The organism is Streptococcus pseudopneumoniae (assembly GCF_001068775.1).
Lineage (GTDB): Bacteria > Bacillota > Bacilli > Lactobacillales > Streptococcaceae > Streptococcus > Streptococcus pseudopneumoniae_N.
The window spans coordinates 1-48285 of sequence record NZ_JWAJ01000083.1 but is presented as its reverse complement, the minus strand read 5'-3'; the positions used below and the strand labels follow the sequence as shown (position 1 = coordinate 48285).

General features: G+C 38.5%; 41 protein-coding genes and 2 pseudogenes. All 43 read left to right on the top strand.

Annotated elements, in window-relative coordinates:
- The first annotated feature begins 342 nt into the window (after positions 1-342).
- Positions 343-2301 (top strand): peptide ABC transporter substrate-binding protein, encoded by a 1959-nt coding sequence (locus ADF68_RS04020; RefSeq protein ID WP_049548742.1) that lies wholly within the window; start codon positions 343-345, stop codon positions 2299-2301.
- A 498-nt stretch (positions 2302-2799) separates the two neighbouring features.
- Positions 2800-4245: an LCP family protein gene (locus ADF68_RS04015; protein WP_049548741.1), complete on the top strand. Its 1446-nt coding sequence runs from the start codon at positions 2800-2802 to the stop codon at positions 4243-4245.
- 1 nt (position 4246) lies between these two features.
- Positions 4247-4978 (top strand): capsular polysaccharide biosynthesis protein Cps4B, encoded by a 732-nt coding sequence (gene cps4B / locus ADF68_RS04010; protein WP_049548740.1) that lies wholly within the window; start codon positions 4247-4249, stop codon positions 4976-4978.
- 8 nt (positions 4979-4986) lie between these two features.
- Positions 4987-5679 carry a CspC family polysaccharide chain length determinant protein gene (locus tag ADF68_RS04005; RefSeq protein ID WP_049548739.1) on the top strand — a complete coding sequence of 231 codons (693 nt, stop codon included), beginning with the start codon at positions 4987-4989 and terminating at the stop codon, positions 5677-5679.
- Between the two features lie 10 nt (positions 5680-5689).
- Complete coding sequence (locus tag ADF68_RS04000; RefSeq protein WP_049548738.1) at positions 5690-6379, top strand: tyrosine-protein kinase; 690 nt, start codon at positions 5690-5692, stop codon at positions 6377-6379.
- Between the two features lie 15 nt (positions 6380-6394).
- Positions 6395-7765, top strand: a complete 1371-nt coding sequence (locus ADF68_RS03995) for a sugar transferase (RefSeq protein WP_049548737.1) — start codon at positions 6395-6397, stop codon at positions 7763-7765.
- A gap of 30 nt (positions 7766-7795) precedes the next feature.
- Positions 7796-8968 (top strand): beta 1-4 rhamnosyltransferase Cps2T, encoded by a 1173-nt coding sequence (cps2T, locus tag ADF68_RS03990; protein ID WP_049548736.1) that lies wholly within the window; start codon positions 7796-7798, stop codon positions 8966-8968.
- 2 nt (positions 8969-8970) lie between these two features.
- Positions 8971-10125 carry a glycosyltransferase family 4 protein gene (locus tag ADF68_RS03985; RefSeq protein ID WP_049548735.1) on the top strand — a complete coding sequence of 385 codons (1155 nt, stop codon included), beginning with the start codon at positions 8971-8973 and terminating at the stop codon, positions 10123-10125.
- 41 nt (positions 10126-10166) lie between these two features.
- Positions 10167-11168 (top strand): Stealth CR1 domain-containing protein, encoded by a 1002-nt coding sequence (locus tag ADF68_RS03980; protein WP_049548734.1) that lies wholly within the window; start codon positions 10167-10169, stop codon positions 11166-11168.
- Positions 11169-11186: 18 nt separating this feature from the next.
- A complete protein-coding gene (locus ADF68_RS03975) occupies positions 11187-12164 on the top strand; it encodes a glycosyltransferase family 2 protein (RefSeq protein ID WP_049548733.1) in 978 nt (325 codons plus the stop codon).
- A gap of 13 nt (positions 12165-12177) precedes the next feature.
- Positions 12178-13206: a glycosyltransferase family 2 protein gene (locus ADF68_RS03970; RefSeq protein ID WP_049548732.1), complete on the top strand. Its 1029-nt coding sequence runs from the start codon at positions 12178-12180 to the stop codon at positions 13204-13206.
- 124 nt (positions 13207-13330) lie between these two features.
- Entirely contained in the window at positions 13331-14497 is a 1167-nt protein-coding gene (locus ADF68_RS03965; RefSeq protein WP_049548731.1) for a hypothetical protein, read from the top strand.
- A 49-nt stretch (positions 14498-14546) separates the two neighbouring features.
- Entirely contained in the window at positions 14547-15968 is a 1422-nt protein-coding gene (locus ADF68_RS03960; RefSeq protein WP_049548730.1) for a flippase, read from the top strand.
- Complete coding sequence (locus ADF68_RS03955; RefSeq protein ID WP_049548729.1) at positions 15965-16963, top strand: acyltransferase; 999 nt, start codon at positions 15965-15967, stop codon at positions 16961-16963. Before ADF68_RS03960 ends, ADF68_RS03955 begins: the two co-directional genes overlap by 4 nt.
- 21 nt (positions 16964-16984) lie before the next feature.
- Entirely contained in the window at positions 16985-18085 is a 1101-nt protein-coding gene (glf, locus tag ADF68_RS03950; protein WP_049548728.1) for a UDP-galactopyranose mutase, read from the top strand.
- A gap of 56 nt (positions 18086-18141) precedes the next feature.
- Positions 18142-19011 carry a glucose-1-phosphate thymidylyltransferase RfbA gene (gene rfbA, locus ADF68_RS03945; RefSeq protein ID WP_049548727.1) on the top strand — a complete coding sequence of 290 codons (870 nt, stop codon included), beginning with the start codon at positions 18142-18144 and terminating at the stop codon, positions 19009-19011.
- The gene (locus ADF68_RS03940) at positions 19012-19605 is read left to right on the top strand and encodes a dTDP-4-dehydrorhamnose 3,5-epimerase family protein (RefSeq protein WP_049548726.1); all 594 of its coding nucleotides are present in this window, start codon (positions 19012-19014) and stop codon (positions 19603-19605) included.
- Positions 19606-19617: 12 nt separating this feature from the next.
- Positions 19618-20667, top strand: coding sequence for a dTDP-glucose 4,6-dehydratase (gene rfbB / locus ADF68_RS03935; protein WP_049548725.1), 1050 nt, complete (start codon positions 19618-19620; stop codon positions 20665-20667).
- A 213-nt stretch (positions 20668-20880) separates the two neighbouring features.
- Positions 20881-21735, top strand: coding sequence for a dTDP-4-dehydrorhamnose reductase (gene rfbD / locus ADF68_RS03930; protein WP_049548724.1), 855 nt, complete (start codon positions 20881-20883; stop codon positions 21733-21735).
- A 526-nt stretch (positions 21736-22261) separates the two neighbouring features.
- On the top strand, positions 22262-23635 hold the full coding sequence (gene ftsA, locus ADF68_RS03925) for a cell division protein FtsA (protein WP_049548723.1): 1374 nt from the start codon (positions 22262-22264) through the stop codon (positions 23633-23635).
- Positions 23636-23652: 17 nt separating this feature from the next.
- Complete coding sequence (ftsZ, locus tag ADF68_RS03920) at positions 23653-24909, top strand: cell division protein FtsZ (RefSeq protein WP_049548722.1); 1257 nt, start codon at positions 23653-23655, stop codon at positions 24907-24909.
- Positions 24910-24914: 5 nt separating this feature from the next.
- A complete protein-coding gene (locus ADF68_RS03915) occupies positions 24915-25586 on the top strand; it encodes a YggS family pyridoxal phosphate-dependent enzyme (RefSeq protein ID WP_049548743.1) in 672 nt (223 codons plus the stop codon).
- Between the two features lie 9 nt (positions 25587-25595).
- Positions 25596-26147 carry a cell division protein SepF gene (locus ADF68_RS03910; protein ID WP_049548721.1) on the top strand — a complete coding sequence of 184 codons (552 nt, stop codon included), beginning with the start codon at positions 25596-25598 and terminating at the stop codon, positions 26145-26147.
- Complete coding sequence (locus ADF68_RS03905; protein WP_049548720.1) at positions 26147-26410, top strand: YggT family protein; 264 nt, start codon at positions 26147-26149, stop codon at positions 26408-26410. The genes ADF68_RS03910 and ADF68_RS03905 overlap by 1 nt, the downstream gene beginning before the upstream one ends.
- Complete coding sequence (locus tag ADF68_RS03900; protein ID WP_049548719.1) at positions 26407-27192, top strand: RNA-binding protein; 786 nt, start codon at positions 26407-26409, stop codon at positions 27190-27192. Before ADF68_RS03905 ends, ADF68_RS03900 begins: the two co-directional genes overlap by 4 nt.
- 9 nt (positions 27193-27201) lie before the next feature.
- Positions 27202-27960: a DivIVA domain-containing protein gene (locus ADF68_RS03895; protein WP_049548718.1), complete on the top strand. Its 759-nt coding sequence runs from the start codon at positions 27202-27204 to the stop codon at positions 27958-27960.
- A gap of 274 nt (positions 27961-28234) precedes the next feature.
- Positions 28235-31027, top strand: coding sequence for an isoleucine--tRNA ligase (gene ileS, locus ADF68_RS03890; RefSeq protein ID WP_049548717.1), 2793 nt, complete (start codon positions 28235-28237; stop codon positions 31025-31027).
- A gap of 89 nt (positions 31028-31116) precedes the next feature.
- Positions 31117-31515 (top strand): hypothetical protein, encoded by a 399-nt coding sequence (locus ADF68_RS03885; RefSeq protein WP_049524525.1) that lies wholly within the window; start codon positions 31117-31119, stop codon positions 31513-31515.
- Between the two features lie 130 nt (positions 31516-31645).
- Positions 31646-32338, top strand: coding sequence for a phosphoglycerate mutase (locus ADF68_RS03880; RefSeq protein WP_000240129.1), 693 nt, complete (start codon positions 31646-31648; stop codon positions 32336-32338).
- 873 nt (positions 32339-33211) lie between these two features.
- On the top strand, positions 33212-34873 hold the full coding sequence (locus tag ADF68_RS03875) for a ribonuclease J (RefSeq protein WP_049548716.1): 1662 nt from the start codon (positions 33212-33214) through the stop codon (positions 34871-34873).
- Between the two features lie 65 nt (positions 34874-34938).
- Entirely contained in the window at positions 34939-35718 is a 780-nt protein-coding gene (locus tag ADF68_RS03870) for an alpha/beta hydrolase (protein WP_049548715.1), read from the top strand.
- Between the two features lie 130 nt (positions 35719-35848).
- Positions 35849-37069, top strand: coding sequence for an aminoacyltransferase (locus ADF68_RS03865; RefSeq protein WP_049548714.1), 1221 nt, complete (start codon positions 35849-35851; stop codon positions 37067-37069).
- Positions 37070-37073: 4 nt separating this feature from the next.
- Positions 37074-38239 (top strand): annotated as a pseudogene (locus ADF68_RS03860) (peptidoglycan bridge formation glycyltransferase FemA/FemB family protein).
- A gap of 119 nt (positions 38240-38358) precedes the next feature.
- Positions 38359-39060: a matrixin family metalloprotease gene (locus ADF68_RS03855; protein ID WP_049548713.1), complete on the top strand. Its 702-nt coding sequence runs from the start codon at positions 38359-38361 to the stop codon at positions 39058-39060.
- Between the two features lie 70 nt (positions 39061-39130).
- Positions 39131-40957, top strand: a complete 1827-nt coding sequence (gene uvrC, locus ADF68_RS03850) for an excinuclease ABC subunit UvrC (protein WP_049548712.1) — start codon at positions 39131-39133, stop codon at positions 40955-40957.
- Positions 40958-41025: 68 nt separating this feature from the next.
- On the top strand, positions 41026-41976 hold the full coding sequence (gene rsmH / locus ADF68_RS03845; protein WP_000159438.1) for a 16S rRNA (cytosine(1402)-N(4))-methyltransferase RsmH: 951 nt from the start codon (positions 41026-41028) through the stop codon (positions 41974-41976).
- 9 nt (positions 41977-41985) lie between these two features.
- Entirely contained in the window at positions 41986-42303 is a 318-nt protein-coding gene (gene ftsL / locus ADF68_RS03840) for a cell division protein FtsL (protein ID WP_000229662.1), read from the top strand.
- 3 nt (positions 42304-42306) lie between these two features.
- A complete protein-coding gene (pbp2X, locus tag ADF68_RS03835) occupies positions 42307-44562 on the top strand; it encodes a penicillin-binding protein PBP2X (protein WP_049548711.1) in 2256 nt (751 codons plus the stop codon).
- A 1-nt stretch (position 44563) separates the two neighbouring features.
- On the top strand, positions 44564-45544 hold the full coding sequence (mraY, locus tag ADF68_RS03830) for a phospho-N-acetylmuramoyl-pentapeptide-transferase (RefSeq protein ID WP_049548710.1): 981 nt from the start codon (positions 44564-44566) through the stop codon (positions 45542-45544).
- A 131-nt stretch (positions 45545-45675) separates the two neighbouring features.
- On the top strand, positions 45676-46212 hold the full coding sequence (locus tag ADF68_RS03825; protein ID WP_049548709.1) for an FUSC family protein: 537 nt from the start codon (positions 45676-45678) through the stop codon (positions 46210-46212).
- A 65-nt stretch (positions 46213-46277) separates the two neighbouring features.
- Positions 46278-46634, top strand: a complete 357-nt coding sequence (locus ADF68_RS03820) for a MerR family transcriptional regulator (protein ID WP_049548708.1) — start codon at positions 46278-46280, stop codon at positions 46632-46634.
- Between the two features lie 35 nt (positions 46635-46669).
- Positions 46670-48016 carry a type I glutamate--ammonia ligase gene (glnA, locus tag ADF68_RS03815; RefSeq protein WP_049548707.1) on the top strand — a complete coding sequence of 449 codons (1347 nt, stop codon included), beginning with the start codon at positions 46670-46672 and terminating at the stop codon, positions 48014-48016.
- A gap of 190 nt (positions 48017-48206) precedes the next feature.
- A pseudogene (locus tag ADF68_RS03810) lies at positions 48207-48285 on the top strand (IS200/IS605 family transposase); the annotation flags it as partial.

The following is a 48285-nucleotide window of genomic DNA, read 5'->3' as shown; positions in this document are numbered from 1 at the left end:
TAGCTTAGCGATGATTTCTTTATGCGTTCCAGCATCAAGATAATCCAAGATTATGATGTTCTTGTCTTTAATTCCGAGTAAGTTTGTGATAAAATTTAATTGTTCCATAAGATTCTTTCTAATGATGGTTTGGTTGCTTTTCATTATAGGTCTTATGGGACTTTTTTTCTACAACGAAATAGGCTCCATAATATCTATAGGGGATTTACCCACTACAGAAATTATAGAGCCAGTTTTTGATTTCCAATGAGATGTCAAATAAGTATATAACTTTACTTTTGGGACAAAATTTGTTAAAATATAGCCATGTTATAAAATCTAACATACAAGGAGAAATGAATCATGAGCATGAAAAAACGCTTATTAGGAGCAGGTTTGACACTTGCTGCTGCGGTCCTATTGGCAGCATGTGGCCAGTCAGCATCAGACGGTAAAACATACTCGTCGACCTTTGGTGCAGATCCAACAACCTTCAACTATCTCTTGGACTACTCTGGTGATAACACTGCCATTGTAACCAACTTGGTTGATGGTTTGCTTGAAAATGATAACTACGGAAACCTTATTCCTGCCCTTGCAGAAGATTGGAGTGTTTCTAAGGATGGTTTAACTTATACCTACAAACTTCGCCAAGATGCCAAGTGGTTTACAGCTGACGGTGAAGAATACGCTCCCCTTAAAGCACAAGACTTTGTAACTGGTATCAAGTACGCTGCTGATAACAAGGGTCAAGCCCTAGACTTGATTCAGAACTCTATCAAGGGCTTGGACGATTATGTGACAGGCGCAAATACTGACTTTTCAAATGTTGGTGTCAAAGCCTTAGATGACTATACTGTGCAATATACCTTGACTCGTCCAGAGTCATTCTGGAACTCTAAGACAACTAACAGTATCTTGTTCCCTGTAAACGAAGAATTCCTTGCTTCTAAAGGTAAAGACTTCGGAACCCTGAAACCAGATAGCATTCTTTATAGCGGACCATATTTGTTAAAAGATTTTACATCTAAGTCTTCTATCGAATATGTGAAAAACCCACATTACTATGATCAAGAAAAAGTAACGATTGAAAAGGTGAAATTGGCCTACTTTGATGGTTCAGACCAAGACTTGACAATCCGTAACTTTGAAAGTGGTGCTTACTCATCTGCAGGTGTTTATCCAAATAGCTCAAACTTCGCTAAGACCAAGGAAAAGTACAAGGACAATATCGTTTATAGCTTGCAAGATGCAACATCTTGGTACTATAACTTTAACGTCAACCGTGGTGCTTATAACCATACTGCAAAAACAAGCGATGAGCAAAAGCAAGCAACTCAAGCTGCAGTTTCGAATAAAAACTTCCGTCAGGCAATTAACTTCGCCATTGATCGTACAGCATACTCAGCTCAATCAAATGGTGAAGAAGCAGCTAAAAACACTCTTCGTAACTCGCTCGTGCCGCCAACTTTTGTACAAGTTGGAGACAAGACTTTTGGTGAAACAGTTGCTTCAAAATTGGTCAACTATGATACACAATGGTCAAATATGAATATTGAAGATGCTCAAGATGGTTATTTCAATAAAGAAAAAGCACAAGCCAAGTTTGTAGAAGCTAAAAAAGAATTAGAAGCCCAAGGTGTGACCTTCCCAATTCATTTGGACTTGCCTGTAGATCAAGTAAACAAGACCTTGCTTTCAGGAACAAACTCTATCAAACAATCAATCGAATCAACACTTGGTTCTGAAAATGTAGTGGTTGATGTTATCCAATTGTCGACAGATGATTATACAAATGCAACAGCTCAAGCACCAACGCCAGCTGATCATGACTATGATTTGAACTTGGATGGATGGTCGGCTGACTACCAAGATCCATCAACTTATCTCAATCCTTTCAACGCTGAAGATGGATTCTATCTCAAGATTTTGGGACTTGATCCAAGCAAGGACACCGGTAAGATTACTAGTCTAGGTTTGGACCAATTTACTCAAAAATTAAAAACAGCAGATGCAGAAAATACAGACGTAGCTAAACGCTATGAAAACTACGCAGATGCACAAGCTTGGTTGATTGATAGTTCTCTTCTAATCCCAGTTGTGTCAAACGGTGGTGGAGCTTCGGTGACACGCGTGACACCATTTACACGTGCTTACTCACTAGTTGGGATCAAAGGAACTGGAAGCAACTACAAGTACATGAGATTGCAGACAGATGTTGTTACAAGCTCTCAATTTGCTGAAGCTAAGTCTAAATGGGAACAAGAACGTAAAAATTCTGTCGAAAAGAGTCAAAAAGACTTTGAAAGTCACGTGAAATAAGTTTAAGAAGATAGGTTGGGCAAAAACTCAATTTAAAAATGAAATTGAGTGAAGCTCTCAATTATAAAATGCATAGTATCAAGTTTTTTGAACACTTAATACTATGTATTTTTTTATTTTGAAGACTTTTACCCTGCCTCTTGCTTTTTATTAACGATAAATCTTTACTGCGATAGCGGGTCGTTTTTTTGTTTTTGAGACTCTAAAAGGCTATTTTTATAAAAATTTGAATTTCTCCAGTTGAAACCTTCGACTTTCTTGGTAATTATTGAAAGCTTTAGGGTGTGAGAGTACGGTGTTGAGAACTTGTCAACCGATTTCTATCTCTTGGTATTTTTGTTAGAAGTCTTCTTTCAAAAAAAGATATGAGGCATTTAATGATTGAAATATAATAATTTTGGTTTTAAGGCAAAATAAAACGGTTGCAATTCAGGTGTTGATAGCATCCGGTGTTACTTTGTGATATAATAGAAATAAAATAATTAATAGAGGTGTAAGGTGGGAAGACGTTTAAAAGAAAATAAAACGAGCAAGTTTCAGCAAAGTTTCAATATTATTTTGTTGTTTCTATATATAGTGCTTACTTGTTTTTTGCTGTTTTTAATATTCAGATATCATATCTTAGCCGTTAGTTATTTCAATCTTCTTCTAGCAGCTATTATGGTGTTCATTGCGCTAGTAGCTTTATTTTTAATATCAAATAGAAAAGCTAAGAAGTTTACTTTAATCATGCTCTTGCTATCTATTGTAGCCAGCTCACTAGCTTTGGTTGGAGTTCATCAGTTCGTTAGTTTGGCCAATCATTTAAATGCAACATCTAACTATTCTAGTTACTCTATCAGTGTTGCAGTTTTGGAGGATAGTGAGATTGGTAATGTATCTCAACTATCCAGTGTGACAGCTCCGACAAAAACAGATGCGGAGAATATCAAAAAACTGCTTGATGATATTAAGACAAGTCAGAATAAAGACCTAAAGGTTGAGGATAGTTCTTCTTACCTTGCGGCTTATAAGAGTCTCTTAGCTGGAGAGACCAAGGCAATTATTTTGAATAGTGTCTTTGAAAATCTGATTGAACAAGAGTATCCGGATCACGCCAAAAAAATCAAGAAAATTTATACCAAGGAACTAACCAAAACTGTTGAGGCACCTAAGTCTTCTCAAAACAAGGCTTTTAATATCTATATTAGTGGTATTGACACATACGGACCGATTAGCTCCGTTTCTCGTTCAGATGTCAACATCATCATGACGGTCAATCAAGAAACCAAGAAAATTCTCTTGACAACGACCCCTCGTGATGCTTATGTGCCCATAGCTGATGGAGGCAATAACCAAAATGATAAATTGACCCATGCAGGTATTTATGGTGTGGATGCTTCGATTCATACTTTGGAAAATCTTTATGGAATTGACCTAAATTACTATGCACGACTCAACTTCACTTCCTTCTTGAAATTAATTGATCTTTTAGGTGGTGTCGATGTTTATAATGACCAAGAATTCACCTCGCTTCATGGCAAATATCATTTCCCTGTTGGTAATGTTCATCTAGACTCTGAACAAGCTCTGGGATTTGTGCGCGAGCGTTATTCATTATCAAACGGTGATGGAGACCGTGGGCGCAATCAACAGAAAGTCATTTCTGCTATTATTCAAAAACTAACTTCAACAGAAGCTTTGAAGAATTTTGATGGCATTATGCAAAGTTTGCAAGATTCAGTGCAAACAAATATGCCACCTGAAACAATGGTTAGCTTAGTGAACGCCCAACTAGCAAGTGGAGGGAAATATACTGTCATCACTCGAGATCTAAAGGGAACTGGTCGTATGGATCTTCCTTCCTATGCCATGCCTGACAGCAGTCTTTATATGCTAGAGGTAGATCCAAATAGCTTAGAGACACTCAAAACAGAAATTAAAGATATCATGGAAGGAAAATAAGATGATTGATATCCATTCACACATAGTTTTTGATGTAGATGATGGTCCTAAGGATAAGACAGAAAGTATAGCGCTTCTGAAGGAAGCCTATGCTCAAGGAGTCCGTACCATCGTTTCGACTTCCCATCGTCGAAAGGGGATGTTTGAAACACCAGAAGAGGACATATTAAGAAATTTTAAAGTTGTCAAGGAGTTGGCTAAAGAGGTTGCTTCTGATTTAACTATCTTGTATGGAGCAGAGATTTATTACAGCAGTGATGCTTTAAACAAATTAGAGAATCAGCAGATTCCACAACTAAATGGCACCCGTTATGCCTTGATAGAATTCAGTATGAATACCCCTTATCGTGAAATCCATAATGCATTAACCAATGTGCTCATGCTAGGAATAACTCCAGTAATAGCTCATATAGAGCGTTACGATGCTTTGGAAAACAACGAAAAAAGGGTTAAAGAGCTTATTAATATGGGTTGCTATACACAAGTTAATAGTTCAAGTATCCTTAAACCAAAATTGTTTGGAGATACCTATAAATTCATGAAAAAACGTGCTCGCTATTTCTTGGAGCGAGACTTGGTTCATATAGTTGCTAGTGATATGCATAATCTGGATAGTCGTCCACCTTATATGAAAGAAGCCTACGAAATCGTAAGTAAAAAGTATGGATTGGATAAAGCTCGGGAACTCTTTATGTTAAATCCAGAAAAAATCATTAAAGATCAAATTATTTAGGAGTTATAATGAAAGAAAAAGATACTATTGAAATCAATGTTATTCAGTTGTTAAAGGCACTATGGAAAAAGAAACTGCTAATCCTTCTTGTAGCCATCGTAGCAGGAGCTGCTGCATTTGCATATAGTAGTTTTGTTGTTAAACCTGAGTATAGAAGTACAACTCGGATCTATGTAGTTAATCGAAACCAAAGTGATAAACCGGGATTGACAAATCAAGATCTACAAGCAGGAACTTACCTGGTTAAGGACTATCGTGAGATCATTCTTTCCCAAGATGTCCTAGAGAAAGTAGTTGCTGATCTTGGCTTAAACATTAATGCGAAAATATTAGCTAAGAAGATTCAAGTAACGGTTCCCGCAGATACACGTATCGTATCTATTTCAGTTAGTGATCACAAACCTGACGAAGCAAGTCGAATTGCAAATGCTCTTCGAGATGTTGCGGCACAAAAGATTATTGCGGTCACCCGTGTTTCTGACGTAACTACCTTGGAGGAAGCACGTCCAGCAACTGGACCGTCTTCACCAAATATTCGTCGAAATACCATTATGGGAGTTGTAGCAGGTGCAGGATTAGTGATTGTAGTGGTCTTGTTGCTTGAACTATTCGATGACCGTATTAAACGTCCAGAAGATATCGAAGATGTTATGGAAATTTCACTCCTTGGAGTCATTCCAGACATGGATAAATTAAAGTAAGGGAGAACTTATGGCGAAGTTAGAATTATCACAACAAAAACTGAACTCTGTAAAAAAAGCAGAAGAGTACTACAATGCTTTATGTACAAATATACAACTGAGTGGGAATAACTTAAAGGTTATTGCCGTTACATCGGTTGACCCTAGCGAAGGAAAGTCTACAACAGCTACTAATGTTGCTTGGGCTTTTGCGCGTGCTGGCTACAAGACGCTATTGATTGATGCCGACATTCGAAACTCAGTCATGTCTGGAGTATTCAAATCAAGAGAACGAATCACAGGTTTAACTGATTATCTTGCTGGTACGCAAGACTTATCTCATGGTCTTTGTGAAACAAACATTGATAATTTATTTATGATCCAATCAGGGTCACCTTCTCCAAATCCAACAGCTCTTCTTCAAAGTACCAATTTTGAATTGATGATTGAAACACTACGAAAATATTTTGATTATATTATTGTTGATACAGCCCCAATCGGAGTTGTAATTGATGCAGCGATTATTGTTCAAAAATGTGATGCATCCATTTTGGTTACAGAAGCTGGCGGAACAAAAAGAAGAGATATTCAAAAAGCTAAGGTTCAGTTAGAACAAACAGGGATCCTATTTTTGGGTGTTGTTTTAAATAAATTTGATGTTAAACGAGAAAAATATGGATCTTATGGAACTTACGGTTCTTATGGTAAAAGAAAAAAATAAGATAGGGAGTTCAGTATGGAAGGAAGAGGCCTCTACAATATAACTCTGGCCCTCTTGCAGAGTATACTTGTTAGTTTATTAGCTTATGTACTGATTGCAATTTCAGAAACTGACATTGTTTTAAATACAGTATTTGTTCTGTTTTTTCTTCACTTTGTTGCCTTCTACATCAGTGGATACGGTAAGGATTTTTTTAAACGTGGTCAGTATGTGGAGTTAGTAGAAACAATTAAATATATTATCTTTTATGCTCTGCTGATTAGTTTTTCAAGTTTTTTCTTGAAGGAAAAGTTTGTAATTTCAAGGCGAGGGATGGTATACTTGCTTTCCTTGTACAGTGTTTTGAATTATCTACTCAGTTTCTTTGTGAAGAGATATTGGAGAATCTTCAAACATAATTTGAAGGGAAGTCGTAATATTTTATTGATTACGGCGATGTCCCGTACCGAAAAAGTATTGGATCGATTATTAACAGCTAATGATGTTCAAGGGAAATTGGTTGCAGTAAGCGTTTTAGACATGCCAGAGTTCACTCATGAAAAGGTGATTGTGGTACCAAAGGAGCAATTACTGAGCTATGCGACACATGAAGTGGTGGATGAAGTCTTTGTCAATCTTCCAAGTGAGGACTATGATATTGGAGCTGTTATTTCTCAGTTTGAAACAATGGGAATCGATGTAACAGTTACCTTAAATGCTTTCGATAAAAATTTAGGTCGAGATAAACAAATCCATGAGATGGCGGGTTTGAACGTAGTGACATTTTCTACAAATTTTTACAAGCTAAGTCACATAATTGCCAAACGAATCCTTGATATTTGTGGAGCTATTGTTGGGTTGCTCCTTTGTGGAATTGCTAGTCTATTTTTGGTCCCCTTGATTCGTAAAGATGGTGGACCAGCTATTTTTGCTCAAACTCGTATAGGGAAAAATGGTCGACATTTTACCTTTTATAAATTTAGATCAATGTGTGTTGATGCAGAGCAGAGAAAAAAAGATTTTATGGGGCAGAACACGATGCAAGGTGGAATGTTTAAGATGGACGATGATCCTCGTGTTACAAAAATTGGTCGTTTTATTCGTAAAACCAGTTTAGATGAGTTACCCCAGTTTTGGAATGTCTTTATAGGAGATATGAGTCTGGTCGGCACACGCCCACCAACTGTAGATGAGTATGAAAAGTACACACCTGAGCAAAAACGTCGTCTTAGCTTTAAACCTGGTATTACAGGCTTGTGGCAAATTAGTGGCCGAAGTAAAATAACCGATTTTGACGATGTTGTAAAACTAGATGTGGCTTATATTGATAATTGGACAATCTGGAAAGATATTGAAATTTTGTTAAAAACTGTTAAAGTTGTATTTATGAGAGATGGAGCGAAGTGATTTCTGTACGTCCATCATATTAGGAGAGAAATGAAAAAGTCAGTTTATATCATTGGTTCGAAAGGAATTCCTGCTAGGTATGGGGGATTTGAAACCTTTGTTGAAAAATTAACAGCCTTTCAACAAGATAAGGCTATCCAATATTATGTGGCTTGTATGCGTGAGAACTCTGCAAAATCAGGGATTATTGAGGATGTTTTTGAACATAACGGTGCTATCTGTTATAACGTCGATGTTCCTAATATTGGTCCAGCGCGAGCCATAGCATATGATGTCGCGGCAATTAACAAAGCTATTGAAATTGCCAAAGAAAATAAGGATGAAGCTCCCGTTTTCTATATCTTAGCCTGCCGCATTGGACCATTTATCCGAGGTATTAAGAAAAAAATCCAGGCGCTAGGTGGGACCCTTCTGGTCAATCCGGATGGTCATGAGTGGTTGCGGGCTAAGTGGAGCGCCCCAGTTCGTCGCTACTGGAAAATTTCTGAAGGTCTAATGGTCAAACATGCTGATCTTTTAGTTTGTGATAGTAAGAATATTGAAAAGTATATCCAAGAAGATTATAAACAGTTTCAACCTAAGACAACCTATATCGCCTATGGAACGGATACAACTCGCTCTACATTAAAGAGTAGTGACGAAAAAGTACGTTCTTGGTTTAAAGATAAAAATATCTCTGAAAATGAGTATTACCTTGTTGTAGGACGATTTGTTCCAGAGAATAACTATGAATCTATGATTCGTGGCTTTTTAGCATCCAACTCTAAGAAGGACTTTGTCCTAATCACAAATGTAGAACAGAATAAATTTTATAATCAGCTATTAGCAAGTACTGGATTTGATAAAGATCCACGAGTGAAATTTGTTGGAACAGTCTACGACCAAGAACTTCTGAAGTATATTCGAGAAAACGCCTATGCTTACTTCCATGGACATGAAGTTGGAGGAACCAATCCTTCGCTACTTGAAGCTTTGGAGTCAACAAAGTTGAACCTACTACTCGATGTTGGTTTTAACCGCGAAGTTGGGGAGCAAAGTGCGATCTATTGGAAAAAAGATGAGCTTTCCCAAGTAATCGAGAAAGTTGAACAATTTGATGCAAAAATGATTGATGAGTTAGATAGACAATCAAATCAGAGAATTGCGGATTATTTCACTTGGGAAAAGATTGTTACAGACTACGAGAAATTATTTATAGGTTAGAAATGCAGAAAATTTTATATCTCCACGCTGGTGCCGAAATGTATGGTGCTGACAAGGTTTTGTTGGAGCTTATTAAAGGCTTGAATAAAGACGAATTTGAAGTACACATTATTTTGCCCAATGATGGTGTCTTAGTAGGTGCATTGAAAAAGGTTGGTGCTAAAGTTAAAATTATCGATTATCCAATCTTGCGCCGTAAATATTTTAATCCTAAGGGAATTCTTGAGTATTTTGGCTCATATAACCGTTATTCAAAGCAAATCGCTGAATATGCTAAGGAAAACGGAATTACTCTCATTCATAATAATACCACTGCGGTACTTGAAGGAATTTATCTTAAACGTAAGTTGAAACTTCCTTTGATTTGGCATGTACATGAAATTATCGTAAAACCAAAAGCAATCTCAGATTTTATCAATTTTTTGATGGGACGATATGCTGAGAAGATTGTGACGGTTTCAAATGCTGTAGCCAACCACGTCAAGCAGTCTCACTTTGTAAGAGATGACCAAGTTCAAGTCATCTATAATGGTGTTGATAATGCCGTCTATCGTGAAATGGATGCTAGTGCCGTTCGTGAGCAGTTTGGTATCGCAAAAGATGCGCTTGTCATTGGTATGGTTGGTCGAGTGAATGCCTGGAAAGGGCAAGGCGATTTTCTAGAAGCTGTGACTCCAATCTTACAGGTCAATTCCAAAGCAGTAGCCTTTTTAGCAGGTAGTGCATTTGAAGGTGAAGAGTGGCGCGTGGAAGAGTTGGAAAAAACCATTTCAGAATTACCAGTTGCTGGACAAATCAAGAGGATCGACTATTATAGCAAGACGACAGAACTTTATAATATGTTTGATATCTTTGTCTTGCCAAGTACCAATCCAGATCCACTGCCAACAGTCGTATTAGAAGCCATGGCCTGTGGCAAGCCTGTAGTTGGTTACCGTCATGGAGGTGTCTGTGAGATGGTGAAGGAAGGCGAAAACGGAATTCTTGCTACACCGAATCAGCCTGAAGAATTGTCTAAGGCTATTCACGAATTGGCTGACAATACCGAGAAAAGAGAGCAGTTTGGGAGTGCATCTATCCAACGCCAAAAAGAATTCTTTTCGTTGGGAAGTTATATTCGGCATTTTTCGGAGTTGTATGATAACTGTAACTTATAATTATAATTATAATTATAATCAAACATTATTAAGGGAGTAGTATGAAATTTTCAATAGATTTTGTTGTTACTTGGGTAGATGGGGGAGATCCTGTTTGGCAAGCTAAGAAGGCTGAATATTCCGAGACTGTAGATACATCCCAAAAAAGTATGAATTCTGTCAAGGCCTACCGTGAGTGGGGAACTTTTAAATACTGGTTTAGAGGGGTGGAAAAATTTGCACCTTGGGTAAATAAAGTTTATCTTGTAACAGACAATCAAAGACCAGATTGGTTGAATATTAGTAATGAAAAATTGGTAATAGTAGATCATAAAGATATTATTTGTCAGGATTATTTACCAGTTTTTTCTGCTAACCCAATTGAAAGTAACATTCATAGGATACCAGGTTTGTCAGAGCATTTTGTTTTTTTCAATGATGATATGTATCTAACCGCCCCCGTATCACCTGATGATTTCTTCTCAGAGGAAGGATTGCCTAGATATAATACTGCTCTATCTCCGATTATTCCTGAGAGATATGGAACAGGGAATTTTCAGATAAATGATATGGAAATTATTACTAGCCACTTTACTCGAAATGAAATTTTAAAAAATGGACATTTTTTTGATCCCAAGCAAGGATTAAAAAATATAGTTAAATCGCTACTATATAAAAATAGTAAATTTATCTGTGGCTTTTGGGAGAGCCACTTGCCATATCCTCTGTTAAAATCAACAATGCAATGGGTATGGGAAAAGGAAAAAGATATCTTAGAAAAAACTTCAGCTAGCCGTTTCCGAAATCCTTCCGACACTAATGTATGGCTCTTTAAGTATTGGCAAATTGCTAGTGGGCAATACGCAGTTGGAAATCCTAAGTTGGGAGGTCTTTTTTCTTTGGACAATGCAGGACCAGAATTTTGGAGCTTATTGAATTCTGGTAAATACCAAATTATGTGTATCAATGATGGATTTAATATTCAAGACGAAGAAAAAGTAATGGTGGACTTTGTAAAGGAGATGGATCAACTGTTTCCTGATAAAAGTTCATTTGAATTATAGATTGATAAGGAGTTAAATATGAAATCAGTTTGTGCCCTTGTAGTAACTTACAATCGCTCAAAATATCTTCAAAAGGCACTAGAAGGTATTTTAAATCAACAGCAAAATGTTTCTGGAGTATTGATTTTTAATAACAATGCTACGGACAATACGGAAGAAACACTTATTGATTTAGGCTACATTGATGCAAAAGGCAATGAAATAGTAGAAAATCATCTGTATGAAACAGAGAAGGATGGAAGACGTTTTTATTATTATCATAATCATGAAAATCTTGGGGGAGCCGGCGGATTTGCCAATGGTATTAAATTAATATCCAAACTTGATTACGATTACGTGTGGATTATGGATGATGATGTCTATCCTGAACCTGATTGTTTAGAAAAAATTATGGAACAAATGGCTTTACAAAGTGTTCAAGTAGGTATACCGAATCGTACCGATGAAAATTTTGATGATAGAGCCATTACTAACTTTGACTTTGATGATTATCATAAGTTTTGGACAGAAATGAGAAAAACAGTAACTTATGGTCCGTTTAATGATGATGCTATAAAAGTTGTTGATATGCCCTTTGAAGGCCCTGTAGTTGAAATGTCATTACTTCGTAAAGTTGGTATTCCTGATAGTGGATTTTTTATTGAATACGATGATTCAGATTTTGCACAACGCCTTCAACAGTATTCAGAAATTGTGTTTGCTACTAAAGCACAATTACATCGTCAACTTGCAGTGAAGACAGATCCAAGTGTTGTTAAACAGGAAGAACCTTATAATTGGCGAAACTATTATAAAATTCGAAATAATATTATTTTTGACAAACGTTATGGAACGAATTGGAAGGTTCGTCAATTAAGTCCGCTGATACTAATTGCTCATCATCTTGTGATTTCAATTCGCCATCGACATTTAAAACAGAACTTCCCGATTATTTGGAAAGGTTTTTGGGATGGTGTTTTTCAACGTATGGGGAAACGAGTGGATCCTAATTATTAATAAGGAGTAAAAAATGTCTGAATTACTGTTGAGCTTTATCATGCCAACTTTTAACTCTTCAGAATACTTGGCAAAAACGATGGATAGTTTAATTGCTTCAATTGGTCAACACAGTAGTTCTGTGGAAATAATCTGTGTTGATGATGGTTCAACTGATAGTACTGTTGCTATATTGGAAGAATATAAATCTGTTTTTGATAATTTGATTATTATACGAAATAACCACGGTGGTGTAAGTCAAGCTAGAAACACAGCATTGGATATGGTATCAGGGGCATTTATCAGTTTTGTTGATAGTGATGATCTTTTTGAAGAGAACTTTTTAGATATTTTTTCAAGTATAGAAAATAATTTTGATATCTTGTTCACAGATGTTAAATATTTGGATAGAAATCTATATATACCAGGAATTTCTTTTGAAAAGAAAATCAATGTTTTTAAAAATTCGTTACGAATTGGTGAATATGGCATTGAACCTGGAGTAGCAGGAAAGTTCTTTAGAACAGAGATAGTTAATAAAAATAGGATAAGATTCAATACAGAGTTATCTGTAAGTGAAGATGTGCTATTTAATTTTAACTTTATTACTTATGCAGATAATGTACTACTTAGTTCAGAAAAATTTTATACTGTAACAGGTACGCATAGTTTAATGTTCTATAACGAAAAAAATCTAGCCGGTCAAGTAGAATTTGTGAATCAGGTAAGAAAAATATTATCCATCTATCCTGATAATTCTGATAAACAATTACTAGAGGATAAGTTCATCTTAAATGCAATGACTATTTTTATTGATCGTTACTTTGGACCACTTTGGTTAAATGGAACCTACTCTTTAAATAAAGCGTCAAAATTGATGAAAACCACAATAGAAGATAATAAATTTTCAAAGGCTTTTAATAGTAGTAGACTAGATTATTCCATTGGATGTCGTTATGTTGTATTTAGAAAGTTGTTGAGATTTAAACAATACAAATTATGTTTAATTTACAATCGGATAATGGATAAAATTAAGGGGTATGAGAGGTTTAGGAAAGATTGATTCGTGTAATATTTCGAAATTTTTACAGAGTCAACATATATGACTGACCTTATTACTATTTATCTTACGTTTGAATTATTTTGGTTTTCTCTAATACAATAATCGAAAGGAATGGAAAGTACTTGTGAAAAACAATCGGTTTATTTCAGAAAAAATCTATTTATTTACCCTATTTGTGTGGGTTGTTGTCGCTTCATTAGTCACAACCACTTATTTTGTTCGATTAGACGGTTTTCTATCATTTTATCGCATACTACTTTATTGTACTATTTTATTGCTATTAATAAAGGAGTTGATAAACTTTTCGAAAACTCTACATTATTTTAGATTTCATTGGAAACAATTATTAATAGTATTAGTATTTTTTATAGTGATGTCTATAGTTTCAAAAAATCGTGATGGAATATTAAATATAAATGTGCTATTTCTTGTTTTTTCTGCTAGAGATATTGATTTTAGAAAATTATTAGGAACTTTTTCTGTGGCGACATTCCTAGTGCTTTGTTTGACAATTTATGCTAGTCAAAAAGGTATTATTACCAATATGTTTATGAGTGCGGATGGTGGTTATCGTTTTAGTTTGGGTTTTAATTATGTATCATTTGCTTCACAACGTATGTTCTTTGCACTATGTAGTTATCTTATGTTTAGAGGGAAGAAGATTTCTTACATGGAATTGCTGGCTTTATTTTTGGCTACGATTTACATGCACCAACAAACTTCGACATCCAGTCCATTTTACTTAAGTATTTTGATACTAACCTATGCTTTGTTTAGTATTAAAATCTTTAAAAAAGAGTTTATCATTGGAAATTTCTGGTCAAAGGAACTTGCGCATTACGGTTTTATTGTAGCTTTAGCAATTATCTTGTATTTTTGTTTTTATTCATCTGGGAATCTCTTCCACTTCGTAGATAAATTCACTCACAATCGACTACGGCTTAGTGTAGAAGGTTTTCAAAATTTTGGAGTTCATTTGTTTGGGCAACGAATTTCTTTTTCTATGTTAGATATATTTGGGAATTTCGCTAGTAATTATAATTATATTGATAGCTCTTTTGTTCAGTTATTAGTTATTGATGGATTGATAGTCAGTTCCTTCATGTTGTTTGCTCTTACTAAAGTTATGAGATATTTTGTATCGATTAGAAAAGATATCGTACTTGCCTGTTTAGGAATTATGATTATTCATGGAATGTTTGATCCTCAAATGTTGGTTCTTCGCTACTCTCCATTAATTTTATTCATCAGTCGATTGTTTATTATAAATCCAGATAACAAAATTGAATAAAATGAGTTAAGTCCAGTTAAAAAGAAAGATTAAGACGAGTTACATCCTTATGAAAGTGTTAAAAAATTACGCCTATAATCTCTCCTACCAGTTGCTGGTGATCATCTTGCCGATTATCACCACTCCCTATGTGACACGTGTTTTTAGTTCAGATGATCTAGGGACCTACGGCTATTTCAATTCCATTGTCACCTATTTTATCCTTTTGGCGACGCTAGGAGTGGCCAACTATGGGACTAAGGAGATTTCGGGACATTGGAAAGACATCCAAAAAAATTTCTGGGGGATTTATACCCTTCAGTTGGGGGCTACGATTTTATCCCTTATCCTCTATATTATTTTATGTGTGACCCTTCCTTCTATGCAAAACACTGTTGCTTATATCCTAGGACTTAGCTTGATTTCTAAAGGACTAGACATTTCCTGGCTCTTTCAGGGGTTAGAGGACTTCCGCAAGATTACGGTTAGGAATATCACAGTCAAACTGGTTGGAGTCATCTCCATCTTCTTGTTTGTCAAATCTGCCAATGATCTTTATCTCTATGTATTTTTACTAACTATCTTTGAGCTCTTAGGTCAGCTGAGTATGTGGCTACCTGCTCGGGAGTTCATTGGGAAAGCCCATTTTGATATGGCCTATGCACGGGTGCATTTGAAACCAGTCATTCTGCTCTTTTTACCGCAGATTGCCATTTCCCTCTATGTCACCCTTGACCGGACCATGCTGGGAGCCCTCGCCTCTACAAAGGATGTGGGGATTTATGACCAGGCCTTAAAACTCGTCAATATTTTGTTGACCTTGGTGACCTCGCTGGGCAGTGTCATGTTGCCTCGTGTATCGAGCCTCTTATCCTCAGGTGACCACAAGGCTGTTAACAAGATGCATCAAATGTCCTTCCTGATTTATAATTTGGTCATTTTCCCGATTATTGCAGGCATGCTGATTGTCAATGATGACTTTGTTCAGTTCTTTCTAGGAAAGGATTTCCAGGATGCGCGTTATGCCATTTCCATCATGATTTTTAGAATGTTCTTTATCGGATGGACCAATATCATGGGGATTCAAATTCTGATCCCTCATAATAAAAATAAAGAATTTATGATTTCGACAACTGTTCCCGCCATTGTCAGTGTCGGATTGAACCTAATCTTCCTGCCCAAATTGGGCTTTATTGGAGCTGCGATTGTGTCAGTGTTGACAGAAACTTTGGTATGGGGGATTCAACTCTACTTCACACGAACTTATCTTAAAGAAGTGCTGATTATGGGGGCAATGGCAAAGATTTTTTTGGCTTCAGCCGTTATGTATGCTTTATTGTTACTTATAAAATCGATTTTACATTTGACACCAACCCTAAATGTTTTAGTCTATGCGGTGCTTGGCGGATTGATTTATCTTATCGCAGTAATATGCCTTAGAGTAGTAAATATGGTTGAAATAAAACAAATGATAGGAAAACGATCGAAATGAAGAAAATACGGAATATAAACCTAGATTTCCTTAAAATCATGGCTTGTATAGGAGTTGTATTACTCCATACTACAATATCAGGATTTAAAGGAACTAGCTCTTGGAATTATTTGACATATTTATATTACTTAGGTACCTATTCAATTCCTCTATTTTTTATGGTAAATGGCTATTTACTATTGGGAAGGAATAAGATTAGCTATTCATACATCCTGCAGAAAGTAAAATGGATTTTTATAACCGTATCAATTTGGTCTTTAATAATTTGGATATATAAGAGAAATTTTTCCGAAAATCCTATAAGAATAATTTTGGACTCTTTGATACAAAAAGGTTATTTTTTTCAATTTTGGTTTTTTGGTGCTCTAATAATTATTTACTTGTGTTTACCTATTTTGAAAAAGTTTCTAAATTCAAAAAATAAATATTTACTTATTTTAACTCTCCTAGTAATTATTGGTTTGATGTTTGAACTGACAAATTATTTGGTTCAATTTCCGGTGCAGTTTTATATTATACAAACGTTTAGATTATGGACTTGGTTTTTCTATTATATTTTAGGTGGTTTTCTCGCTCAATTCAACTTGGATATTCTTAAAAAATGTTTTAAGAGTTGGATGAAAGTAATCACCGTAGTTTTACTATTTGCTTCACCGTTAATCTTGTTTGTGATAGCGAAGGATATTCATCATAATCTTTTTGCTGAATATTTTTACGATAGTATTCTTGTGAAAGCTGTAAGTTTAGGAACTTTTTTGACGGTACTCACGTTTGATTTAAATACAGATAAAAACAGATGGATTATCAATCTTTCTAATCAAACAATGGGAGTTTTTGTTACACATACATATATTATGAAGGTGTGGGAGAAACTAGTGGGATTCAGTTTTACAGGAGCCCATTTCCTTTTTGTCATCTTCACATTAAGCATTAGTTTCATTGTGGTTGGAATATTGTTGAAAATCCCTTATTTAAATCGAATCGTTAAATTATAATTTATTTAATAGGAGTGAACTATGTACGATTATCTTATCGTTGGTGCAGGTTTGTCAGGGGCAATCTTTGCACACGAAGCCACAAAACGTGGAAAAAAAGTAAAAGTGATTGACAAGCGTGATCACATCGGTGGAAATATCTACTGTGAAAACGTTGAAGGTATCAACGTTCACAAGTACGGTGCCCACATTTTCCATACTTCAAATAAAAAAGTTTGGGACTATGTCAACCAGTTTGCTGAGTTTAATAACTATATCAACTCACCAGTAGCCAACTACAAGGGCAGTCTTTACAATCTTCCTTTCAACATGAACACCTTCTACGCTATGTGGGGAACTAAGACACCACAAGAAGTCAAAGACAAGATTGCGGAGCAAACGGCGGATATGAAGGATGTTGAGCCCAAGAACTTGGAAGAACAAGCTATCAAGTTGATTGGTCCGGACATTTATGAAAAATTGATCAAGGGCTACACAGAAAAACAATGGGGACGTTTTGCAACAGAACTTCCACCATTTATCATCAAGCGCCTCCCAGTGCGTTTGACCTTTGATAATAACTACTTTAACGACCGTTACCAAGGGATTCCAATCGGTGGTTATAATGTCATTATCGAAAACATGCTTGGTGATGTTGAAGTGGAGCTTGGTGTAGACTTCTTTGCCAATCGGGAAGAACTCGAAGCATCAACTAAAAAAGTTGTCTTCACAGGAATGATTGACCAATACTTTGACTACAAGCATGGTGAATTGGAATATCGCAGTCTTCGATTCGAACATGAAGTTTTGGATGAGGAAAACCATCAAGGGAATGCAGTGGTTAACTATACAGAACGTGAGATTCCTTACACTCGTATCATTGAGCACAAGCACTTCGAGTATGGTACTCAACCAAAGACAGTTATAACCCGTGAATATCCTGCTGATTGGAAACGTGGAGATGAACCATACTATCCAATTAATGATGAAAAAAACAATGCCATGTTTGCTAAATACCAAGAAGAAGCGGCCAAAAATGACAAGGTTATCTTCTGTGGACGTTTGGCAGACTATAAATATTATGATATGCATGTTGTTATTGAACGTGCACTTAGTGTAGTAACAGAAGAGTTTGGTTACTGAAACTTGCATTTTTAACAATTTGATTATTGTACATCAACAAAGAAAGGTACCCAGCTATGAAAGGTATTATTCTAGCAGGTGGTTCGGGGACACGTTTATATCCTTTGACTCGAGCTGCATCAAAACAACTTATGCCGGTTTATGATAAACCGATGATTTACTACCCACTTTCAACATTGATGTTGGCTGGGATTAGAGATATTTTGATTATCTCAACTCCTCAAGATTTGCCTCGTTTTAAAGAGCTTCTTCAAGATGGATCTGAGTTTGGGATTCAATTGTCTTATGCAGAGCAACCGAGTCCAGATGGTTTGGCACAAGCCTTTATCATTGGGGAAGAGTTTATTGGCGATGACAGCGTTGCTCTAATCTTAGGCGACAATATCTATCATGGTCCTGGCCTTTCTAAGATGTTACAAAAGGCGGCTAGTAAGGAGTTGGGTGCAACTGTGTTTGGCTACCATGTGAAGGATCCAGAGCGCTTTGGTGTGGTTGAGTTTGACAAGGATATGAACGCTATTTCTATCGAAGAAAAGCCAGAGCATCCACGTTCAAATTATGCAGTTACAGGTCTCTATTTCTACGATAATGATGTAGTAGAAATTGCTAAAAGTATTAAACCAAGCCCGCGTGGTGAATTGGAAATTACAGACGTTAACAAGGCTTATCTAGATCGTGGAGATCTATCTGTTGAGGTTATGGGACGTGGTTTTGCTTGGCTAGATACTGGAACTCATGAAAGTTTACTAGAGGCTTCACAGTACATTGAAACAGTGCAACGGATGCAAAATGTTCAAGTTGCAAACTTGGAAGAAATTGCTTACCGCATGGGCTATATCAGTCGCGAAGATGTATTGGCTTTAGCCCAACCACTTAAGAAAAATGAATACGGGCAGTATTTGCTCCGTTTGATTGGAGAAGCATAGATGACAGATAATTTTTTCGGAAAGACGCTTGCAGCACGCAAGGTTGATGCAATTCCAGGTATGTTGGAGTTTGATATCCCTATTCATGGCGATAATCGTGGCTGGTTTAAAGAAAATTTCCAAAAGGAAAAAATGCTCCCATTTGGATTTCCAGAGTCTTTCTTTGCAGAAGGAAAATTGCAAAACAATGTATCCTTCTCACGTAAAAATGTTCTCCGTGGCCTCCACGCAGAACCTTGGGATAAGTACATCTCTGTAGCAGATGGTGGGAAAGTTCTGGGTTCTTGGGTTGATCTACGCGAGGGCGAAACTTTCGGAAATACCTATCAAACAGTAATTGATGCAAGTAAGGGAATCTTTGTTCCTAGAGGTGTGGCCAATGGTTTCCAAGTCCTATCAGATACAGTTTCTTATAGTTATTTGGTCAATGACTACTGGGCTCTTGAACTCAAACCTAAGTATGCCTTTGTAAACTATGCTGATCCAAGCCTTGGCATTGAATGGGAAAATCTTGCAGAAGCAGAGGTTTCAGATGCAGATAAAAATCATCCACTACTTAAGGATGTAAAACCTTTGAAAAAAGAAGATTTGTAAAAAGGAAAGAATATGACTAAATACAAAAAAATTATCGTGACAGGTGGAGCTGGTTTTATCGGTTCCAACTTTGTCCACTATGTTTACAAGAATTTTCCAGATGTTCATGTGACAGTATTAGACAAATTGACTTATGCTGGGAACCGCGCTAATATTGAGGAAATTTTAGGTGATCGTGTTGAGTTAGTTGTTGGGGACATTGCGGATGCAGAGTTGGTAGACAAGTTGGCAGCTCAAGCAGATGCTATCGTTCACTATGCTGCTGAGAGTCACAATGATAATTCGCTGAATGATCCATCGCCATTTATCCATACTAATTTTATTGGAACCTATACTCTTTTGGAAGCAGCACGTAAATACGATCTTCGTTTCCACCATGTATCTACAGACGAGGTTTATGGTGATCTCCCTCTACGTGAGGATTTGCCAGGTCATGGTGAAGGACCAGGTGAGAAATTTACTGCTGAAACAAAATACAACCCAAGCTCTCCGTACTCATCAACTAAGGCTGCTTCAGATTTGATTGTCAAAGCCTGGGTACGATCGTTTGGTGTCAAGGCAACGATTTCTAACTGTTCAAATAACTACGGTCCTTATCAACACATTGAAAAATTCATACCACGTCAGATTACTAACATCTTAAGTGGAATCAAGCCAAAACTTTACGGTGAAGGTAAGAATGTTCGTGACTGGATTCATACCAATGATCATTCTTCAGGTGTTTGGACAATCTTGACAAAAGGGCAAATTGGTGAAACCTACTTGATTGGGGCTGATGGCGAGAAAAACAACAAGGAAGTTTTAGAACTTATCCTTAAGGAAATGGGACAAGCTGAGGATGCCTATGATCATGTTACTGACCGTGCAGGACATGACCTTCGCTATGCGATTGACGCAAGCAAGCTCCGTGATGAGTTGGGCTGGAAACCTGAATTTACCAACTTTGAACAAGGTCTCAAAGAAACCATTCAATGGTACAAAGATAACCAAGATTGGTGGCAGGGAGAAAAAGAAGCTGTTGAAGCCAACTACGCTAAAACACAAGAGGTTCTTGAAAAATAAAAGGCGGTGGGACAGAAATCGATAGACAAAATCTCGATTTCCTAATCCCAGCCCCGCGAAGATGATTAGGAGTTTTGAAGTCTAAAAGTCAAACAAAAAGTCCAATCAGCTACCGCGTCAAAGTTTGATTGCTAATAAAAAATGAGGCCGGGATCTTTTGTTCCACCTCTATTGCTGTAGGGAAGAATTATGAATCAGTTGAAAGGAAGAAAAATGATTTTAATCACAGGGGCAAATGGCCAATTAGGAACTGAACTTCGTCATTTGTTGGATGAGCGTAATGAAGAATACGTTGCAGTTGATGTGGCTGAGATGGATATTACCGATGCAGAAATGGTTGAGAAAGTTTTTGAAGAGGTGAAACCGACTTTAGTCTACCATTGTGCAGCCTACACAGCTGTTGATGCAGCAGAGGACGAAGGAAAAGAACTGGATTTTGCCATTAATGTTACGGGGACAGAGAATGTCGCAAAAGCATCCGAAAAGCATTGTGCAACTCTAGTCTACATTTCTACCGATTATGTCTTTGACGGTAAGAAACCAGTTGGACAAGAGTGGGAAGTGGATGATCAACCAGACCCTCAAACTGAATATGGTCGTACTAAGCGCATGGGAGAGGAACTTGTAGAGAAACACGTTTCAAACTACTATATTATTCGTACTGCTTGGGTTTTTGGAAATTACGGCAAGAACTTCGTTTTTACCATGCAAAATCTAGCTAAAACTCATAAGACCTTGACAGTTGTAAATGATCAACATGGTCGACCAACCTGGACACGTACCTTGGCCGAGTTCATGACTTTCCTAGCTGAAAACCGCAAGGAATTTGGTTATTATCATTTGTCAAATGATGCGACAGAAGATACAACTTGGTATGACTTTGCGGTTGAAATTTTGAAGGATACAGATGTCGAAGTCAAGCCAGTAGACTCGAGCCAATTTCCTGCCAAAGCTAAACGTCCACTAAACTCAACGATGAGTTTGACCAAAGCCAAAGCAACTGGATTTGTCATTCCAACTTGGAAAGATGCCTTGAAAGAATTTTACAAACAAGACCTTAAAAAATAAATGTTGAAATATTGCTATAAAGTATATTTTGAACTAGAGATATTTTAGGATTAGTGCCTTATCACTCATGCTAAAGGATGAAATGGTTTTATTAGAGAAGTCGAACTATGTGTGATAGACACTCGCACTAGGAAATAGATTTATAGAATTTTCTTTTGGACAGTTGCGGAAAATAGGACCAATTTTCCAGTGATTTTATAAAAAGGTGGAGGAGGTAAAAACTCAATTTGAAGATAAATTGAGTAAATATTTCCGTTATAAAACGCATAGTATCAAGTTTTTTGAACATCTGATATTATGCGTTTTCTTATTTTAAGGGGGCGTTTGCCCAGCCGTTTTCTTTTTATTTACCCACCGATGAAATCGTCGGATAATTATAAAAATTCAAGAAAAAGCTTGGTTAAATGTTAGAAAATTCGAGCACGAATGTATTTTTTGTGTTATAATATTCTGTGAGTAGTTATGCCTTGGTGTAGCTATTAAAAATAGAAGTGTGAAACTGGTAAGATAGAGAGGACGCAGTGTAATGACTAGGAATGGTTTTTTTACAGGCTTAGATATTGGAACTAGCTCTATTAAAGTGTTGGTTGCAGAGCTTGTAAATGGTGAAGTGAATGTAATTGGCGTAAGCAATGCCAAAAGTAAAGGTGTCAAAGATGGGATTATCGTTGACATTGAAGCAGCAGCGACTGCTATTAAGTCTGCAATTTCTCAAGCAGAAGAAAAAGCAGGAATTTCAATCAAGTCTGTAAATGTTGGTTTGCCAGCTAATTTGCTACAAGTTGAGCCAACTCAAGGCATGATTCCGGTGACATCAGATACAAGAGAAATTACAGATCAAGATGTTGAAAATGTGGTTAAATCAGCTTTGACTAAAAGTATGACTCCTGATCGTGAAGTTATCACCTTTATTCCAGAGGAATTTGTCGTAGATGGATTCCAAGGAATTCGTGATCCTCGCGGAATGATGGGTGTGCGTTTGGAAATGCGCGGTCTCTTGTACACTGGTCCACGTACGATTCTCCATAATCTTCGTAAAACTGTAGAGCGTGTAGGCATTCAAGTCGATAACGTGATTATTTCACCTCTTGCAATGGTTCACTCTGTCTTGAATGAAGGTGAACGTGAGTTTGGTGCGACTGTTATCGACATGGGTGGTGGCCAAACGACTGTTGCCACTATTCGCAATCAAGAACTTCAATATACAAATGTCAACCAAGAGGGTGGCGATTATGTCACAAAAGACATTTCAAAAGTTCTTAAGACTTCTAAGAAAATTGCAGAAGGTCTAAAATTGAACTATGGTGAAGCTTATCCACCGCTAGCTAGCAAGGAAACTTTCCAAGTTGAAGTAATCGGTGAAGTTGAACCAGTTGAAGTAACTGAAGAATACTTGGCTGAGATTATTTCAGCTAGACTTAAGCACATTTTTGAGCAAATTAAGCAAGATTTGGAAAGACGTCACCTATTAGACTTGCCAGGAGGTATTGCCTTGATTGGTGGGAATGCCCTCCTTCCAGGTGTCGTTGAATTGGCTCAAGAAGTATTTGGAGTCCGTGTTAAGTTATTCGTACCAAATCAAGTTGGGATCCGCAATCCTGCTTTTGCCCATGTCATTAGCTTGTCAGAATTCGCTGGAAGCCTTACTGAAGTGAATGTTCTAGCTCAGCGAGCAATTCGAGGAGAACATACTTTAAGCCACCAGTCACTTGACTTTATAAATTCAGCTCAACCAGTTTCACCTGTTTCTCCACGACCAGTATTTAATACAGTGACAACTTCTGAGCCTGAAACAACTCAATCTGTTGAACCAGTAGCTCCTCTTCAATCAGAAGAAAAGAGCAAAGGTAAATTAACGGATCGTTTCCGTAGCTTGATTGGAAGCATGTTTGACGAATAAAATAGAGGAATATAAATATGACATTTTCATTTGATACAGCAGCAGCACAAGGTGCAGTAATTAAAGTAATCGGTGTCGGCGGTGGTGGTGGAAATGCCATCAACCGTATGGTTGACGAAGGCGTTTCTGGCGTTGAATTTATCGCAGCTAACACAGATGTGCAAGCTTTGAGCAGTACAAAAGCTGAGACAGTTATCCAGCTCGGTCCTAAATTGACTCGCGGACTTGGTGCAGGAGGTCAACCTGAAGTTGGTCGTAAAGCTGCGGAAGAAAGCGAAGAAGTATTGACAGAAGCAATCAGCGGTGCTGATATGGTCTTCATCACTGCTGGTATGGGTGGAGGTTCTGGTACAGGTGCTGCACCAGTTATCGCTCGTATTGCAAAAAGTCTCGGTGCTTTGACAGTTGGTGTTGTTACTCGTCCATTTGGTTTTGAAGGAAGCAAACGTGGACAATTTGCTATCGAAGGGATTAACGAACTTCGTGAGCATGTTGATACACTCTTGATTATCTCAAACAATAATTTGCTAGAAATCGTCGACAAGAAAACTCCACTTCTTGAAGCATTGAGTGAAGCAGACAACGTTCTTCGTCAAGGTGTACAAGGGATTACAGATTTGATCACAAATCCTGGTTTGATCAACTTGGACTTCGCAGACGTTAAGACTGTTATGGCTAACAAAGGCAATGCCCTTATGGGAATTGGTATTGGTAGCGGTGAAGAACGTGTTGTAGAAGCTGCTCGTAAAGCAATCTACTCTCCACTTCTCGAAACAACTATCGATGGTGCTGAGGATGTTATCGTTAACGTAACTGGTGGTTTGGACTTGACTTTGATTGAAGCTGAGGAAGCATCAGAAATTGTTAACCAAGCAGCTGGTCATGGTGTTAACATCTGGCTTGGAACATCTATTGATGAGACTATGAAAGACGAAATCCGCGTGACTGTTGTTGCGACAGGAGTACGTCAGGACAAAGTTGAGAAAGTTGTAACTGCTCAACCACGCCAAGCAGCCTACCGTGAACCTGCTAGAACTAGCCATACACATACATATGATCGCAATTTTGATATGGCTGATACAGTAGAGTTACCAACTCCAAGTCATCGTCGCCCAGAAGCACCAAAGACATCAGCCTTTGGTGACTGGGACTTGAGACGTGATGCCATTGTTCGCCAAGGAGATCCAGTTGTTTCTCCTGTAGAACGTTTTGAGGTTCCAGCCGCAACAGATGAAGATGAGTTGGAAACTCCACCATTCTTTAAAAATCGTTAATGAAGATGAATTTAAAAGAAAATACGAACCTTGTTTTTCAACAGATATCGAATGCAGTTCAGGAAGCCGATCGTCAAAACGATTCGGTTTCTGTGATTGCGGTGACCAAATATGTAGATGTTGAAACGGCCTCTGCTTTGGTTTCGCAAGGAGTGCAACACATCGGTGAGAACCGTGTTGATAAATTTCTTGACAAGTATCATGCCTTGAGTGATAAAAATCTTACTTGGCATTTGATAGGAACCTTACAGAGACGTAAAGTCAAGGAAGTGATTTCTTATGTGGATTATTTTCATGCTTTAGATTCCTTAAAGCTAGCTCAGGAAATTCAAAAACGAGCAGACCACAAGATTAAGTGCTTTTTGCAAGTAAATATTTCTAAGGAAGAGAGCAAGCACGGTTTTTCGAAAGAAGAATTGTTAGCCCTCTTACCAGAACTTTCAGAATTAGACCAGATTGAGTATGTGGGACTGATGACCATGGCTCCATTTGAAGCAACTAGTCAAGAGTTACTAGAGATATTTAAAGAAACGCAAGAACTGCAAAAAACCATTCAGGGGAAATATCTCCCAAATATGCCGATGACAGAACTCAGTATGGGAATGAGTCGTGACTTCAAAGAAGCGATTCAATGTGGTTCAACTTTCGTTCGAATCGGCACAGCATTTTTTAAGTAGGAAATAACCATGTCACTAAAAAATAAATTTGAAAAGTTTATAGATTATTTCACTGAAGATGGAGAAGAAGTGGCACCAAACGTTGCTGAATTAAAGCCTGAAAAAACGCTAACATCAGTTTCTGCCCCCATGGAAGAACTTCCACAAGCTCAACAACTTTCCCAGCCTTCACAAGTGAATTCAAAGGAAAAAAATATTACGCGCCTTCATGCTCGTCAGCAAGAATTAGCGATGAAGAGTCATCGTAGTACAGAAAAGGTAACCATTGATGTTCGTTATCCTCGTCGCTACGAAGATGCAACGGATATCGTTGATTTACTAGCAGGCAATGAAAGTATTTTAATCGATTTCCAATACATGACTGAAGTACAAGCGCGTCGTTGTCTAGACTATTTAGATGGAGCTCGTCATGTACTTGCTGGTGAATTAAGAAAGGTTGCAAATACCATGTACCTTTTGACACCAGTAGGAGTTGTGGTTAACATTGAAGATATTCGTTTACCTGAGGGAACTCATGGTGAAGAGTTTGATTTCGATATGAAGAGAAAACGAGTGAGATAATGATATTTCTAGTTCGCTTTATTCAAAACGCTACAGATATCTATTCTATGATACTTGTAGCGTTTGCTCTCTTATCCTGGTTTCCAACTGCCTATGAGACTAGAGCAGGTCGTTTGTTGACTAATTTAGTCAAACCGATTCTTCAACCCCTGAGACGTCTGCCACTAAGTATTGGTGGTTTAGATTTTTCAGTCTGGGTGGCTGTCGTTTTAGTTCATTTGCTTGGAAACTATCTGATCCGTTTTCTTTTAATACTAGCATGAGAAAAGACATCTATCAGCATTTCTCAGTCGAGGATATTTCCTTTATTGATAAAGGCTTGGAGTGGCTAAGGCAGGTAGAAGAGCATTACGCTTCCATCTTAACTCCCTTTATCAATCCCCATCAGGTCTTTATCTTAAAGACATTGGGAAATCATCAAGGGATTCAAGTTTTTTCTAGCAATGATTTTGTAGCTACTGAGTATAGTCGTGTACTACTTGCACCAGATTATTTCATACCGACTTTGACGGATTTTGAAATGGAATTGCTTGAGATTGTTTATTCTAGCAAGTTTGACCAATTGACACATTCCAAGATTTTAGGAACTGTTCTGAATCGTCTGGGAATCGATCGCAAGTTGTTTGGTGATATAGTGGTAACGGAAAATAGAGCTCAAATCATTGTAGACCAGAAATTCACTTCCCTCTTCCAAGACGGGATTCAAAAGATTGCCAATCTACCTGTCAAGCTAGAAGTCGTATCTTTTGAAAATCTGATAGAGGCCGAGAATGATTATCAGGAAAAGGAAGTTTTAGTTCCGAGTATGCGCTTGGATGCTTTCTTGTCAAATGTTCTGAAATTGTCTCGCTCGCAGACAGCTGATTTGTTAGAAAGAAAATATGTTCAGGTAAATTACCATCTGGTTGAAAAATCTGATTATCAAGTTAAGATTGGTGATTTAGTAAGTGTCAGACGTTTTGGAAGGATTAGTGTTCTGAGAGAAAATGGTCAGACAAAAAGGGATAAGAAGAAATTGACAATACAATTATTATTAAGTAAGTGAGGGGAAAATATGCCAATTACATCGTTAGAGATTAAGGATAAAAGCTTTAGTACTAAGTTTAGAGGTTTTGATCCTGAAGAAGTTGATGAATTTCTCGATATTGTAGTTCGAGACTATGAAACATTGGTTCGAAGTAACCATGATAAAGATCAACAAATTAGAAATTTAGAAGAGCGTTTGTCTTATTTTGATGAGATGAAAGATTCATTGAGTCAGTCTGTGTTAATTGCTCAAGATACTGCTGAGCGAGTTAAACAAGCAGCTACTGAACGCTCTCATAATATCATTCATCATGCTGAACAGGAATCACAACGTTTGCTTGATGAAGCTAAGTACAAGGCAAATGAAATTTTACGTCAAGCAACTGATAATGCTAAGAAGGTTGCGATTGAGACAGAAGAACTGAAGAATAAGAGTCGCGTCTTCCATCAACGCTTGAAATCCACAATTGAAAGTCAACTGGCTATCGTTGATTCATCTGATTGGGAAGAAATTTTACGTCCAACAGCAACTTATTTACAAACCAGTGATGAGGTCTTTAAAGAGGTGGTTAGAGAGGCTTTGGGGGAAAATATTTCAGCATTTCATGAGGAGGAAGCCAATGATTTGACTCGTCAGTTTTCACCTGAAGAGGTTGCTGAGCTCCAAGCACGTATAGAAGCAACTAATCGTGAATTGATGGAAGCACAGGATGAATCAACTTTATCTGACTTATCTTCGTTAGTAAATAATGAAATGAGTTCTGAGTCTAAAGAGGATTCAGAATAACAATTTCTCGACATTTATAATTGTAAAATCTGAGAACAAGATCTAATCACACATATTTTCAGCGAGTAGGCGATGGTGGAAGTCCTACAATCCCTGTTGATTAGATTATCCTCTCAAAAACTCAAGTCTGAATGGAGTAAGATTTGACGTTCCCCACGTTACGGGATAAGAGGGAGAAAGATTAGATCTTTTTCCGAATAAAGGTGGTACCACGATTTTCGTCCTTTTTGGAAGTCGTGGTTTTTAATTTGTTATTATTTATAAAGGAGATACCATGAAACTCAAAGATACCCTTAATCTTGGGAAAACAGCTTTCCCAATGCGTGCAGGCCTTCCGACCAAAGAGCCAGTTTGGCAAAAGGAATGGGAAGATGCAAAACTTTACCAACGTCGTCAAGAACTAAATGAAGGGAAACCTCATTTTGTCTTGCATGATGGCCCTCCATACGCAAACGGAAATATCCATGTTGGACATGCCATGAATCATATCTCAAAAGATATCATTGTTCGTTCTAAGTCTATGTCAGGTTTTAACGCACCTTATATCCCAGGTTGGGATACTCATGGTCTGCCAATCGAGCAAGTTTTGGCAAAGCAAGGTGTTAAGCGCAAAGAAATGGACTTGGTTGAGTACTTAAAACTTTGCCGTGAGTACGCTCTTTCTCAAGTTTATAAACAACGTGATGATTTCAAGCGCTTGGGGATGTCAGGTGACTGGGAAAATTTATATGTGACTTTAACTCCAGACTATGAAGCAGCCCAAATCCGTGTATTTGGTGAGATGGCTAATAAAGGCTATATCTACCGTGGTGCAAAACCAGTTTACTGGTCATGGTCATCTGAGTCAGCTCTTGCCGAAGCAGAGATTGAATACCATGACTTGGTTTCAACTTCTCTTTACTATGCCAATAAGGTAAAAGATGGCAAAGGTATCCTAGATACAGATACTTATATCGTAGTCTGGACAACAACTCCATTTACGATCACAGCTTCTCGTGGTTTGACGGTTGGTGCAGATATTGATTACGTTTTGGTTCAACCTGCTGGTGAAGCTCGCAAGTTTGTGGTTGCTGCAGAATTGTTGACTAGCTTGTCTGAGAAATTTGGATGGGCTGATGTTCAAGTTTTGGCAACTTACCGTGGTCAAGAACTCAACCACATCGTAATAGAACATCCATGGGATACAGCTGTAGATGAGTTGGTGATCCTTGGTGACCACGTTACTACTGACTCTGGTACAGGTATTGTCCATACAGCCCCTGGTTTTGGTGAGGACGACTACAATGTTGGTATTGCTAATGGTCTTGAAGTCGCAGTGACTGTTGACGAACGTGGTATCATGATGAAGAATGCTGGTCCTGAGTTTGAAGGCCAATTCTACGACAAAGTGGTTCCAACTGTTATCGAGAAACTTGGTAACCTCCTTCTTGCCCAAGAAGAAATCTCTCACTCATATCCATTTGACTGGCGTACCAAGAAACCAATTATCTGGCGTGCAGTACCACAGTGGTTCGCCTCTGTTTCTAAATTCCGCCAAGAAATCTTGGATGCTATTGATAAAGTTAAATTCCATACAGAATGGGGTAAAGTACGTCTATATAATATGATTCGTGACCGTGGTGACTGGGTTATCTCTCGTCAACGTGCTTGGGGTGTTCCACTTCCAATCTTCTATGCAGAAGACGGTACAGCTATCATGACAGCTGAGACTATCGAACATGTGGCTCAACTCTTTGAAGTGCATGGTTCAAGCATTTGGTGGGAACGTGATGCCAAAGACCTCTTGCCAGAAGGATTTACACATCCAGGTTCTCCAAATGGGGAGTTCAAGAAAGAAACAGATATTATGGATGTATGGTTTGACTCAGGTTCATCATGGAATGGTGTTTTGGTAAATCGTCCAAATCTGACTTATCCAGCTGACCTTTACCTTGAAGGTTCTGACCAATACCGTGGTTGGTTCAACTCATCACTCATCACATCTGTTGCCAACCATGGCGTAGCACCTTACAAACAAATCTTGTCTCAAGGTTTTACGCTTGATGGTAAGGATGAAAAGATGTCCAAATCTCTTGGAAATACTATTTTGCCTAGCGATGTTGAGAAACAATTTGGCGCTGAAATTCTTCGTCTTTGGGTAACAAGTGTAGATACTAGCAATGACGTTCGTATCTCAATGGATATCCTTAGCCAAGTATCGGAATCTTACCGTAAAATCCGTAACACTCTTCGTTTCTTGATTGCTAATACATCTGACTTTAACCCAGCTGAGGATGCAGTAGCTTACGATGAGCTTCGTTCAGTTGATAAGTACATGACGATTCGCTTTAACCAGCTTGTTAAGACCATTCGTGATGCTTACGCAAACTTTGAATTCTTGACAATCTACAAGGCCTTGGTGAACTTTATCAACGTTGACTTGTCAGCCTTCTACCTTGATTTTGCCAAAGATGTTGTTTATATCGAAGGTGCCAAATCATTGGAACGCCGTCAAATGCAGACTGTCTTCTATGACATTCTTGTCAAAATTACGAAACTCTTGACACCAATCCTTCCTCACACTGCGGAAGAAATCTGGTCATACCTTGAGTTTGAAACAGAAGACTTCGTTCAATTGTCAGAATTGCCAGAAGCAGAAACTTTTGCTAACCAAGAAGAAATCTTAGATACATGGGCTGCCTTTATGGACTTCCGTGGACAAGCTCAAAAAGCCTTGGAAGAGGCTCGTAATGCCAAAGTAATCGGTAAATCACTTGAAGCTCACTTGACAGTTTATCCAAATGAAGTTGTGAAAACTCTGCTCGAAGCAGTAAACAGCAATGTAGCTCAACTTTTAATCGTGTCTGAATTGACTATCGCAGAAGGACCAGCTCCAGAAGCTGCCGTTAGCTTCGAAGATGTAGCCTTCACAGTTGAACGCGCTGCAGGTGAAGTATGTGACCGTTGCCGTCGTATCGACCCAACAACAGCAGAACGCAGCTACCACGCAGTCATCTGTGACCACTGTGCAAGCATCGTAGAAGAAAACTTTGCGGACGCAGTCGCAGAAGGATTTGAAGAGAAATAGTTTCGAGCAGTCTGGAGAATATTCATGAATTGAGTATTTTAACTAGTTATGGTATGATATTTAGTATAAAACATTAAAGGAGATTTATTATGAAGTCAAAAGCTTTAGCACTTTATAGTGGTATTGTTGGTTTAGTAGGTGGAATCTACTTGCTTATTGCCCCACTTCTTTTACTAGCAGCAGTTGTGAGTACAGCTGCTACAGCAACAGCTACACAGAGTCCTGAATTAACTGCATCTACAACAGTTGCAGGAGTTGCAGGAGTTTTACTTCCAACCGTTTTAAAAATTGCTATTTTAGTTTTAGGAATTGTTGCGATTGTATACTATAAGGAAGAAAGTCGTGTTGGTTCGGCTCCTTCTGTCCTATTAATCGTAGGTGGAGCAGTTGGCTTGATTCCAGCCCTTGGTTGGGTAGGAGGAATCCTAGCAATTATCGGTGGTTCACTATTTTTAGGAAGTCTCAAAAAATTCAAAGTTGAAGGATAAAAAATAAGGAAAAGGATTGTCAAACAGTCCTTTCCTTTTTGGTTTTGACTAGCTTTTTTGTGAAAAATTGTGTAAAATAGAATAGATAAACGAGGGGAAACCTCGGAAAATTTAAAGGAGAATCCATCTAATGGTAAAATTGGTTTTTGCTCGCCACGGTGAGTCTGAATGGAACAAAGCTAACCTTTTCACTGGTTGGGCTGATGTTGATTTGTCTGAAAAAGGTACACAACAAGCGATTGACGCTGGTAAATTGATCAAAGAAGCTGGTATCGAATTTGACCAAGCTTACACTTCAGTATTGAAACGTGCAATCAAAACAACGAACTTGGCTCTTGAAGCTTCTGACCAATTGTGGGTTCCAGTTGAAAAATCATGGCGCTTGAACGAACGTCACTACGGTGGTTTGACTGGTAAAAACAAAGCTGAAGCTGCTGAACAATTTGGTGATGAACAAGTTCACATCTGGCGTCGTTCATACGATGTATTGCCTCCAAACATGGACCGTGATGATGAGCACTCAGCTCACACTGACCGTCGTTACGCTTCACTTGACGACTCAGTCATTCCAGATGCTGAAAACTTGAAAGTGACTTTGGAACGTGCCCTTCCATTCTGGGAAGATAAAATCGCTCCAGCTCTTAAAGATGGTAAAAACGTATTCGTAGGAGCTCACGGTAACTCAATCCGTGCCCTTGTAAAACACATCAAAGGTTTGTCAGACGACGAAATCATGGACGTGGAAATCCCTAACTTCCCACCATTGGTATTCGAATTCGACGAAAAATTGAACGTCGTTTCTGAATACTACCTTGGAAAATAAAAAAATGTAAGTTTAGGATTGATTTATATCGATCTCAAAAAGTTACACAAATAATTCAAGCAAAGGATTTAGTTCTGTCTTGCACAGAGCTGAGTCCTTTTAGTTTGATTTTATACTCTTCGAAAATCGAATTCAAACCACGTCAGCGTCGCCTTACCGTACTCAAGTACAGCTTGCGGCTAGCGTCCTAGTTTGCTCTTTGATTTTCATTGAGTATTAATTCTTTTTTTAAGTATAGTGGATTGAACCTAGAATAGTAGGCTACGGATTCTAAAACATTTATAGAAATTTATTTGACTTTCCTAATTTCTTTGTTCATATCTTATTTTAATCCACTATAATAATCAATATTGTTTACAATTTCATGTCACATTTGGTTCAGAGCCTTAAACATTTTCTCATAGCCTTAGAACGAGATCCCATTTCCAAATACTAAAGAAGGGCATCATCGTTTCCTTTTCATTTATGACAATCCTTGTTATTAAAAAATTGATGATAAAAATCATGGTGCTATTACCGTCCTTGGTAGCTATGAGAGATAGTATACTCGGATTGGTCAATTTTGAAAGCCTCTGCTAACATGCCGTTCACTTGTTTTTGATTTGCTGAAGTAGAAAGGGTATAAGTGCTCGTTCATTATTAAAGCCATATAATGCTGACCAGCAGCCAAGAAAAATCTAACATTTAGGGTGTAGGTCATTCCTGTTTTTTTACCAGCAAACTCTCCTCCCTTATCTGTGAGATTCATTTTGAAAATTAGTAAAAAAATGGTATAATGAATGGAAAAGATTCGGCTGAAAGTGAATTGGACTTTCAGAAAAAGAGAGCTTTTAAAGCTCTACAAACAAGTTGAAGTGACTATTCGGAGGAAAAATGAATACTATTAAATTAACAACACTTGGAGGTGTGCGTGAAAATGGTAAAAACATGTACATCGCAGAAATTAACGACTCGATTTTTGTATTGGACGCAGGTTTGAAATATCCTGAAAATGAACAGTTGGGTGTCGATGTCGTTATTCCAAATATGGAATATCTGTTTGAAAATAGTGACCGTATTGCAGGTGTCTTTTTAACACACGGACACGCGGATGCGATTGGCGCTCTTCCTTATCTCTTGGCAGAAGCTAAGGTTCCTGTATTTGGCTCAGAGCTGACCATCGAACTGGCTAAACTCTTTGTTAAAGGAAATGACAGCGTCAAGAAATTCGATGATTTCCATGTTATTGATGAAAATACAGAGATTGATTTTGGTGGAACGGTAGTATCCTTCTTCCGTACAACCCACTCTATCCCAGAAAGTTTGGGTGTGGTTTTGAAAACATCTGAAGGTAACATCGTCTATACAGGAGATTTCAAGTTTGACCAAACAGCTAGTGAATCATATGCCACTGACTTTGGACGTTTGGCAGAGATTGGTCGTGAAGGAGTCCTGGCTCTTCTAAGTGATTCTGCGAATGCAGATAGCAATATCCAAGTAGCCAGTGAAAATGAAGTTGGTGTAGAAATCACGCAAACCATTTCTGACTGGGAAGGACGTATCATCGTTGCTGCAGTTGCAAGTAACCTTTCCCGTATCCAGCAGGTATTTGATGCAGCTGCGGAGACAGGACGTCGTGTTGTCTTGACAGGATTCGATATTGAAAATATCGTCCGTACAGCTATTCGTCTGAAAAAATTGTCTTTAGCAAGTGAAAATCTTTTGATTAAACCAAAAGATATGTCGCGTTTTGAAGATCATGAGTTGATCATTCTTGAAACTGGACGTATGGGTGAACCAATTAACGGTCTACGCAAGATGTCTATCGGTCGTCACCGCTATGTTGAAATCAAAGAAGGTGACCTAGTTTATATTGTTACAACACCATCAATCGCCAAGGAAGCGGTTATGGCACGTGTAGAAAATATGGTCTACCAAGCAGGTGGAGTTGTCAAGCCAATTACTCATAGCTTGCGTGTGTCAGGACATGGGAATGCGCGTGATTTGCAATTGATGATCAATCTCTTGCAACCTCAGTATCTCTTTCCAATCCAAGGAGAATACCGTGAGTTGGATGCCCATGCTAAGGCTGCTATGGCAGTTGGTATGCTACCAGAACGTATTTTTATCCCTAAAAAAGGGACTACTATGTCTTACGAGCATGGGGACTTTGTTCCATCTGGTGCAGTTACAGCAGGCGATGTTTTGATTGACGGGAATGCTATTGGAGATGTTGGGAATGTCGTTCTTCGTGACCGTAAGGTCTTGTCAGAAGATGGGATTTTCATCGTGGCTATCACTGTTAACCGTCGTGAGAAAAAAATCATTGCTAAAGCTCGAGTGCACACGCGTGGATTTGTCTATCTCAAGAAGAGCCGTGATATCTTGCGCGAAAGTACAGAGTTAGTCAATCAAACAGTAGAAAACTATCTACAAGGTGAAGAGTTTGATTGGGCAGAACTCAAAGGTAAGGTACGTGATCATTTGGCCAAGTTCCTCTTTGACCAAACCAAGCGTCGCCCAGCTATCTTACCAGTAGTCATGGAAGCAAAATAGGATCAAATAGCAAGAGAAAGTCGAGTTTCGGCTTTTTCTTATCTTAAACGAATAAGGAGCAAGTTATGGCAGTAATGAAGATTGAGTATTACTCAGAAGTTTTAGATATGGAGTGGGGAGTGAATGTTCTCTACCCAGATGCGTCTCGGGTTGAGGAACCAGATTCTACAGATATTCCTGTTCTTTATCTCCTTCATGGAATGTCAGGGAATCACAACAGTTGGCTCAAACGGACCAATGTAGAGCGTTTGGTGCGAGGGACCAATCTGATTGTTGTCATGCCTAATACAAGTAACGGTTGGTATACAGATACTCAGTATGGCTATAACTACTATACAGCTCTAGCAGAAGAACTGCCTAAAGTGCTCAAACGTTTCTTCCCTAATATGTCTAGCAAGCGTGAAAAAAATTTTATCGCTGGCCTTTCAATGGGAGGCTACGGTTCCTTCAAGTTGGCTTTGTCAACCAATCGTTTCTCACACGCAGCTAGTTTTTCTGGAGCTCTTAGCTTCGAGGAGTTTTCTCCTGAAAGCCAAAATCTTGGAACGCTTGCTTACTGGCGGGGAGTTTTTGGCAAGCTTGATAACTGGGAAACTAGCCCTTACTCACTTGAAACTCTTGCTAACAAGTCAGACAAGAAGACCAAACTCTGGGCTTGGTGTGGTGAGCAAGATTTTTTGTATGCTGCCAATAATCTAGCAGTGAAGAATCTCAAGAAACTTGGTTTTGATATTTCTTATAGTCATAGCCCAGGCAACCACGAGTGGTATTACTGGGAAAAACAATTGGAACGATTTTTGGCTACCTTGCCAATTGATTTTGTTTTGGAAGAGAGATTGAGCTAGTTTTTTATCGATAAAATAATATAGACTGTTTCTCTAAGGTTAAAAATAAAAATGAGAGTTTATTTTCACTAGACTTTTTAATTGAAAGTAGTAAAATAGTAATGAGATACTAGGTGAAAGAGAGTGAGATATGTATCGTTATCAAATTGGCATTTCTTCGTTAGAGCATGATCGATTTATCGAACAACATGAGTTGGTCAATATATTACAAAGCAGTGCCTGGGAAAAAGTTAAATCTGATTGGAATCATGAGAGGCTTGGTGTCTATGAAGGGGAGAACTTACTGGCTGTGGCTAGTATTCTCATAAAGTCTCTACCTTTGGGGTATAAAATGTTTTATATTCCAAGAGGTCCTATATTGGATTACAGGGATATAGAACTTTTAAAGTTTGTCCTGCAGTCTATTAAGTCTTATGCTCGCAGTAAGAGAGCGGTTTTTGTGACTTTCGATCCAAGTATTTGTCTATCTCAACATTTGGTCAATCAAGACAAAACAGAATATCCTGAAAAACTTTCTATTGTTGAGATTTTAGGGCAATTAGGAGTGAAGTGGTCTGGGCGGACAACCGAAATGGATGACACCATTCAGCCTCGTATTCAGGCGAAAATATATAAGGAAAATTTTGAAGAAGATAAACTTTCTAAATCAACGAGGCAAGCTATCCGAACAGCACGAAACAAAGGGCTTGAGATTCAATATGGTGGACTGGAACTATTAGATTCATTTTCGGAGTTGATGAAAAAAACTGAGAAGCGAAAAGAGATTCATTTAAGAAACGAAGCTTATTATAAAAAATTATTGGATAACTTCAAAGAAGATTCCTATATCACGCTAACGAGTTTGGATGTTTCTAAGCGTTTAAGAGAATTAGAAGAACAATTAGAAAAAAATAGAGTAGTTGCAGAAAAATTTAATGATGCAACCAAACCTTCAAAAGTTCAGGAAAATATAAAAGAAAAAGAACGTTTAGAAGAGGAAATAGATTTCTTGCAGGGATATATGAATATGGGAAAAACAAACATTCCTTTAGCGGCTACTTTGAGTTTGGAATTTGGTAATACCTCTGTCAATCTATATGCTGGTATGAATGATGATTTTAAACGTTACAATGCACCAATTTTAACTTGGTATGAAACGGCTCGCTATGCCTTTGAGCGAGGTATGGTGTGGCAAAATTTAGGTGGTGTTGAAAACTCTCTCAATGGTGGACTTTATCATTTTAAGGAAAAATTTAATCCAACGATTGAAGAATATTTGGGTGAATTTACAATGCCGACTCATCCTCTCTATCCTCTGTTAAGACTTGCTCTTGATTTCCGTAAAACATTAAGAAAAAAACATAGAAAGTAAGTATATGGCACTAACTACACTCACGAAAGAAGAGTTTCGTACTTATTCTGATCAGGTTTCTTCTCGTTCCTTTATGCAATCTGTCCAGATGGGGGACTTATTAGAAAAAAGAGGGGCTCGATTGTTTACCTTGCTTTGAAACAAGAAGGAGAAATTCAAGTTGCAGCTCTGGTTTATAGCTTGCCCATGCTGGGGGGGCTGCATATGGAGGTCAATTCGGGGCCGATTTATACCCAACAAGATGCTCTTCCAGTTTTTTATGAGGAGTTAAAAGAATATGCCAAGCAAAATGGTGTATTAGAGTTGCTTGTAAAACCTTATGAAACTTATCAAACTTTTGATAGTGATGGGAAGCCAATAGATGAAGAAGAAAAAAGTATTATCCAAGATCTGTGTAATTTAGGCTACCAATTTGATGGTTTGCCAACCGGTTACCCTAATGGTGAGATTTTTTGGCATTTTATCAAAGATTTGAAGAGTTACGATGAGAAATCTTTGCTGAAATCCTTTAATAAAAACAGTATTCGAAATATTCAATCAGCATATGATTTTAATCTGACTATAAGAAATATAGAACGAGATGAAATTTCGAAATTCAAACAAATTATTGAAGAAACAGGAAAAAGACAAGGGTTTAAGGATAAGAATTTAGATTATTACTGTAAATTGTATGATGCTTTTGAGGACAAGGCGGCTTTTCTAATTGCTGAAGTGAATCCTAAAAAATCAATCGAAGCTCTCGATGTGAAGCAGGCTGGTCTTGATGAAAAGTCAAAGCAATTTAAACAGCAATATCAAGCTTTACAAAAGAAAAAAGATCTTTTGAGGAACTTGGATAGTGAATCTGACAACATTGCTTTAGCTTGTGCTTTAATCATTTACATAAATACAGAAGCAACATATTTGTTTGGAGGCTCATTTACAGAGTATCAGAAGTTTTCTGCTCCGTTTTTACTTCAATATCATGCAATGAAGCAGGCCTTGGAAAGAAAAATTGACAAATACAACTTTCTAGGTATTCAAGGGATTTTTGATGGAAGTGATGGCGTATTACGATTTAAGCAGAACTTTAATGGTTATATTGTGAGAAAGGCAGGAACTTTCCGATATTATCCAAATCCAATCAAGTTTAAGTGTTTACAATTTTTGAAAAAAATAATCGGAAAATAAGTGAACAAAGTGGTTTTAGTTTTCTTTCAGCTTACTAAAGTAAAATAAGAAATCTATCTTTAGAATGGGAAACCTTGGCTAAAAGATAGATTCTTATTTTTTTAGAAAGGCGGGAAATCATGTTCTGGATTATACGTGTTCTATGTCGATTGTTACTAGGAATTTGGCGCATGTTCTGGCGCCTTGTGTGGACTCTTGTAGTCTTAATTCTCATTGCTTTAGGGATTCTCTGGTATGTGACGGGGGATTTATCTGGTGTCTTCAATCAAGCGGGACAATTAGTTCAAGTTGGTCAAGCAGGTTGGCATCAATGGCAAGAAACTGGTAAGTTGCAAGGCTTGTCTCAGACCGATCATCATCAAGATTCAGGAGTAAAATGGCCCCAAGCGCAGGCGACAATTTATATTGATTCTCAAATGGATGCAACCTTTCAAAAGGCTTACGTTGAGGCTATTACCAATTGGAATCAGACCGGTGCTTTTAATTTTGTAGTTGTGACAGAACCTGACCAAGCAACTATTTTTGCGACTGAAATGAATGATGGTTCCACATCTGTTGCCGGTGAGGCGGAGAGCCAGACAAATCTCCTAACCAAACAATTTACTTCAGTAACAGTTCGTTTGAATCATTATTATCTATCTAATCCAAACTATGGCTATACCTATGATCGCATCTTGCATACAGCCGAGCATGAGTTAGGACATGCCATTGGTTTGGAGCATACTAATGAAGTTTCAGTCATGCAGCCAGCAGGTTCTTATTATGGTATTCAGGCTCAAGATGTTCAAGCAGTTCAAGAACTTTATGAGTCTGGAGAATAAGTGATTTTAAAACGAAAAATAGAGCTCCCTGATGTAAGCAATGAGGGGAGCTTTTTGCTATAATGGAACTATGAATAACTTGATTAAATCAAAACTGGAGCTCTTGCCGACCAGCCCTGGTTGTTACATTCACAAGGATAAAAACGGCACGATTATCTATGTAGGAAAGGCTAAAAATCTGCGTAATCGCGTGAGGTCATACTTCCGCGGAAGTCATGATACTAAGACAGAAGCCCTGGTATCTGAGATTGTGGATTTTGAGTTTATTGTCACGGAGTCTAATATTGAGGCCCTCCTTTTGGAAATCAACCTGATCAAGGAAAATAAGCCTAAATACAATATTATGCTCAAGGATGACAAGTCTTATCCTTTTATTAAAATTACAAATGAGCGCTATCCTCGCTTGATTATTACTCGTCAGGTCAAAAAAGATGGAGGTCTCTATTTTGGCCCCTATCCTGATGTCGGTGCAGCTAATGAAATCAAGAGACTTCTGGATCGGATTTTCCCATTTCGCAAGTGTACCAATCCACCGTCAAAAGTCTGTTTTTACTACCATATCGGCCAGTGCATGGCTCACACCATCTGTAAGAAAGACGAAGCTTATTTCAAAGCCATGGCCCAAGAAGTCTCTGATTTTCTAAAGGGTCAGGATGACAAAATCATTGATGACCTCAAGGAAAAGATGAATGTGGCAGCTCAGAGTATGGAATTTGAACGCGCGGCGGAATATCGAGATCTGATTCAGGCTATTGGTACTTTGCGAACTAAGCAAAGAGTCATGGCTAAGGATCTCCAAAACCGAGATGTCTTTGGTTACTATGTGGATAAGGGTTGGATGTGCGTCCAGGTCTTCTTTGTACGCCAGGGCAAGTTGATTGAACGCGATGTTAATCTCTTCCCTTATTACAACGATCCTGATGAGGATTTCTTGACCTATGTGGGACAATTTTATCAGGAAAAATCTCATCTGGTTCCCAATGAGATTTTGATTCCTCAAGATATTGATGAAGAGGCAGTCAAAGCCTTGGTGGATACCAAAATTCTCAAACCCCAACGCGGTGAGAAGAAACAACTGGTTAATCTGGCTATCAAAAATGCGCGTGTTAGTCTAGAGCAGAAGTTTAATCTGTTAGAGAAATCAGTTGAAAAGACTCAAGGGGCTATTGAAAATCTGGGACGACTTCTACAAATTCCAATCCCAGTTCGCATCGAGTCCTTTGATAACTCCAATATCATGGGGACTAGTCCAGTTTCTGCCATGGTAGTTTTTGTCAATGGGAAACCGAGCAAGAAGGATTACCGCAAGTATAAGATTAAGACAGTTGTTGGGCCAGATGACTACGCAAGTATGCGAGAGGTTATTCGCAGACGTTATGGCCGAGTCCAACGAGATGGTTTGACACCGCCTGACTTAATCGTTATTGATGGAGGACAAGGTCAGGTAAATATTGCTAAGCAGGTTATCCAAGAAGAGCTAGGCTTGGATATTCCCATTGCAGGTCTGCAAAAAAATGATAAGCACCAAACCCACGAATTGCTTTTTGGAGATCCGCTTGAGGTGGTAGAGCTGTCTCGTAATTCTCAGGAATTTTTCCTCTTGCAACGCATCCAAGATGAGGTGCACCGTTTTGCTATCACTTTCCACCGTCAACTGCGTTCTAAAAACTCTTTCTCCTCTCAGCTTGATGGCATCGAGGGATTGGGTCCAAAACGCAAGCAGAATTTGATGAAATATTTCAAATCTCTGGCAAAAATCAAGGAAGCCAGTGTGGATGAGATTGTCGAAGTTGGAGTGCCAAGAGTAGTCGCAGAGGCTGTTCATCAACACTTGAATCCCCAAGAGCGTGTAGAACTAGCTCAGGTTGCTGAGTCGTCTGCTGAATACAAGGGCTAAAGTAGTAAGGAAAGGTTTTTGCTTTAGCGAGTGCAAGCTAGTCAGAATTGTGGTAAAATAGATAAGATATGACTAAAGAATTTCATCATGTAACGGTCATGCTCCATGAAACTATTGATATGCTTGATGTGAAACCTGACGGTATTTACGTTGATGCGACCTTGGGTGGAGCAGGCCATAGCGAGTATTTATTAAGTAAACTAAGTGAAAAGGGGCATCTCTATGCCTTTGACCAGGACCAGAATGCCATTGATAATGCACAAAAACGTCTGGCGCCTTATATCGAAAAAGGAATGGTCACCTTTATCAAGGACAACTTCCGTCATTTGCAGCTACGTTTGCAGGAAGCAGGTGTAGAAGAGATTGATGGTATTTGTTATGACTTGGGGGTTTCTAGCCCGCAGTTGGATCAGCGTGAGCGTGGTTTTTCTTATAAAAAGGATGCGCCACTGGATATGCGGATGAACCAGGAAGCTAGTTTGACCGCTTATGAGGTTGTCAATCATTATGACTATCATGACTTGGTACGAATCTTTTTCAAATATGGAGAAGATAAGTTTTCCAAGCAGATTGCTCGGAAGATTGAACAGGCGCGTGAGTTGAAACCGATTGAGACAACGACTGAATTAGCAGAGATTATCAAGTCTGCTAAGCCTGCCAAGGAACTCAAGAAAAAAGGTCATCCGGCCAAGCAAATTTTCCAAGCCATCCGTATTGAGGTCAATGATGAATTAGGAGCTGCAGATGAGTCCATCCAACAAGCTATGGAATTACTAGCAGTGGACGGAAGAATCTCAGTCATTACCTTTCATTCGCTGGAAGATCGCTTGACCAAGCAATTGTTCAAGGAAGCTTCGACGGTAGAGGTTCCAAAAGGCTTGCCATTCATCCCGGATGATCTCAAGCCTAAGATGGAATTAGTCTCTCGCAAACCGATTCTACCAAGCAAGGAGGAGTTGGAGGCCAATAATCGTTCCCACTCAGCCAAGCTACGAGTAGCTCGAAAAATTCACAAGTAAGGGGATAAAATGGTAGAAAAAAGAGAAACGACGAGCCAATTACTGCAAGCTCGTATCAAAAGATTTTCACGTGTTGAAAAGGCCTTTTACCTTTCAATTGCCATTACAGCCCTTGTCTTAGCCATCAGTGTGGTCTATATGCAAACCAAGCTTTTGCAAGTCCAGAGTGAACTAACGACTGTTAATGCTCAAATTGAAGAAAAGAAAACGGAGTTGGATGATGCTAAGCAAGAAGTCAATGAATTGATCCGTTCAGAACGACTGACAGGGATTGCGAATTCGCAAGAACTGCAACTAAACAATGAAAATATCCGATCGGCGGAGTAGTATATGAAAACCTGGAAAGAAAAAATAGTACACTTTGCCATTAAGAATCGCAAATCTCCCCTTGAAAACCGCAGACGAGTTGGGAAGAGTCTCAGTCTTTTGGCCGTCTTTCTCTTTGCTGTTTTTTTGGTTAACTTTGCGGTGATTATTGGTATGGGGAAGAAGTTTGGCGTTGACCTGGTCAAAGAAGCTAGTAAGGTTCACCAAACAACTCTGACAGTTCCTGCTAAGAGGGGAACCATTTATGATCGTAATGGAACGCCGATTGCAGAGGATGCAACATCCTATAATGTTTATGCGGTCATTGATAAGGATTATAAGTCAGCTAATGGAGATGTTCTATATGTAGAAGAATCTCAGTACAATAAGGTAGCCGAAATTTTCCATAAGTACTTGGATATGGAGGAGACCTACGTCAAGGATCAACTCTCTCAACCAAGTCTCAAACAGGTTTCCTTTGGTGCTAAGGGAAATGGGATTACCTACGCTAATATGATGTCCATTAAACAGGACTTAGAAGCCGCGAAGGTTGAGGGTGTTAATTTTACCACTAGTCCCAATCGAAGTTATCCAAATGGGAAATTTGCTTCATCCTTTATTGGTTTAGCACAGTTACATGAAAATGAAGATGGGACAAAAAGTCTTATTGGTACATCTGGCATTGAGAGCTCCTTGAATAGCTTGTTAGCAGGGACAGATGGTATTATTACTTATGAAAAAGACCGTCTAGGTAATATTGTTCCTGGTACAGAACAAGTCACCCAACAGACCGTAAACGGGAAAGACGTCTATACGACCCTATCTAGTCCTTTGCAGTCCTTTATGGAAAGTCAAATGGATGCCTTTCAAGAGAAAGTAAAAGGCAAGTATATGACAGCAACCTTGGTCAGTGCTAAAACAGGGGAAATTCTTGCAACGACGCAGAGACCAACCTTCGATGCTGATACTAAGGAAGGGCTGACTAAGGACTTTGTTTGGCGTGATATCCTCTATCAAAGTAACTATGAGCCGGGGTCAACCATGAAGGTTATGACGCTCGCTGCTGCTATTGATAATAACACTTTCCCAGGAGGAGAAGTTTTCAATAGCAGTGAATTAAAAATAGCGGATGCGACGATTCGAGATTGGGATGTTAATGCTGGTTTGACTACTGGTAGGATGATGACTTTCTTACAAGGTTTCGCTCTCTCCAGTAATGTTGGAATGAGTCTACTTGAACAAAAAATGGGAGATGCTACTTGGTTGGATTATCTCAATCGCTTTAAGTTTGGGGTGCCGACGCGTTTTGGTCTGACTGATGAGTATTCAGGTCAATTGCCTGCAGATAATATTGTCGATATTGCCATGAGTGCATTTGGTCAGGGGATTTCTGTAACGCAGACCCAGATGCTACGTGCTTTTACAGCCATTGCGAATGACGGAGTTATGTTAGAACCAAAGTTTATTAGCGCCCTTTATGATCCAAATGATCAGTCAGTTCGGAAGTCGCAAAAAGAAGTTGTGGGTAATCCTGTTTCTAAAGAAACGGCTAGTTTGACTAGGGAAAACATGATTTTGGTTGGTACAGACCCTATTTATGGGACCATGTATAATCGTAATGATAATAAACCAGTAATTACTGTTCCTGGTCAGAATGTTTCTGTCAAATCTGGAACAGCTCAAATTGCCGATGAGCAAAACGGAGGATATTTAGTTGGGAAAACCAATTATATCTTTTCTGTAGTAACCATGCATCCTTCTGAAAATCCTGATTTTATTCTTTACGTAACAGTTCAACAGCCAGAACACTTTTCTACACCTTGGTTTGGAGAATTTGCTAATCCTATTCTTGAACGAGCTTCTGCTATGAAAGAATCTCTTAATCTTCAGTCTACAGCTAAAAATCTGGATCAAGTTACAACAACAACTAGTTATGCAATGCCAGCGACCAAGGACTATAGTCCGGGAGATATGGCAGAGGAACTGAGACGCAATCTTGTTCAACCAATCGTTATCGGTTCAGGAACAAAAATCAAGGACAGTTCAGTGGCAGAAGGAACAAATCTAGACGCTAATGAGCAAATCTTACTCCTTTCAGACAAGGTAGAAGAGATGCCTGACTTATATGGCTGGTCTAAGAAAAATGTTGAAACCTTTGCCAAATGGCTGAATCTTGAAGTTGAGTTTGAAGGTACAGGAGAAACTGTTAAAAAGCAAAGTGTTCGTTCCAATACAACTTTAAAAGATTTACAGAAAATAAAAATAACATTAGGAGATTAGAATGCTTATTTCTATCTTTGCTGGAGTGATTGCCTTTATTCTAACAGTCATAGGAATTCCAGCCTTTATCCGTTTTTACCATAAAGCACAGATTACCGGTCAACAGATGCATGAGGATGTCAAACAACACCAAGAAAAAGCTGGGACACCAACCATGGGAGGACTCGTCTTTCTCCTAGCAGGAGTTTTAGTTAGTCTGGTCCTTGCTCTCGTGACCAATCAATTAACCAATAATGTCGGAATGATCCTCTTTATCCTGGTCTTATATGGTTTGGTCGGTTTCTTGGATGATTTCCTCAAGGTTTTCCGCAAAATCAATGAAGGACTCAATCCTAAACAGAAGCTTTTGCTTCAGTTGGTCGGAGGGGTTATCTTCTATTTCTTCTATGAAAGAGGAGGAGATATCTTAAATGTATTTGGTTTTCCCTTGCATTTAGGTGTTCTTTATATTCTCTTTGCCCTCTTCTGGTTGGTCGGTTTTTCAAATGCAGTTAATCTGACTGACGGAATCGATGGCTTGGCAAGTATTTCGGTGGTGATTAGCCTATCTGCCTATGGAGTCATTGCCTATGTGCAAAATCAGCTCGATATCTTACTAGTGATTGTAGCCATGATTGGTGGTCTTCTTGGCTTCTTTGTCTTTAACCACAAGCCTGCTAAAGTTTTCATGGGAGATGTTGGTAGCCTAGCCCTTGGTGGAATGTTAGCGGCTATTTCCATGGCGCTACACCAAGAATGGACGTTACTCTTGATTGGTTTGCTCTATGTTTTTGAAACCACATCTGTTATGATGCAAGTCACCTACTTTAAGTTGACTGGAGGAAAACGTATCTTCCGTATGACACCAGTTCACCACCATTTTGAGTTGGGGGGCTTTTCTGGGAAAGGCCAAGCTTGGAGTGAGTGGAAGGTCGACTTCTTCTTCTGGGGAGTGGGCTTGCTTGCTAGTCTCTTGACTTTGACTTTCATGTATTTATTCTAAAAATAGAATATTGATTATAAGAGAGAAGGATTTATGCCCTTCTCTTTTTCTGTCTTTTCCTACAGTTTATTGCCCTACCTTTCTCAAAAGTGAGTGAATTTATGGTAAAATGGAGATAGAGAGTTGAAATAATGAGTTATTTTAAAAAGTATACATTTGATAAATCTAAGTTTAAGTTAGGAATGCGAACATTTAAAACAGGAATCGCTGTTTTTTTAGTTCTCATGATTTTTGGTTTTTTTGGTTGGAAAGGACTTCAGATTGGAGCTCTTACTGCAGTTTTTAGTTTAAGAGAAGACTTTGATAAGAGTGTCCACTTTGGGACATCACGTATTCTCGGAAATAGTATCGGTGGTTTTTATGCCCTTATTTTCTTTCTCTTAAATAATCTTTTTCACGGCGCCTTCTGGGTAACCCTCCTTGTTGTTCCAATTTGCACCATGTTAACCATTATGACAAATGTTGCAATGAACAATAAAGCAGGTGTTATCGGTGGAGTTGCGGCTATGTTGATTATTACCTTATCAATTCCGAGTGGAGAGACTGTTTTGTACGTGTTTGCCCGAGTTTTTGAAACCTTTATGGGTGTTTTTGTGGCAATTATCGTAAATTATGATATTGACCGCTTACGTAGCATTTTTGAGAAAAAGAAAAATAATGTCATATAATGTGACATTATCGTTTGACGGTTAAAAAAAATTAGACTATAATAGACAGAAAGAAGGAAGTGTACATGAAGGAAAAAGAATTTCGTCGCAATATGGCAGTTTTTCCTATTGGCAGTGTTATGAAGTTGACCGATCTTTCGGCTCGCCAAATTCGTTATTATGAAGATCAGGACTTGATTAAGCCTGATCGAAACGAAGGCAATCGCCGTATGTACTCGCTGAATGATATGGATCGGTTGCTTGAGATTAAAGATTACATCTCAGAAGGTCTCAATATTGCTGCCATTAAGAAAAAATATGCCGAACGTGAGGCGAAAGTCAAGAAACCAGTCAGTCAAACTGAGGTGCGTCGGGCCCTTCGGAATGAGGTTCTTCAACAAAGTCGCTTTGCTTCTCAACAATCGCCTTTTGGTCGCGGTTAGGCAACCGCTAGTCGTCATATATAAGGAGAAAAACCATGCCAATCACAGCTGCAGATATTCGTCGTGAAGTTAAGGAAAAAAATGTAACCTTTATCCGTCTCATGTTTTCAGATATTTTGGGAACAATGAAAAACGTCGAAATTCCTGCTACAGATGAACAACTAGACAAGGTCTTGTCAAACAAGGCTATGTTTGATGGATCTTCTATTGAAGGGTTTGTTCGTATCAATGAATCAGATATGTACTTGTACCCTGACCTGGACACCTGGACTGTCTTCCCTTGGGGAGATGAGAACGGTAGTGTCGCAGGATTGATCTGTGATGTCTATACAACAGAAGGAGAGCCATTTGCTGGAGATCCTCGAAGCAACCTTAAACGAGCTCTTCATCACATGGAGAAAGTTGGATTCAAATCCTTTAACCTTGGACCAGAGCCAGAATTCTTCCTATTTAAGCTTGATGAAAATGGAGACCCAACTCTTGAAGTGAATGACAAGGGTGGTTACTTTGATTTGGCGCCTACAGACCTTGCTGACAACACTCGTCGTGAGATTGTTAACGTCTTGACCAAAATGGGATTTGAAGTCGAAGCAAGTCACCACGAAGTTGCTGTAGGTCAACATGAGATTGACTTTAAATATGATGAAGTTCTTCGTGCTTGTGATAAGATTCAAATCTTTAAACTTGTTGTAAAAACCATTGCTCGTAAACATGGTTTGTATGCAACCTTTATGGCTAAACCTAAATTTGGTATAGCTGGTTCAGGAATGCACTGCAATATGTCTTTGTTTGACGCGGAAGGAAACAATGCCTTCTTTGATCTAAATGATCCAAAAGGAATGCAATTGTCAGAAACTGCTTACCACTTCCTTGGTGGTTTGATCAAACATGCCTACAACTATACAGCTATCATGAACCCGACAGTTAACTCATACAAACGTTTGGTTCCAGGCTACGAAGCGCCGGTTTACATCGCTTGGGCTGGTCGTAACCGTTCACCACTTGTCCGCGTACCAGCATCACGCGGAATGGGAACACGTTTGGAGTTGCGCTCAGTGGACCCAATGGCAAACCCTTATATTGCTATGGCTGTTCTTTTAGAAGTTGGTTTGAACGGTATCGAAAATAAAATCGAGGCACCAGCACCAATCGAAGAAAACATCTATATCATGACTGCAGAAGAGCGTAAAGAGGCTGGCATCACAGACCTTCCATCAACGCTTCACAATGCTTTGAAAGCTTTGACAGAAGACGAAGTGGTTAAAGCAGCTCTAGGTGAACACATCTACACTAGCTTCCTTGAAGCCAAACGAATTGAGTGGGCAAGCTATGCAACCTTCGTTTCACAATGGGAAATTGATAACTACCTAGATCTATACTAATGATAAATCAGAAAGATTGTCCGTGAGGACGATCTTTTTTCTTATGTGACTTTCAGTCCGTCTCGCTCCGTTAGTTGCGAGACAAAAAAACCACCCGCTATGCGGGTGCGCATCGAAGGTTATACCAAAAAACTCCAAACGCGATACAATTAAGGTGTTCAAGCCAATTGTAAAGCGAAAGGAGAAAAATATGGCTCAAAAAGCACATAGTTTATCACACACAAAATGGATGTGTAAATATCACATTGTGTTCACCCCTAAGTATAGAC

What these genes read in the sequence shown, in the direction of transcription:
- ADF68_RS03980 (WP_049548734.1), top strand. Translation starts at nt 10,167, where the DNA reads ATGAAATTTTCAATAGATTTTGTTGTTACTTGGGTAGATGGGGGAGAT.
- ADF68_RS03960 (WP_049548730.1), top strand. Translation starts at nt 14,547, where the DNA reads ATGAAAGTGTTAAAAAATTACGCCTATAATCTCTCCTACCAGTTGCTG.
- pbp2X (WP_049548711.1), top strand. Translation starts at nt 42,307, where the DNA reads ATGAAAACCTGGAAAGAAAAAATAGTACACTTTGCCATTAAGAATCGC.
- ADF68_RS03820 (WP_049548708.1), top strand. Translation starts at nt 46,278, where the DNA reads ATGAAGGAAAAAGAATTTCGTCGCAATATGGCAGTTTTTCCTATTGGC.
- ADF68_RS03825 (WP_049548709.1), top strand. Translation starts at nt 45,676, where the DNA reads ATGAGTTATTTTAAAAAGTATACATTTGATAAATCTAAGTTTAAGTTA.
- ADF68_RS03915 (WP_049548743.1), top strand. Translation starts at nt 24,915, where the DNA reads ATGAATTTAAAAGAAAATACGAACCTTGTTTTTCAACAGATATCGAAT.
- glnA (WP_049548707.1), top strand. Translation starts at nt 46,670, where the DNA reads ATGCCAATCACAGCTGCAGATATTCGTCGTGAAGTTAAGGAAAAAAAT.
- uvrC (WP_049548712.1), top strand. Translation starts at nt 39,131, where the DNA reads ATGAATAACTTGATTAAATCAAAACTGGAGCTCTTGCCGACCAGCCCT.
- ADF68_RS04020 (WP_049548742.1), top strand. Translation starts at nt 343, where the DNA reads ATGAGCATGAAAAAACGCTTATTAGGAGCAGGTTTGACACTTGCTGCT.
- ileS (WP_049548717.1), top strand. Translation starts at nt 28,235, where the DNA reads ATGAAACTCAAAGATACCCTTAATCTTGGGAAAACAGCTTTCCCAATG.
- ADF68_RS04000 (WP_049548738.1), top strand. Translation starts at nt 5,690, where the DNA reads ATGGCGAAGTTAGAATTATCACAACAAAAACTGAACTCTGTAAAAAAA.
- ADF68_RS04005 (WP_049548739.1), top strand. Translation starts at nt 4,987, where the DNA reads ATGAAAGAAAAAGATACTATTGAAATCAATGTTATTCAGTTGTTAAAG.
- ADF68_RS03985 (WP_049548735.1), top strand. Translation starts at nt 8,971, where the DNA reads ATGCAGAAAATTTTATATCTCCACGCTGGTGCCGAAATGTATGGTGCT.
- ftsZ (WP_049548722.1), top strand. Translation starts at nt 23,653, where the DNA reads ATGACATTTTCATTTGATACAGCAGCAGCACAAGGTGCAGTAATTAAA.
- ADF68_RS03885 (WP_049524525.1), top strand. Translation starts at nt 31,117, where the DNA reads ATGAAGTCAAAAGCTTTAGCACTTTATAGTGGTATTGTTGGTTTAGTA.
- ADF68_RS03855 (WP_049548713.1), top strand. Translation starts at nt 38,359, where the DNA reads ATGTTCTGGATTATACGTGTTCTATGTCGATTGTTACTAGGAATTTGG.
- ADF68_RS03905 (WP_049548720.1), top strand. Translation starts at nt 26,147, where the DNA reads ATGATATTTCTAGTTCGCTTTATTCAAAACGCTACAGATATCTATTCT.
- cps4B (WP_049548740.1), top strand. Translation starts at nt 4,247, where the DNA reads ATGATTGATATCCATTCACACATAGTTTTTGATGTAGATGATGGTCCT.
- ADF68_RS03865 (WP_049548714.1), top strand. Translation starts at nt 35,849, where the DNA reads ATGTATCGTTATCAAATTGGCATTTCTTCGTTAGAGCATGATCGATTT.
- ftsA (WP_049548723.1), top strand. Translation starts at nt 22,262, where the DNA reads ATGACTAGGAATGGTTTTTTTACAGGCTTAGATATTGGAACTAGCTCT.
- ADF68_RS03900 (WP_049548719.1), top strand. Translation starts at nt 26,407, where the DNA reads ATGAGAAAAGACATCTATCAGCATTTCTCAGTCGAGGATATTTCCTTT.
- ADF68_RS03995 (WP_049548737.1), top strand. Translation starts at nt 6,395, where the DNA reads ATGGAAGGAAGAGGCCTCTACAATATAACTCTGGCCCTCTTGCAGAGT.
- ADF68_RS03940 (WP_049548726.1), top strand. Translation starts at nt 19,012, where the DNA reads ATGACAGATAATTTTTTCGGAAAGACGCTTGCAGCACGCAAGGTTGAT.
- ADF68_RS03875 (WP_049548716.1), top strand. Translation starts at nt 33,212, where the DNA reads ATGAATACTATTAAATTAACAACACTTGGAGGTGTGCGTGAAAATGGT.
- ADF68_RS03970 (WP_049548732.1), top strand. Translation starts at nt 12,178, where the DNA reads ATGTCTGAATTACTGTTGAGCTTTATCATGCCAACTTTTAACTCTTCA.
- ADF68_RS03955 (WP_049548729.1), top strand. Translation starts at nt 15,965, where the DNA reads ATGAAGAAAATACGGAATATAAACCTAGATTTCCTTAAAATCATGGCT.
- rfbA (WP_049548727.1), top strand. Translation starts at nt 18,142, where the DNA reads ATGAAAGGTATTATTCTAGCAGGTGGTTCGGGGACACGTTTATATCCT.
- rsmH (WP_000159438.1), top strand. Translation starts at nt 41,026, where the DNA reads ATGACTAAAGAATTTCATCATGTAACGGTCATGCTCCATGAAACTATT.
- rfbB (WP_049548725.1), top strand. Translation starts at nt 19,618, where the DNA reads ATGACTAAATACAAAAAAATTATCGTGACAGGTGGAGCTGGTTTTATC.
- glf (WP_049548728.1), top strand. Translation starts at nt 16,985, where the DNA reads ATGTACGATTATCTTATCGTTGGTGCAGGTTTGTCAGGGGCAATCTTT.
- ADF68_RS03895 (WP_049548718.1), top strand. Translation starts at nt 27,202, where the DNA reads ATGCCAATTACATCGTTAGAGATTAAGGATAAAAGCTTTAGTACTAAG.
- rfbD (WP_049548724.1), top strand. Translation starts at nt 20,881, where the DNA reads ATGATTTTAATCACAGGGGCAAATGGCCAATTAGGAACTGAACTTCGT.
- cps2T (WP_049548736.1), top strand. Translation starts at nt 7,796, where the DNA reads ATGAAAAAGTCAGTTTATATCATTGGTTCGAAAGGAATTCCTGCTAGG.
- ADF68_RS03910 (WP_049548721.1), top strand. Translation starts at nt 25,596, where the DNA reads ATGTCACTAAAAAATAAATTTGAAAAGTTTATAGATTATTTCACTGAA.
- ftsL (WP_000229662.1), top strand. Translation starts at nt 41,986, where the DNA reads ATGGTAGAAAAAAGAGAAACGACGAGCCAATTACTGCAAGCTCGTATC.
- ADF68_RS03975 (WP_049548733.1), top strand. Translation starts at nt 11,187, where the DNA reads ATGAAATCAGTTTGTGCCCTTGTAGTAACTTACAATCGCTCAAAATAT.
- mraY (WP_049548710.1), top strand. Translation starts at nt 44,564, where the DNA reads ATGCTTATTTCTATCTTTGCTGGAGTGATTGCCTTTATTCTAACAGTC.
- ADF68_RS03880 (WP_000240129.1), top strand. Translation starts at nt 31,646, where the DNA reads ATGGTAAAATTGGTTTTTGCTCGCCACGGTGAGTCTGAATGGAACAAA.
- ADF68_RS03870 (WP_049548715.1), top strand. Translation starts at nt 34,939, where the DNA reads ATGGCAGTAATGAAGATTGAGTATTACTCAGAAGTTTTAGATATGGAG.